This is a genomic window from Microcoleus vaginatus PCC 9802, assembly GCA_022701275.1.
GTDB lineage: Bacteria > Cyanobacteriota > Cyanobacteriia > Cyanobacteriales > Microcoleaceae > Microcoleus > Microcoleus vaginatus_A.
Genome location: CP031740.1, coordinates 365,687 through 423,357 on the forward strand (window position 1 = coordinate 365,687; position 57,671 = coordinate 423,357).

Below are 57,671 nucleotides of genomic sequence, written 5' to 3' on the forward strand. Positions count from 1 at the left end.
GAATTTTGTGAAGCTCCTGCTCAGATAGCAGGGGAATTTCGGCAACGCGCCTTTCGGGGTCAGTTATAATACCTTGCAAAAAAGTAGTAAACTGATCCACCATCCTGGCAATGCTGTCACCATCTAATGCTTCGGTGTTATAGAGCCAACAGCATTCTTTCCCCTCTGACGGAATGACCAGGGTCAACTCATTCCCCAACCCAGCTTGGTGATTTTCTAGTTTTTCTACCCGTTCTACGACCACCGGAAACATCGGCTCACGACTCAGCTCAGGCAATGAACGAAGAGCCGGATACCTAGCTACGACATCACGCGCATAAGTCTTGTGAAGTTTGGTCAACTCCACTTGCTGCCTAAAACCTTTAAAAACTTCCTCAAAACTTTGCTCGTAGTCTATATCTACGCGACAAGGAACAATTGATGCAAAAAAGCCTTCCAGTCTAATCAGCTCCCGTTGCACCTCGACATCTCTACATCCGATATCAAAACATCTAGTTCCTCCAATACGGGCTAGATAAGTAGCAAAAGCAGCAAACAGGAAGTCGCCTTGATTCCATTCGGGCTGGCGCTCCTCCAGAAATGTTGTGACCTCATGCGGTATGGACATCTTTACACTTGTGTACTGCTTCTGTTCCAAGTGTGATGCCATCCGATCTGCATAGGGAACCGTAATTGGCTGTAACGTCGCCAATTTCTTTACCCAAAAATCCTCGTGCTCACCAATTAATCCATCAAACATTTCAATACGCCTCGCCCTATCTGGCTCCATGTCCTTAAACTGATACCCGACTTGCAGTCCAAATCTCTCGACAAAATCATGAATCGATAGCACTTGACCATCTATGGTCAGCACCTGGCGCAGCACCACCTCGTAACTTGCTGTAGAAACCGTCAGGAAGCTGGGTCCAATCGCTGTTATCGTTCCTGGAGACGACTTAGATAGGTCATCCTTAACTTCGAGTTTGGGGATAACGATCAAGTCGCTCCCTATAGCCAACTTCGCCACACCAAGGGTATTGGGGTAGGAACCAAAGTCCAATGCCCTAATGTCGGCATGTATATCATAGGCACAACGATTGAACGAGAGTACACCTCCAGCAAAAAGTCTTTTTGAGTGTCCCAAATAGGTTCGCTCATCCAGGTTCTGCTTGTTCGCTAACGCTTGACCACGTGAGATCTCATCAACTAACTCTTCAAACGAACGAATCGCCGCTTCATAACATTTCCCATTGAGAGAAAAAGCCGTATCGTTATCAGCAATATCGATAGCAACCTGCTTCAGGATATCGCCGCCCTCCACCATATCGCTTATCACATGCCATGTCACCCCATGACTCTTCTCCCGGTGCATCAAAGCCCAAGAGGTAGCATTGAGTCCCGCATACTTCGGCAGTGGGGCATCATGGTAGTTGATCGCTAACTGGCGCGGCAACTCCAAAATTTCTTTGGGTAATAGCGACCTGTTGACAATATTGAATAGGTAATCAAAAGGCTGTTGTCTTAAAAATGCTATGAGATTATCTGTTGGCTGGATGTGAGGTATGTCCTTTGCCTTCGCCCAGCTACTTATCGAGGCATCAGGGGAGATGACGCCGAAAATCTGATGACCCCGCTCTAAAAGAAGTTCAGCACATTGAATAGGTAAAGTTCCTTCTCCAATAAGAAAACAACTAAATTGATTCTGAAGATACATATTTGTATTGCTTATAGTTGGAGCCACTTAATATCACCAGTCTTTACTACGGGGTCTTTCCACTGCCTGGAAAATCACTTCATTGCGCTGATAATCATTCCCTGTTTCAGGAATGAAAGAGTTCGCCGCCCGCTCTAGACGCCTAGTGAGCTAATTTTAGATTTTAAGTAGCTAGGTTGACATCATCACTCCTCATTCGCCATCTAACGCCAGTCCCTCAGCTTTGCGATTGCCAAAGCCTAGCTTACCCTACCGATTCCTTTGATCCCCGTGATCCAAATCACAAGCGCTCGCTGCCCAGTCCGCGATGGTTCCTGACGGGCAATTGTCAGCGGAGTTTTAACCTGGACTTCCCCCATACCAATGTACTAACCGTCCTAAAACTATTACTCAAAAAAGGATGCAACTGTTGAGCTGACAATTTGTACCCCTTTATCAGCAATAGCTGACGCAGGATCTCGCGCTCAATTGTTGTAGATTCAGTATAATTGCCGATCGCCAACAGATATCAATCATCTACATGAGTACACAATTTTTTACTCAACAATTGAAACCTTTGTGAGGAGAGGCTTTGGAGCTTGGGTAAGTATATTTGCATGAGGAAGTTCAGTTTAGTGGAAATGCAGGAGGCAGTTGTTTGTTGCTAATAATTAATGCCGCCATAAGTGAGAGGGCATTAGGAAATCAGCTATCTATTGAGTGAAGGTAAAACGACCGTCAACTTTTTCGCCGTTAATATCCGCAGTCATTTTTACTGGATACTGACCGGGTTCTTTGCCGAGAAACACCACAGCGTAATGTTTGCCCTCAGCATCATACTTGAGAGCTAGGGTTTGCTGCTTTCCATCCGGCAACTGCACTTGAGCTGTCACTTTCGCGTTAGGAACTGGTTCCTTTTTATCACCTTTTAGCAAAAATAAATCTAAATGAGTTCCCGTAGCTTCTTTTTCAGTTACAAACTCTAAATGGTAAGCTCCAGACTCCACAACTTGCCCCCCTTTAGTTGCTTTTGCAGGAGCAGCGGCGGGAGCCGAAGACGCAGGTTGAGAGGCGACAGGAGAGGAGGCTGGACTGCTATTTGTATCGCTTGCTTGGTCGCCTTTATTACAGGCTACCAAAAATAACAATCCGACGCTGCCTAAAATAATTAAATTTGACTTGAGTGATTTCATTTGTTTGACTCCTTGCTGACAATAATTATACACTATCACACATTAACTACCTTGGCATCTGCAACAGCGGCTTGAGGTTTTTGAGGTCGTAAAAACGTACCAAATTGAGCATACAAAGCTGGCAAAACTAACAGCGTTAGTGCTGTAGAAGTAAATAATCCGCCTAAAACTACTACTGACAAAGGTTGCAGGATTTCCTTTCCGGGGCCGCCTTCTAAGACTAAAGGTGCTAAACCCAAAGCTGATGTTAAAGCGGTCATCAGGATGGCGTTGAGCCGTTCCATCGAGCCTTTAATAATTGCTTCCTTAAAAGGCATTCCCTCGGCAAATTTAGTGTTGTAGTTGTCTACTAAAAGCAAGCCGTTGCGGGTGGCAACGCCAAATAAAGTGACAAAGCCAACTAAAGAAGCTACAGAGATGATGCCGCCCGTCAAAGCTACTGCAATTACTCCTCCCACTAATCCGATCGGCAAATTAATCATAATCATAGCAGTTGAAGCGATAGACTTGACGGACAAGTACATCAATACTGTAATTACCAAAAAGGCGATCGCGCTAAATATCATAATATTTTGCGAAGCTCTTTGTTCGGCTTCAAATTGACCGCCGTACTGGATAAAATAGCCAAAAGGCAACTGCACCTCTCGTTTAACTTTAGCTTGAATTTCATTCACAACCGATCGCAAATCTCTACCTTTAGCATTAGCAGCAGCCACAATCAACCGGGAAACATTCTCGCGGTTAATAGTATTGGGTCCCGTACCGTATTTAACAGTCGCAACTTGGGCGAGGGGAATCTTGTTGCCGCTTGGAGTATCAACCAACAAATTCTGAATAGTTTCTAGGTTGTTTCTGGCTTCAGGCTGCAACCAAACCACTAAGTCAAAAGTTTGCTGCATTTCCAAAACTTGAGAAACAACTTTGCCGTTTAAAGCTGTCTCAATTATTTCAGAAAGCTCTCCGATTTTCAAACCGTATCTACCCGCGGCTTGACGGTTAAACTTAATTTGAATTTGTTGCACTGGCACCTGGGGTTCGAGTTGCAAATCCACAATTCCCTCAACTGTTTTCATTTGCTCTTCAACTTGGGCACCGATGCTGCGAAGTTGATCCAAATCAGGGCCAAAGATTTTGACAGCAATCTGACTTCTGACACCAGATAAAACCTCATCCATCCGGTGAGAAATAAAACCGCCGATATTTGGTGCAACTCCCGGCAATTTAGCAAATTCCTGCCGCAGCGACTCCAAAGTTTTTGGCCTGTTTTTCATCCCTGCCTCGCTCAAACCGATATCAATGTGAGCTAAATTGACTCCCGCAGCATCCGCATCTCCGGGAGCTCGGCCCGATCGCACTTGCACGTATTCAAACCTGGTATCATCCTTAAGTGCATCTTCAATAGCAAAAGCCGCGCTATCTGTTGTCTCCAAAGAAACCCCAGGATAAAGCAGAATAGTATTTACCAAAGTTTGCTCCTGAAACTCAGGCAAAAACACCCGCCCAAAAGATGGCAAAATAATTAATGCAGCCACCATGCTAGCAGCCGCTAAAGCTAAAATAATTCCCGAATAGCGCATTGACAATTGTATTAAAAAATGATATATTTTTTTGCAAATTCTTGGCAGCCAGGGTTCCGCAGCACTCATACGTTTGTTAGGCAACAAGATAGCGCAAAGGGCTGGAGATATTAACAGCGATTCCAGACTAGAAATCACAACAACTACCAGATAAGTAATCCCCATAGGCGTAAAAATCCGACCTTCTACACCGGGCAAAGTAAAAATTGGCGAAAACACCACAATGCCAATAACAGTCGCTCCAATTAAAGAATCGCGCACCTCTTGACTGCCGTCAAAAATCACATCCATCACCGGGCGCGGATGAAGAGAAGACGTATTTTCTCTCAAATTGCGGTAGGTATTTTCGGCATAAACGATCGCATCGTCGATCGCAGTGCCGATCGCCACCGACAAACCCCCCAAAGTCATCGTATTCAGCCCCAGCCCCAGCCAATACATCGCCAGCAGCGCCAACAGCCAAGTCAGAAAGAAATCCAGCAAAACAACCGCCAGAGTGCGCCAATTCATCAAAAACGGGATGAGAATAAGGGTGACGATAATACTGCCTTCAACTAAAGCCGATCGCACATTCTCCACCGAGGAATTAATATACTCTTCCTGGCGGAAAGTCACAGTAACTTTAATATCTTTGGGCAGAGCTTGCTGCACCTCAGCCATTGCTGCCTCAACCGCTTTAGTTACCGTCGGAGTATCAGCAACTGGCTGTCTGTTTACCATCACAATCACAGCTTTTTTGCCGTTAAAACTGCCATCGCCCCGCTTGATTGCAGCACCAATCTTGACATCAGCTACATCACCAATTCTGACGGGTGTTCCGTGGCGAGAGTCGATCGCCGATTGCTGCAAATCTTCCACAGACTCAATCCGCCCCACCCCCCGGATTAAAGTTTCTCGATCCGGCGTAATTAAATACCCCCCCGGCGCGTTAACATTCGCAGCCGCCGCCGCTTCAGCTACTTGCTGCAACGACACATTAAAAGCTTTCAACTTGGCAGGTTCTACTAATACTTGATACTGCCTTTCTTCGCCTCCGTAAGCCACCACTTGAGCAACCCCAGTTACTGCCAAAAGGCGATTTGTGACTTGCCAGTCAACCAGACGGCGCACTTCCATCAAAGGAGTAGTTTCTGATGTAAAAGCATAGGTAATAACAGTGCCGACAGGAGAAGTTGTGGGAGAAATTTGCGGTGTTTCTACCCCAGCCGGGAGTTTGCTTTGAGCTTGCTGTAACCGTTCTGTTATCAACTGGCGCGCTTGATAAATTTCAGTTCCCCAATCAAAGATTACCTTAACCGCAGAAAGACCCACAGCCGAAGATGAACGCACTGCTGTCACCCCAGGAGTTCCGTTAATCGCACTTTCGATCGGCAGTGTTACCAAAGACTCGATTTCTTCCGGCGCGAGTCCCGGTGCTTCCGTCTGAATTTCGACTTGCGGGGGTGCAAAAGGAGGGAAGACATCAAGCGACATTTGGGGGATGATAGAAAATGTCCACAGACTAACAATAATGGTGGCGACAACGACTAGCCACCGGCGGTTAATTACCCATCTGAGAATTGTGCTGAACATTTGAGTAACTTTGAGTTAATAAAGGCATATTTATGAAATTAAATTGTTATTTTCAAGCAATTGTTTACTTCACAATCTTGACTTCTGCCTCTTGAGTTTTAACGTGAGGCTTGTCATTGTGTAACAGCAGTTGATTGTCCAACGCCGATGCAGAGGCGGAAAAACTATTGTTTCCGGCATTGTTTCCAGAATCCGCTGCTATTGCTGGCAATTTGCGCCGATTTCCCCACAACACGCCGGCGGTGAAAGTCAGTGATGCGATCGCAACTGCTCCCCCTATTCCCGCCCACCATAAAGACACGGGTAAATTATTAAAATTAACCTCTGTTAGCTTGGGAGATGTCTCTTTTTTTGCCTCGTCTTTTGAGGGCTTGCTGTCCCCCCGCAAAGATTGTGCGTAAAGTTGAGGTGCTCGCTGCGTTACTATCAAATCTCCCTCGAATAAACCCCTCTTAACTTCAACTAAATCTCCGGCCGTTTGACCGAGTTCAATTTCAACAGCTTGATAAGCATTGCCATTTTGGACGTAAACGGTTTTTTTACCGCTAACATCCACTACCGCCGCACTCGGAATTGCTAAAATATTTGTTGCAGTTTTGTCGGTTAAAATCTCTAACTCAGCAAACAGTCCTGGCTTTAATTCGCCGTTAATATTATCTAGTTCTGCTTTCACGGGCACAACCCGCGTTTCTCCTTCCACGGATGACCCAATTAAGGCGATTTTTCCCTTGAAAGTGCGATCGGGTAAATTAGCGACTTTTACCCTGACTTCCTGACCCTTTTTTACTTGATTCAGGTCTTTTTCGTAAATATTGGCGGTGGCAAAAACGCGGCTGTCATTTAAGAGACTCATCAACGGTTTTTCAGCGTTTACTGACTCTCCTGGGGTGATTTCGCGATCGGCTACCGTCCCGGAAATCGGAGCAACTACGGTAACGAGTCCTCGATCGTTGGCAGCAGTTCCTAATTGTTGCAGCCGCGCTTGATAGGCTGCGTCAGCCAAGCGAATGCGCGAGTGAGCGACTTCGACGGCAGTTTTGCCGCGTTTGAGTTGGTTCTCGGCTTCTAGGACTTCCCGGCGGCTCAGAGCTCTGGTAAGTTGAGCTTTTGCGTCTGCTACTCTGCCTTGAGATTCCCGCAATTCCCGCATTGGCAGGTCTACTTCGGCTTGTTTAATTTCGGTTTCGGCTTTGATAACTTCAGGACGGCTTTTTGCCTTAGCAACAGCGGCTTGTGCTTCGGCGAAATGAGCTTGCGATTCCAGCATTGTGCGTCGCGCGATCGCCCCAGATGCCACTAATTCTTTGTCGCGATCGAACTGTTCTTTTGCCACAGTTAATTCAGTTTCGGCCCGCGCTATTTCGGCTTGCGCTATTTCAACTTGACGCTGATAGTTTTCTTTAGCGGCTTGCACAACTGAACGATTATTTACTAATTCTTGTTCTCGCTGGTACTGCTTAGTTACCGCTGTCAATTGGGTTTGGGCTTGGGCGATTTCTGCTGCGGATATTTGACTTTGGCGATCGTAATTTTCTCGTGCTAGTTTTAGATCGCCTTCCGCTTGCTGCAAATCTGCCTCAGCTTCGGCACGTTTCGAGAGAGATTCAACCCGCAATTGTCCTAATTCTGAACTCGATAAAACCGCAACGGGTTGACCTTTTGATACTTTGTCCCCAGGCTTAACCAGCAACTCTACTACTTTCCCAGCAACAGGAGCAGTAACTTCTACTTTTTCGTTGGGTAAAGTTTCTATTTGTCCTGTGGTTTTGATGCCGATATCTAGTCTCTTGCGGGCGGCAAGGGAGACTTTAATTCCTAATCGTTTTGCTGTTTCGGCATCGACAGAAATAGCAGTAGGAGTTTGAGTTGTTTCGCCGCTATGGTGAAATTCATTTCCGTGGCCAGCGTGGGCAAAAACAGCGGCAGGAGAACTTAGCAAAATTAGGCTCAAAAAACTTCCCGAAAAGCTGCTAATAATTGCCGGAGATGGAGCATATTTGGGGAATATCATCGTTGGCATTGTCCTTGAAATCAGGTTGAGTGCCACAGGTTTAGCAGTTGGTATTTTGCCAAGGTAAGTAAGTGATACCCATTAAGTAAAGTTACTTATTAGCATTTTCCAAGAAGCGACCGCTAAGCAATGACCAAGAGCTAGAAATGCTCTACTCAACCTAGTATTTCACGGTCAAATGAAATTAGGATGAAATTTCGCCTCAGCAGCCCAGATGCCCACCGGCTGCTAAAATACCCATATAAGTTGCGCCTAATGACAAGCCATTGTGCTGGAGATTTTTTTCCGCTTTTTTTATCTCTGCTTGCCCTTCAATTTCGTTTGTCAATGCGCTCACTAGCTCATCTACGGCTGCATTTGATTTATAAGTGGTGTTTAATTCCAAGCTATTCAATATCATAAACTACCCTCTCTATTTATATAGCTTTTTGCTGAGTTATCTACTACTTTAGAGGTAGGGCTGCTCCCTTGTCTACAGTATTCTTACGTAAATTTCTACTACTTTAGAGGTAGGGCTGCTCCCTTGTCTACAGTATGTGTAGGTACTCTCAGGAAACTGAGGTGGAGTCAGACCAATGCTGACAGCCACTGTCGAGCTACATTACTTTGTCTACCAAGGTTGTCGCCACTTTTTCATTTGCTCAATTTCTTGCTTTGGTGAAGCAAGTATTTTCGGAACTCTTGAGCTACTGTGATTAATGTCACTCATTTTCGGGATTTGGATCACTTTTTGTTGAGGTGAGCTAAATTACTGTTTGTACCAAGCTTGCCGCCACTGTTTCATTTGCTCAATTTCTTGCTTTTGCGAAGTCAGAATCTCTTGAGACAATTTCTTCATTTCCGGGCGTTTTGACTTCTTCAAAGCATCTTCAGCCATCACTAAAGCTCCCTCGTGGTGAGGAATCATCGCATTGATAAATCGCAAGTCAAATTGGTCGTCAGCAGCACCTAAATCCATACTCATCATCATGCTTTGCATTTGTTCGGGAGTCATTGCCATCATGTGACCCATTGGAGCGTGATAAGCCATCGGGGTACTGCTGGCTTTGGGATACCAAGTTTTTCGCCACTCTTTCATTTGATTGATTTCGCGGTTTTGAGCAGCAATTATATTAGTGGCAAGTTTTTTCATTTCCGGGCGTTTTGATTTGTTAAGCAGCTCTTTTGCCATGTTTACAGCACCTTGATGGTGTACTGTCATGCCATCAATAAATCGCAAATCGTAGTCGGCATCCGCAGGGCCTAAATCCATTGACATATCGTGATTCATGCCATGATTCATGCCATGATTCATGCCACCGCCTTGTGCTACGTTTTGCTTGTTGTTTGCTTCGGTTGCAGCCGTAACATTTGGGGCTGGAGTTTCACTGGAAGGGGCTTTTGAACAAGCTGCAAGCACTCCACTGGTTAAAGCGGCTGTGGCGGTCAACATCAGCGCTGCAAAGCCTGTTTTCAATGAAATTGGTTTCATAGAGCTTATATCCTTAAAACTGCCATTTATCTTCAGCTTTTCACATATAAATGAAATTAGGATGAAATTTTTTAATCGGACTTGTAAAGAATTATTGCTGTGCCGTCGCTCGCACTCAAATTTAAGATTTACAGAACTCACTTGAATCTAATTATGTAGGGTGCACAGTGCGTGCCTTACCCCTATGGGTAGCGTGTCAAACCAGTTTTTTCATAATTCCTGATTTATTTCGCAATTCCCATTGACTCTCCAGTTTACTGGAGACTTTACAATGGAGTTAATTCATTGATTGAGTAGAGTAGTTTCTGCTGAGGTTCAAATTATGACTTTAAAGCTAAAAGTTCCTAAGATGGCTTGTTCTGCTTGTGCGACTACAATCACAAAAGCAGTCCAAGCGATTGACTCAGTCTCAACGGTTGAGGCGGATCTCAAGACAAAATTGGTCACGATTCAAACCGCTAAGTCGGAAAGTGAAGTTAGGAAAGCGATCGCATCGGCGGGCTATCCAACTATTTAAAGACAAAGGGTAAATGTCTCATTCAGGATGGCATATATGGACAATCTCACACTTAAATTGCGGGGCATGAGTTGTGCTTCTTGTGCTTCCTCTATCGAACAAGTAATTCACTCTGTTCCCGGCGTAATTGAGTGTCATGTCAACTTTGGGATGGAACAAGCAAGCATCCAATACGACTCCAAGCAAACCAACTTAGAAACAATTCAATCGGCGGTTGATGGTGCGGGATACCAAGCTTTGCCACTTCAAGAAATGGCGGCGACAGAGGATGATTCCGAACAAGCCGATCGCAAATCTGAATCTCAAACCTTGCAGCGGAAACTCTGGACAGCAGGTATCATAAGCATCCTGCTAGTTGTGGGCGCTATTCCAGCGATGACCGGCTTGCACCTGCCATTTATTCCCGCATGGCTGCACAATTTTTGGCTGCAATTAGTCCTGACATCCCCCGTACAATTTTGGTGCGGTAAATCGTTTTATGTAGGAGCTTGGAAATCCCTAAAACGGCGGGTGGCGACAATGGATACCTTGATTGCCTTGGGAACGAGTTCTGCTTACTTTTATTCTGTATTTGTGACATTTTTTCCCAGTTTCTTGACGGCCCAAGGTTTGACTCCTAGCGTTTACTATGAAGTAGCCGCCAGCGTTATCGCCTTAATTTTATTGGGAAAAACCCTAGAAAATCGGGCGAAGGGAGAGACTTCGGAGGCAATTCGCAAACTCATGGGTTTGCAAGCAAAAACTGCTCGGATAATTCGCAACGGGGAAGAGTGGGAAGTGCCGATCGCCCAAGTGGAAATTGGCGATGTCGTGCAGGTGCGGCCGGGAGAGCAAATCCCCGTAGACGGAGAGGTAATTGAGGGTGCTTCGACGGTAGACGAAGCAATGGTTACGGGAGAAAGTTTGCCTGTCAAAAAGCAGCTTGGCGACGAAGTTATCGGAGCCACAATTAATAAAACTGGCAGTTTCAAGTTTCGGGCGACAAGAGTTGGCAAAAATACATTTTTAGCTCAAATTGTCAAGATGGTGCAGGACGCACAGAGTTCAAAAGCACCGATTCAAAAGTTAGCCGACCAAGTGACTGGTTGGTTCGTTCCGGCAGTAATTGCGGTCGCTCTAGCTACTTTTATTATCTGGTTTAACGCGACAGGAAACTTCACTCTAGCCACAGTAACAATGGTAGAAGTGCTGATTATTGCCTGTCCGTGCGCTTTGGGTTTGGCGACTCCAACTGCTGTGATGGTTGGCACGGGGAAAGGGGCAGAAAACGGAATTTTAATTAAAGGAGCCGAGAGTTTAGAATTGGCTCATAAAATTCAAATTATTGTCTTAGATAAAACTGGGACTCTCACCGAAGGCAAGCCGACTGTAACTGATTTTGTGACAATTAGGGGAACGGCGAACAGCAATGAGTTAAAGTTGCTGCAATTGGCGGCGTCTGTCGAGCGAAATTCGGAGCATCCTTTGGGGGAAGCTGTTGTGAGGTACGCTCAATCTCAAGAGGTTAATTTGACGGATGTTAAGGATTTTGAGGCGATCGCGGGGAGTGGCGTGCGCGGGGTTGTAGCCGGAAAGTCGATCGCCCTAGGAACGCTGAGGTGGATGCAGGAACTAGGCTGCGATACTGAATATCTCGAACTGCGCGGGAGAGCTTTGGAAGCTGCGAGCAAAACGGTTGTTTGGATGGCTGTAGAAGGCAAAATTGAGGCAATTCTGGGCATTGCGGATGCCCTCAAACCGTCGTCAGCGCAGGCGGTGAAAGCGCTTCAAAAGCTCGGTTTGGAGGTGGCGATGCTGACTGGGGATAATCGCGCGACTGCAGAGTCGATCGCCCAATCCGTGGGCATTACTAGGGTTTTTGCCGAAGTTAGACCCCACCAAAAAGCAGCTCAAATCCAAGCCCTGCAAGGGGAAGGAAAAATTGTCGCGATGGTGGGAGACGGGATTAACGATGCACCGGCTTTGGCCTTAGCAGACGTGGGAATTGCGATCGGCACCGGCACCGATGTGGCGATCGCAGCCAGCGACATTACCTTAATTTCAGGAGATTTGCAAGGCATAGTTACAGCAATTAAACTTTCCCGCGCCACCATGCGGAACATCCGCGAAAATCTGTTTTTTGCGTTTATTTACAACATCGCTGGAATACCAATTGCCGCTGGCATTTTGTACCCCATTTTTGGCTGGCTGCTAAATCCAATTATCGCCGGTGCAGCAATGGCATTCAGTTCAGTATCTGTAGTTAGTAATGCCTTGCGATTGCGGAACTTTCAAGCCAAATCTAGTGCATAAATTAGGATGTTTTCCCAACATCCTGGTAAGCAATGCCCACCATCCACCGATTTATCAAAAACAAGCTCTTGCATAAACTAGGAAAAATAAAAAAATGTTGAAGCAGCGCCAAATCTTAGGAAGCCTCGGAAGTTTAGGAATTCTGCTCGGAATTGCCTCGGGAGTGCGAGCCAATCAAATATCCATCCCTCCTGCAAATTCAACCTCTCAATTTCGCCATATCGAACAGCCGTTAAGTTTAAAAATTGGCGTAACAGCAGGCGGATTGACATTAATTAGTTTAGAATTATGGTGGTTTTTGTTCAGTAAAAAGCCAGCTAAAACCCGGTAAACTTTGCCGACGCGGTTTTTTTCAGCAAGAAATGGCTAAAATTGAGGAAGCTTAAAAAATTTGGAGTGAGCTAAATGAAACTACTACACACGATGCTCCGAGTCGGCAATCTGGAAGAATCCCTCAAATTTTACACCGAGGTTCTGGGCATGAAATTGCTGCGGCAAAAGGACTATCCAGACGGTAAATTTACTCTGGCTTTTGTCGGCTACGGCGATGAATCAGACACTACAGTTTTGGAGTTAACATACAACTGGGGCGTCACAGAGTACAATTTGGGAGATGCTTACGGTCATATTGCGATCGGCGTTGACGACATTTACGGTACTTGCGAAGAAATTAAAGCCCGTGGCGGTAAAGTCAGCCGCGAACCCGGCCCGATGAAGCACGGTTCAACAGTCATCGCTTTTGTGCAAGACCCAGATGGATATAAAGTTGAATTAATTCAACTGGCAAATCAAGGTAGCAACGCCCAGAAAGTAAGTGCGGCGAGCGCATCTTAGAGTTCGTCCTTCTAGTCCTGGTAGGGTGCGTCAGAAACAAACTTTTTGAGTTAAGTTGAAACTCTTTCTGTGACGCACCCTACTGAGGGGATTTAGGGGTTTTCAACACTTTTAATTCGATCGCACCGACGGTACAAACTGCTGCAAGTAACTCTTTTGCCACAAAATAGAAAAACTGGTGCCTATTTGGTTTAAGCTATCAAATTTAGGAATTAATCTAGATTCTCGGCGCTTGTCTAAAGCAGCGATCGCCGAAAAAAATACAGCTAATACTAACAAAAATACCACTATCACAATAAAGAAAATAGTCCAATAAACTACAAATTCGCTTGTGTAGCTGACGGTAAACATCGAGTTAATCACTGAATCCGATAAATACAAGAGCAGCCCTACTGAAAACCACACCCCCAACAATACCCATGTCAACTTAAACATATCTGTTGCAGTCTTATTATTCTTAGACACAGAAAGTTCTAAATCTCTAATGAGGCTGTTAATTTTGGATGTGACTTCATACAAAGTATATTGCAAAGAATCTCTGATAGAATTTAGCTCATTGTCGAGGTTTATGCACTGCTCGGAGGTGCTTTTGTCCAAACTGAGGTTTTGGAGTTTCTTGCGGTGCACAGACAGTTTATGGCCTAGGGTGTAATCCCATTTTTGCAGCCGCTCTATAGTCAAATACAAAAGTTCCCTATTAGCATCTAACAAGCTCTGGCAATCTACGATCGACTTCACTAACTTGCTCAGATTGTTGATCTGCTCATCTACCGTATTTTTGTCTTCACTCTGTTTAGCTGACAAGAAACTTGCCATCTCGACATCCCGATCGCCGCACAGCGACAAAGCCTCACTATACACCTTGTCAATTTCCATTTTATCTAGATACAGTGACGCTTTGCACTCCTCTATTTCGGGAATAGTCAGAAATTCTAAGGGGTGATGTTTTACTACATTAAATTTATATACTAGGGCCGCCAGAATCAGCGCCGATTTCCGGTCAAGCTTGTCTTTGTAAGGTTCTAAAATAATTACAGCTAGATTTTTGACTCTCGCTTCCGGGTGGTGCAGGAACTCAAAAATTTTGGCAAGTATTTTGGAGAATTCCAAGTCATTAAAATTATTTTCCGCAGCTTCCAAAAAGTTTGTTACGGCTGCATCCTTGTTGGGATTCAATTTGTACGAGCCCGTAACTGCTATCACAGCAAATACTCTCTCGATCCAAAACAGATATTCTTCGCAATCCATTGGCATAGCCGGCAGCAGCCAGCTCGGGCCGTACACCCAAAAATCTAGACAATTCTCATATTCCTTACTGCTATCATTTCTACTGTCGCCCAAAGCAAATTTGTTGATTGCTAACAGTTTAATTTGCTCTTCTACAACCAGCCGCTCAATTTCCCCTGCATTGATTGTGACATTGACAGCACATTCCTTGCCTTGTCGTTGCCCTGCTTCATCCAACCAAATTGACTTAATACTAACAGCCGCAGACCACCGAATTAAAGGAGTCGATCCCCCTCGCGCTTCCTGCTCTAACGCCGCCAGCAGATTTTTGCTAAAATCACTTGCTCTAGCTTCTCTCTCACTTGATATCAGCTCCTCTCGCACCTTCCCCAATGCCTGAATCCCCAAAGCGCGAAACAGCAAATTCGGATGGGGTTTTCTGACGGATTCGGGTATATTTTCTCTGAATATTCCGCTTTTCGCTACGCCCACAACTTCAGCAAAAGGCTCGCTCCCGCACTGTTGCAGGATTTTTTCAAGTAAGTTTATTCTTTGCCAGGGTTGAGTATATTTAGTGAGAATGAAGATTAGCGCTGTGCCGCTGCACCCGATCGACTCAGGGATGCTACTGCGATCGACTTTCCCCAGATTCCTCGTCATAATTGGTCGCCATGACAATTGGTAGATATGGACGCCATTCTTTGATGCTGAATTCAACTTTACATCTACTGGTGCTTTTTGTCAATATTAGTCCAGGACGCCTAGGGAGTTATAAACCCGGTTTCACGGGTAAATTTCTCCTAACTAAAGCCCATATTTTTCTTATAAACCGGCTTGAGCAAGGCAAATGTGCGTCCCGAACTAAATATATAATTTTGCAGTAATCGGTGAAATGTCAAAATTTTAGGCTGGGTCACGAAACCCAACCTACTATATTCATTTTTTTGTCGGAAGTTTTAAGATTTTGTCGCTCACCATTTCGTCAATGATTAAGTCGCTGATAATTTGAGCCCCGTGGGAGGTAAAGTGCAAGCCGTCATTATTTTTTACATAACCTCGCTTACCCGATTTATTAGCAACTACAGGAACAAATTTTCCGGCTTTTCCAAAAGTCTCCCAGGTCGAAATATATTCAATTTTTGATGAAGATTTGCTGGCATTTTGATAAATATCGTTCATAATGGGAAAAACTTTGATATACGAAGATTTGTTAGGTAGGGATTGACCGACCCAATACACTTTTCTCACCGATGAGGAATCTAGTAAATTAGCATATCTTTCAACTCTTTCTTGATAAGCTTTTTGCCATTCTTGGGTCATAATTTTCCAGGCTTTTCCTTGAAAATCTGTGATATTTTGACGGTCATTTGCTCCGAACAAAACTATCACTACATCCGGCTGATAATTATTAATAATTTGGCGAGTTCGGGCATACCAGTCATAATAATCTATCCGATTTAATCCGGTCGATACTTTGTAGTCAATTTTCGTATCGGCGATATTGTATTTTTTCTTAAGAGTGTACTGGAGTTGAATTCCTAAGTCGAACAGTACGGAATCTCCAATAAATAAAAATCTGCGATAAGGTCTGGTCAGTTTAGGTTTAGCTGGGGTTGTTTTTTTAGCCGTAGCAGGCTTTGGGGGTTCAACGGCCGCTTTTGTTTCGGTTTGGACAGGAGGAATTTCTGGTTCTTTGGGGAGGCTATCGAAGTTAATATCTTTAATTTGGCTCCAAAAAGCTTGTTCGGATTTTCTGAAACCGTCTATTTCGATCTGGCGCGCTGCTTCTTTGATTTCTGGACTGGCGAAAGGAGTTGAAGCAAAGCTTTTGAGAAATAATGAGAAGTTTGAAAATATTAAAGTGAGAATGACAGAAGTAACAATTAGCAAAAATTCCCGGTCTTTCATATTTCTTAGAAATTAAAATAAATAAAAGGCGGAACGGTACTTGGCCCCAACATCAAGATAGTATACACGAGCAGCGAAACTAAGACAACTCGAAAGAAAATGTTTTTTAATGACAATAAGGTTTGCAATATTTTCGCGATGCGATCGCCCCACAAGTTGAGCGCGCCAATGACTGCAATTACTAAATACAATTGCCAAAAGTTAAATTGAAAAGTTGCGACGGCTGGATGGACAATTCCTTCAAAAAAACTCACCGCAGTTTCCCAGTTTGGAGTGCCGAAAAATACCCAGCTACAAGTAACAAAACTAAATGTTAGCAACCAACTGCAAAATTTAGCAAATCTGGGAAAGGCATAGTCTAATTTAAAGTGGATAGCTTGGGGGATATCTTTACATAAATGGTTGACAATTAATCCTAAACCGTGAATTGCTCCCCAGAAAATAAAGTTTAAACCTGCGCCGTGCCAAAATCCGCCGATCGCCATTGTTAAAAATAGATTTAGGTACTTTCTCAACTTGCCGTATTTGTTGCCGCCCAAGGGAAAGTAAAGGTAATCCCTCAGCCACTCGGAAAGACTGATGTGCCACCTTTTCCAAAATTCTTGCAGACTGAGCGATCGGTATGGCATATTAAAGTTGGCAATGGGTTGGAAACCCAGCAAACAGGAGATGCCGTTGGCTAAATCTGAATAGCCACTGAAATCTACGTAAATTAAACAGGAATAGGAAATTGCCGCGAGGATTAAATCGATGCTGCTGTACTGCTGGGGGACTTTGAATGGCAAGTCAGTGAAGTTAAACAAAAAGCTGGCTAAAGTATATTTTTTGAAGAGTCCAGACAAAATCAAAACTATAACTTCTTCAATTTGATAGTCGTATTTTTTCGGTGAATTTAGCTGCAAGTAAAATTCGCGAGCTCGCGAGATTGGCCCGGAGGCAATTTGCGGAAAGTAGGTAATGTAGGCGGCATAGTCTATAAATTTTGGACAGGGTATTTTTTGCTGGTAGCAGTCGATTAAATGAGAAATCATTCTAAAAGTGTAGAAAGACACGCCGACGGGGGCGATTATTTGCAACACTGGAAAGCTGGCTGGAATTTGTAGCTGGTTCAGTATCTCAAATAAAGAAGTTACAAAAAAGTTGCAATATTTAAAGATTCCGAGATAGACAATGTTGAAAACTAAGCCGGAGATTAAAGCAATTTTTTTATACTTACTGTTGCAGAGAAACCGGATAGTGATATAGTTATAGGCGGTAGAGAAAACGAGGAGCAAGAGAAAGTCGAAACTCCAAAAGGAATAAAATAATAAACTTGAAACTAACAAGACAATTTTATACAAATCGACTTGGGGTTTCACAGAGACGATCAGGCTAAAAATAATTAGGAAAAAAACTAGAAATTGGTAAGTGGGAAATAGCATAAGTCTCAGCCGATAAAAAATCTTGTTTGTGGCAATATTTTTATAAGTACGGCCAGCCAACCTATCCCGAAGGATATCGCCAGAGTCGGTCTGACCGCACCAAATTTCGGGGTGGATTGCGGAGTGTAAGCTTTTGTAAGAGGTCAATTAGGTCACAACTTCCGCCCTAGTTAACCGCACTCATAAATTCATAATCCTGTTTAAAGATTATGATGGTTGTGAGACGATGTATTAACGGATAACAACAGGAATCCCCTTGATTGCGAGGAACCAACGTGCAGCCAACAGACCCTAGCAAATTTACAGATCAAGCCTGGGAAGCCATTGTCAAATCCCAGGATGTAGCCCGCCGCTTTGCCAATCAGCAGCTAGAGGTTGAACATTTAGCCATCGCCCTTCTCGAACAGCAAGGTCAGGCCAACAGCATTCTCAGCAAAGCTGGAGTCGATGCGCCCCGCTTGGCGCAGCAGTTAGATGCTTTTGCCAAACGACAGCCCAGAGTTGCCAACGCTGACCAACTATACCTCGGTCGCGGCTTAGAAGTTATGTTAGATGTTGCCGAGGCCACCAGGGCGACTTGGCAAGATAATTTTATCGCCGTTGAACATTTATTAATTGGCTTAGTAGAAGATGAACGAGTCGGTCGCAGGTTGCTGACAAAAGGCGACGGCCCGCCGGGCCGCCCCGGTTACGATCGCAAACCCCCAGCCGGTACGCTTGATCGACCCAAACTCGAAGAAGCAATCAAATCTGTCCGGGCCACTACTAAAGCTCAAGAAAAAAATTCCGAAACGGGGAAAGCCAGCCGCAGCAGCGCTAAAGCCCAAGATCAAGATGGCGAAGCTAACTCCGACGCCCTCAGCAAGTACGGCCGCGATTTGACAGAAGCCGCCAAAGCCGGCAAACTCGACCCAGTAATCGGCCGCGACGAGGAAATCCGTCGCGTGGTGCAAGTTCTTTCCCGCCGCCAAAAAAACAATCCGGTGTTAATTGGCGATCCCGGAGTCGGAAAAACTGCGATCGCCGAAGGTTTAGCCCAACGAATTGTCAACGGTGACGTACCGGAATCTTTGAAAAATCGCCAGCTATTTAGCCTCGACATGGGCAGTTTAATTGCTGGGGCAAAATTCCGGGGCGAATTTGAAGAACGATTGCGGTCTGTTCTGCGGGAAGTCATCGATTCCGACGGGCAAATTGTCCTATTTATTGACGAATTGCACACCGTTGTCGGCACTGGCGGCGGTGGCAGTTCCGGTTCGGGAATGGATGCGGGAAATTTGTTAAAACCGATGTTGGCCAGAGGCGAATTGCGCTGCATAGGCGCTACAACTCTCGACGAATTCCGCAAGCATATCGAAAAAGATCCTGCCTTGGAACGCCGGTTTCAACAAGTATTTGTCGGCGAACCCAGCGTTGAAGATACTGTTTCGATTTTGCGCGGATTGAAAGACCGTTACGAACGCCACCACGGGGTAAAAATTACTGATTCGGCCCTGGTAGCTGCTGCAACTCTGTCTTTTCGCTATATTTCCGATCGCTTTTTGCCGGACAAGGCGATCGACCTCGTAGATGAAGCGGCTGCCCACTTGAAAATGGAGATTACTTCTAAACCCGTGGAATTGGAAGGAATCGACCGCCGGGTGATGCAGTTGGAAATGGAAAAATTGTCGATCGAAGGCGAAGGAAAAGGTGCTCTCGCCCCTGGGCTCGGCTTCCGCGTCGAACGCATCACATCTGAGATTGACATCTTAAAAGCTAAGCAAGAAAAATTGTCTTCTCAGTGGTTGGGCGAAAAGCAGTTGTTGGATGCAATCAATAAATTGAAAGCAGAAGAAGACCAATTGCGAGTGCAAATCGAACAAGCAGAAAGGGCTTACGATTTGAATAAAGCCGCACAGTTAAAGTACGGCAAGTTGGAAACTGCGGTGCGCGATCGCGAAGCGAAAGAAGCGGAACTTTTGAAACAGCAAGCTCAAGGTTCTTCCCTGCTGCGCGAAAAAGTTACTGAGGGCGATATTGCGGAAATTGTCGCTAAATGGACGGGCATTCCGGTTAACCGGTTGTTAGAATCCGAACGCCAAAAATTGTTGCAATTGGAAAAACACTTGCACCAAAAAGTCATCGGTCAAGAGGAAGCTGTAACAGCCGTGGCGGCGGCAATTCGGCGCGCTAGGGCGGGCATGAAAGACCCCGGAAGGCCGATCGGCTCTTTCTTGTTTATGGGCCCGACAGGCGTCGGCAAAACTGAGTTAGCGCGGGCGTTGGCGGAGTTTTTGTTTGACAGCGATGATGCGATCGTCCGCATCGATATGTCGGAATACATGGAGAAGCACAGCGTCTCCCGGTTGGTAGGAGCTCCCCCCGGATATGTCGGTTACGACGAAGGCGGACAACTTTCCGAAGCAGTGCGGAGACATCCTTATTCGGTAGTGCTGTTTGACGAAGTGGAAAAAGCGCACCCCGACGTATTTAACATTTTGCTGCAAGTGTTGGATGACGGCAGAATTACCGATTCTCAAGGTCGAGTGGTTGACTTTAGAAATACTGTAATTGTGATGACTAGCAATATCGGCAGCGACCACATTTTAGACGTGTTTACTAAGAAGGAAAAAACCGTCAAAAAACCTGCTACTCGCAAGCAGGAAACGAAAGATTTGTCAAGTCAAAAGACAGATTATAAAGTGGCTGCCGACGGTACTGTTGAGGTGTCGGCCCACCGAGTCGATACTGCCGAGAAGAGTGAAAATGAAAACTTATTGACTCAAGAACGGGAGACAGACCAAGAGTACGAACAGATGTTAAAACGGGTGATGACAGCGCTGCGATCGCACTTCCGGCCCGAATTTCTCAATCGGGTGGACGAGATAATTTTGTTCCACACTTTGAGCAAGATCGAATTGCGGCAAATAGTCAGCATTCAAGTGAAGCGGATCGAGCGTTTGTTGGCAGAGCAAAAAATTACTTTGGAACTGTCGGATGCTGCGAAAAACCATATCACAGATGTCGGTTACGACCCGGTTTACGGCGCTCGTCCCTTGAAACGCGCCATCCAGCGGGAGCTGGAAAACCCGCTGGCCAACAAGATTCTGGAAAATGCGTTTGTGGAGGGAGATACAATTGCGATCGACTGCGAAAATAACACTTTGCAATTTCGCAAAAAAGAATCTCGTCCGGCGCTAGTAGGTAATAGTTTGTAGTTGCGTTAGGAACAGGCTTTCCGGCCTGTTCCACAAACAATTAATTGTCCAGTGGAACAGGCCGCAAAGCCGATTCTTGAAAAGGGTGTCTGCTGTTGCAAAAACCATTAATCTTCTGGTGGAACACGCCGGAAAGCCTGTTGTTGAAAATGGTGAAATATGTCAAGAATTAGACATGGTGCGGCTACCATAGGCATCCATGCTGTAGGCAGGAACGCGAACGCGGTAATCAATTTCTGTTCCCGTCACTGATTTTGCCAGTTGTTCAAAAGATTCATCGTTCCAATTCCGCTCGTGGATGGGCTTTGACTGTTCGCCCAGGAAATATGCTTGAGTGCCAATCACTGAGGCCGCTACCCAACCGACGATTAAAAGAGCGATTACAATAGTCATTTTTGATTTTTCCTTAAGTTTTGTTGCTTTATGTAAACCAATGTAACAATGCTCAGCAATTAACGTCAAGGTAGTGTACTGTCGTGGCAACCGTCCGGCAGGTAGTAAATACCGCACCTTTGAGGGAAGCGGGAGAGGTCCAGAGGGGAAGGAGCCAGAGTATGTAGGGTGGGCACTACCGCGAATCGGTAGTTAGCACCGTACTCGGATTGTGAACTGTATCCTAAATAGCAAAACAGATTGTGGAGATTTTAGGGTTAAGAAATTATAAGTTTTGCGTTAATAAATTACGATTAAAACTCTGCGGCTCGCATGAGGAATTGCGACCAAATTATGAGTTATGATTTATCGGTTTGGATGGGAACTAACAAATCCCAATTACCAAATTTTAAGTACAAATTACCACTGACCAATTATCGCTACAAATCATGCCAAACTCAATGTTAAATAACGACCCCTTGTGGTTCAAAGACGCGATTATTTACGAAGTACCAGTTCGGGCTTTTGCCGACAGCAATGCAGACGGCATCGGCGACTTTAGAGGACTGACAGAAAAACTGGATTACCTGCAAAACTTGGGAGTAACAGCAATTTGGGTACTGCCATTTTTTCCGTCGCCGCTCCGAGACGACGGCTACGATACATCTCACTATACTACCGTCAACCCGATTTACGGCACATTAGAGGACTTTAAAGACCTTTTAGAAGCAGCGCACCAGCGGGGAATTCGAGTCATTATTGAGTTAATTGTTAACCACACTTCCGACCAGCACGCTTGGTTTCAGCGAGCGCGCCGCGCCCCGAAAGGCAGTAACGAAAGAGATTTTTATGTGTGGAACGACACCCCGGAAAAATATCAAGAGGCTCGGATTATTTTCCAAGATTTTGAAACATCTAATTGGGCTTGGGATCCGGTAGCAAAAGCTTATTACTGGCACCGTTTTTATTCCCACCAACCCGATTTGAATTACGACAATCCGGCCGTCCGCCAAGCCATCTTAGATGTGGTAGATTTCTGGTTGGCATTGGGAGTAGACGGACTGCGAATGGATGCGGTGCCTTACCTGTACGAGCGCGAAGGTACTAACTGCGAAAACCTGCCCGAAACTCACGTATTCCTGAAGCAATTGCGGCAGCACGTAGATGAGAAATTCCCGAACCGGATGCTGCTGGCTGAGGCGAATCAGTGGCCGGAGGATGCGGTTGAATATTACGCTGCTGGCGATGAATGTCACATGAACTTTCATTTTCCGCTGATGCCGCGTTTATTTATGGCTTTGCACATGGAAGATAGCTTCCCAATTAGCGACATTCTCCAGCAAACTCCACATATTCCCAATAATTGTCAGTGGGCATTATTTTTGCGGAATCATGATGAATTGACGCTGGAAATGGTGAGCGATGAAGACCGAGATTATATGTATCGGGTTTACGCTCAAGACACTCAGGCGAGAATTAATTTGGGCATCCGCCGCCGCTTGGCTCCTTTGATGGGAAATAACCGCCGCCGCATCGAGTTGATGAATGCTTTGCTGCTGTCTCTTCCGGGTACGCCGGTGCTTTACTACGGCGATGAAATTGGCATGGGAGACAATATCTATTTGGGCGATCGCAACGGGGTGAGAACTCCGATGCAGTGGAGTGGCGATCGCAATGCCGGTTTCAGCCGTGCTAACCCGCAGCGGCTGTACGCACCGCCAATTGTTGACCCTGAATATCACTACGAATCTGTTAACGTGGACGCGCAGCGGGCGAATCCGAGTTCTCTGTGGTGGTGGATGAAACGCCTAATTGCAATTAGGCAGCGCTTCCAAGCATTCGGCCGTGGAACTTGCGAGTTTCTGTACCCGGAAAACCGCAAAGTTTTAGCTTTTGTACGCACTTATCAAGACGAACACATCCTGGTAGTGGCTAATTTGTCACGCTTTGTCCAGACGGCAGAATTAGACCTTGCGCCCTTTAAAGGTGCTGTTCCAGTGGAGATTTTCGGCCGCACGGAGTTTCCTCCAGTTGGCGAGTCGCCTTACTTTTTGTGCTTAAGTCCTCACACTTTTTACTGGTTTACTCTTACTGTTAAACACGAAGATTTTTCGCTGCACGGTGTTCCCACAGACTTGCCTACTTTGGCGGTGATAGGCAATTGGAAAACTGCTTTTGCTACAAGTCAGTTAAGCGATATGCTGCTTAATCTTTTGCCGGTATACCTGCGGCGCAATCGCTGGTTTAGCGGTACAGATCGGACAATTCAATCATTAGAAATAAGTGAGGTTGTACCGATTGAATGTAAAGATAATGCGGGGGAGCAATCTCAAGTTTACATTCTGTTTTTGCAGTTGAATTATACTGAAGGTATGCCGGAAACTTACGTTTTGCCTTTAGGTTGGGAAGAGATGAAAGGCGATGTGGACGATCGGGCGATCGCGCGCCTGCACTTCCCAGAAACCAACAAGGAAATCGGGGTACTATTTGACGCTGCCGGGGACAAAGGTTTTCTGAGCGCGCTGCTGGGGGCGATCGGCAATTCTCGCAGTTACAGAGGTGTTGCAGGTCAACTGGTAGGAATTGCCGACAGTGCATTCAGCTCAGAAGAAGATTTATCCCACCTCGACCCCCACGTGTTCAAAAAAGAACAAAGCAATACATCCGCAGGTTACGGCGACCGCTTCGTCCTGAAAATATTGCGAAAAGTCGAGGAAGGAATCAACCCCGAATTAGAAATCGGACGCTTTTTAACAGAGCGCAACTCGATCCAACACTACGCTCCAATTGCCGGAGCATTGGAATATCACACACCAGCAAAACAAGTCCTTACAGTCGGAATCCTACAAAAATTAATCCCCGACAGCGTAGATGCTTGGTCTTATACATTAGACACACTGCGCGACTATTTCGAGCAAGTAATGACAGTAGAAGCAAAGCATTCGGGCGAGAATTTATCTACTGCCCCCGAAAATTATTTACCGAACGCTTTGACCGGACAAACGCAGCGGCAGCAAAACTCGCTAGTAGCCGATTTATCCCTAGAAATTCCGGCATTAGCTCGGGAACTCATCGGCTCTTACTTAGCATCAGCAGAACTTTTAGGCCAACGGACAGCCGAACTTCACCTCGCTTTAGCTGCTGACACAGAAAATCCCGCTTTTGCCCCAGAAAGCTTCACCTCCTTTTACCAGCGTTCCATCTATCAACACATGAGAAATCTGGCCGGAAGAACTTTGCTGGATCTGAAGAAACGGATGTCTAAACTGCCGCCAGAAATACAAAAATCGGCTCACAAGCTCCTCAACCGCGAAGAGTTGATCATGGAACGTTTCAAGTCTATTTTGAACTTGAGAATCACGGCCGATAGAATTCGGTGTCACGGGGACTTTCATTTCGGGCAAGTTCTTTATACAGGCAAAGACTTTGTAATTATTGATTTCGGAGGAGAACGGAATCGACCGTTAAGCGAGCGGCGGATGAAGAGGTCGCCCCTGCGAGATGTTGCAGGAATGCTGCAATCTATAAGTTACGCTGTTACTTTGGCACTCCGCAATGAAGTAGAAAGTGGCATGATTCGCCCTGAAAATCTCCCGGAGATGGAGCAGTGGGCGAACGTTTGGCACCGCTGGGTCAGCCTCACTTTTCTTAACAGCTATTTGGTAACAGCAGGCGATGCCAATTTCTTGCCCAAATCTATACCGGAACTACAAGTTTTGTTGGATGCTTACATTTTGGAAAAAGCGGTTGGCGAGCTAGCCTACGAACTTAATTACCGCTTGGATTGGGCGGAAATTCCGATGAAGCGGATTCTACAATTGCTGAATTTATAAGGGTGGGTTTATCTATACTCATTAGGGTGCGTGGCTTTTTAGTTACTCAATTAACAGCGAGATGCTGGAGAGTCACGCACCTTACATGACACCAAATCTGCTTTGATAACGATTTTCGGCGAATATAATTCGCTCTTCTACAAACAAATTCCGCGCCCAGCGAGGCTAGAAGAAAAAATGCTAAAAAACTGATTTCCTATTACTTAAAATAAAGAGCGGCTTGATATAAAACTTGTTCTTGATGAGTTAACAAAGTGCAGTCAGAAAGCGGGTAAGCCACACAAGTAACAGCGTAGCCAGCTTGCAATTCTGACGGCTTCAAAAACTTTTGTTCGCTTTGGTCGATTTCACCGTTCAGCAATTTGGCAACGCAAGCAGAACACTCTCCTTGCTTGCATCCATTCGGCAAGCGGATGCCAGCATCTTCTGCGATATCTAAGATATACTGGTCGTCTGGTACTGCGATCGTGCGATCGAGCGCGAGAGCCTCATTCACCAACCGAACTTGATAAACAGCCATTTCCACCTCTTATATTTGGATTGCTGGTATTCAACTAAAATAGATGATTACAACTTACAGAAAAAATCAAAATGTAGGGTGCGGACAGAGGATATGCCACTATACATGATAGCTAAAAAACCCAGTATTTTCAAAACACCGGGTTTTTGAGAAACCACAACTTCGATCGCTATACTAGACAAGCGCTTCTTGATAATCGAGATTTTCATCTAGATAAATAGCTCGAATATCCTCCGGCAAGTTGGATTCTAAACTTTGATATCCTTTTTGCAGCAAAGCCTTTACCTGAGCGGGGGAAATAGCTTCGCCTTCAGCTTGCAAATAAGCTGCAATTCGAGTTTCGCTCCAGCGGAAAGTCTGAGCCATCAACACCACTAAACGCGGCAGCGGCGCTAACAATTCCAAGGCTTGTTTGACGTAACACCACAGCGGAGGCGGAGCCGATTGCAAAGAGTAGTGAATCGACTCAACAGGCGGCAATTCAGCTTGATTTATGCAGACTGCGGTGACATTAATCAGCCAGTTTTGGAGACTGAGATTTCCGCCATCAGACTCTTGGATCTCGCGGCGCAAATCGAGGCCTCGGAGTTCGTGATAGATGTGCAGCCAAGTGTGGGCAAATAGGTAATCGCCTTGTACGGGCGATCGTACGGAATGGCGAATCAGGGAGTGTACAATTTGAGCGTAGCGGCAAAAAATCGCCGTGAAGAAGCGACCCTGATCGGGATGGTTTTGAAACAGAGTCAATAATTCCTGGTCGCTGTGGTGAAACAGGGATTTGACCACAGGATGGTTGAGTTCGGAAAAATTAGGGGTTTGCACAATAGTTATGGAATAGCTTTGAGAATAAATGCTGGTGCAGCCCGATTCTACACGATTTGTCGATCGACATTCCAGAGTTGAGGATCATTTTCTAGCGGTGCGGTGTCCGCAGAGCGGTATTTCTACCATTTTGTCCCTCTTTCAAGATAATATATACTTTTCACTTCGGCGATCTAGCTTTTCACACATCAGAAAAGTTATGAATAACTCTGGCTATATTACTCCCCATAAAAAAGAACCTTCACCGGAACAATGCGTGTCGGTTCATGACGATAAATGAAAAGCGAGGGCTTACTTATATCGTTTTCGGTAGCCTCAGAATGATACCGAGGACACGGGAGTGCCGTGTCCCTACCCGATTAATTGTAGGGGCACGCCACTGCCGTGTCCTGACTGTGGGTAATATTAATTCCGATGCTACCGGAGTTGATATTACTACTATAAATAACCATATCCTCCGCCCCCAGGAGTCTCAATTACAAACACATCCCCCGGCTGCATTTCCACAGTCGCCGTACTCCCCAATTCCTCAACTTTACCATCAACCTTTTCAACATAATTCCGCCCAACTTTCCCCGGTTCCCCCCCATTCAAACCGCAAGGAGAAATCACCCGCCGCCCCGATAAAATTCCCGCCGTCATCGCCTCTCGAAAGCCCACTCGCCGCACAACTCCATTCCCTCCGCGATGAGATCCATTACCGCCACTATGAGCCCGAATTGCAAAACTTTCCAACAACACCGGAAACCGCCATTCTAATACTTCGGGATCGGTTAAACGCGAATTAGTCATGTGAGTTTGCACGGCATCAGTACCGTCAAAATCTGCACCAGCGCCCGAACCGCCGCAAATTGTTTCATAATATTGATAGCGCTGATTTCCAAAGGTAAAATTATTCATAGTTCCCTGAGAAGCCGCCATCACTCCCAACGCACAATACAAAGCATCGGTAATATTCTGCGAGGTTTCCACATTTCCGGCAACTACCGCCGCTGGATAGCGAGGATTCAGCATGCAGCCTTCGGGATTGATGATTTCGAGAGGTTTCAAACAGCCCGCATTGAGAGGAATATCGTCATCAACCAAGGTGCGGAAAACATACAAAACAGCGGCTTTGCACACGGCGGCGGGAGCATTAAAATTGTTGGCTTGTTGAGCTGAAGTGCCAGTAAAATCTATTTTTGCACTGCGCGCAGATTGGTCAATTGTAATCGCTACCTTAATTTGTCCGCCACTATCCATCGGATAAGTAAATTCGCCATCACTCAAAACCTCAATTACCCGCCGCACCGACTCCTCAGCATTGTCTTGTACGAAGCCCATATAAGCTTGCACAGTCTCTAATCCATAATGTTCTACCATCTTGCTCAGCTCTTCTGCGCCGCGCTTGTTAGCAGCAATTTGTGCTTGCAAATCTGCTATATTTTGAGCGGAATTGCGAACCGGAAAAATTCCCACTGTCAGAAGTTCTAGTAATTGTTTTTCTCTAAAAATTCCCTCGCTTACTAGCTGAAAATTATCTAGCAATACACCTTCTTCGGTTACTGTTGTACTGTTAGGAGGCATGGAACCGGGAGTGATGCCGCCGATGTCCGCGTGGTGTCCCCGCGAGGCTACATAAAACAAAGGAAGGGAGGAATCACGAGCAAATACTGGAGTAATAACGGTGATATCTGGTAAGTGTGTGCCGCCGTTGTAGGGATTGTTAGAAACATAAACAGCGCCCGGTTGAATCGCATCGCCTTGTGCTAAAATTAAAGCTTCAACGCTTTCGCTCATCGAGCCCAGATGTACGGGAATGTGCGGCGCGTTGGCAACTAATTGCCCGTTTTTGTCGAAAATTGCACAGGAAAAGTCGAGGCGTTCCTTGATGTTGACTGAGGAACTTGTGTTTTGCAATGTGACACCCATTTGTTCGGCGATCGCCCGAAACAAATTATTAAAAATTTCCAGCAAAACTGGATCGGATTTAACCGCCGATAAACCCGAATGAACGCGGATATTATCTGCCTCTATCTGCGTGCATCGGCGGTTCAAAATTAAATCATTATTTTCGGTGATTTCCGCTTCCCAGCCCGGTTCTATGATATTGGTTCCCGTTGCCTCAACAATCATAGCAGGGCCGCTAATGCAGTCGTGCGATCGCAAATCTTCTCTCTGATAAACAGGCGTTTCCCGCCACCCGCCAGCAACATAGGTTTGCACCGTTGAAATTGGTTGCACAGGCAAGATGCCCGTGCCACCAGAGGGGGAAATTGTGGATGCTTCCGGCACATCCATTCTTTCTACAACTTCCACCGAAACCGCTTCCACAATCAGCGGTTTTTCTGGCATAATAAAACTGTAACGCTGTCGGTGGGCTGCTTCAAATTCAGCCTGCATGACCTCAATATTGTCAGCAAAATCTACCGCCAAAACCGAGTCACTTCCCTGATATTTTAAGCGCAGCTTCCTAATAACTAAAACCTCTGACTCTTTCTCTGTGTCCTCTGCGCCTCGGCGGTTCAATTCCCTCTTTCCATCAGCCTCCAATGCAGTTAAAATATGATGCAAATCAGCTAATAATTCTGCATTTAAGTGTTGCTCGATCGCCCTTTCGCGAATAGCCCGCACATCAGCCAAACCCATACCGTAAGCGGACAACACACCCGCATAAGGGTGAATAAATACCCGTTTCATCCCCAAAGCATCCGCGATCGCACAAGCGTGTTGGCCGCCCGCACCGCCGAAACAGCACAATGTATACTCCGAAACATCGTAACCGCGCTGAAGCGAGATTTTTTTAACGGCATTTGCCATCTTTTCCACAGCGATCGCCAAAAAACCCTCCGCCACCTGTTCCGCCGTCCTCTCGCCCCCAATTTCCCCCGCTAGTTGCCCAAATTTTTGCTTTACTACGTCAGGGGCGATCGGCAAATCTCCATTCAATCCAAATACTTTCGGGAAAAAATCCGGTTGAATTTTACCCAACATCACATTGCAATCAGTCACCGTCAAGGGGCCGCCTTTGCGATAGCAAGCGGGCCCAGGATTGGCCCCTGCAGACTCCGGCCCGACGCGGTAGCGAGCCCCGTCAAAAAAGACAATTGAACCGCCGCCGGCTGCTACAGTGTGAATTGCCATCACGGGCGATCGCAATCTCACCCCAGCAATTTCCGTCTCAAATTCGCGTTCGTATTCGCCGTTAAAATGGGCAACATCTGTCGAAGTTCCGCCCATATCAAAGGTAATAATTTTATCAAAACCTGCCTTTTTGCTCGTTTGAACTGCACCGACAATTCCCCCAGCAGGCCCGGATAAAATACTGTTTTTTCCTTGAAATTGTGCCGCATCCACTAAGCCGCCGTTCGACTGCATAAACATTAATTTAGGGGGCGGGCACGGGGAGGGCGGGCACGGGGACACCGCCCCTACAGGAGATAACTGACTGGTTACTTGTTCGACGTATCGACGTAAAATCGGAGATAAATAAGCATCGACAACCGCAGTATCTCCCCGCGAAACTAATTTCATCAGCGGGCTAACTTCGTGAGATACTGAAATTTGAGTAAAGCCAATTTTTTTGGCTATTTTAGCAACTTGTTTTTCATGTTCCGAGTAGCGGTAGCCGTGCATGAATACGATCGCACAACTGCGAATTCCCTCATCGTATGCTTGCTGCAAAGACGGGATAAACTCAGGATTGACAGCAGTTAACTCCTCACCTTGAGCGCTGTAGCGTTCTGCAACTTCAATAACTCGATCGTACAGCATCTGGGGCAAAACAATGTGACGCGCGAAAATATTGGGGCGGTTTTGATAGCCAATTCTCAGCGCATCGCGGAAACCTTTGGTGATTAACAGAATTGTGCGATCGCCCTTTCGTTCCAGCAAAGCATTTGTCGCCACCGTCGTCCCCATTTTAATCGCTTCAATTTCGGCGGCGGGTATCGCTGCGTCGGCGGGAATTCCCAAAATGTCGCGAATTCCTTGGACTGCGGCGTCGGTGTAGCGTTCCGGGTTTTCCGACAGCAGCTTGTGAATGACTAATTTACCGTCGGGGCGCTGGGCGACAATATCGGTAAAAGTACCGCCGCGATCGATCCAGAATTGCCAGCGAGTGCGATCGGGATAAGTAGGATTCATATCTCTTTTTTTTGATATTTTTGCTTGATTAATTTACAATTATTGACCCAAATTCTGTTCGAGTCAATTCATAAAACTCATAACTTTGGCTCATAAAAGTCATAATTTCTGGTCGCTCAAACTACCAGGCGATCGCTCGCGTTAATTATAGATGTCGAATGCCCTTGACTAACCCCTGACAAACACCAGCCAGAAAATCCAAATCCAAAGTCTCAATCCTATCACTTTCTCGATGATAATGCGGATTTCGCATATTAGCAGTATCAGTCACCATGATAGCCGGATAACCATTATCCCAAAAAGGAACATGATCGCTGCGGCGAGTATCCGGCACAATTAAACCTCGATTCGGCACCGGCAGCCACTCGCAGGGCTGACCTGATTTGCGAATTTTGCCACTCAAATTAATCAAATCGGGAACAGTCCGCAAATTGCCAATTAAAGCAATAAAAATACCACTATTTGGATAAAAATATTTCAAGCCAGCGGGATAGTTTTGAGAATTAGGATTAGGGTTGCAATAACCCAACATTTCCAAAGAAATCATTAACCGGATTGACTCTTGCTGTTGCTTGTATTTAGCTGCATGATGACTGCTTCCCAAATAACCGTATTCTTCCATATCGAAGGCGACTAATTGCACTGGATATTTGAGCGGCCCAGATGCGATATCCCTTGCGAGTTCCAGCAAAACAGCAACACCAGTAGCATTATCATCGGCGCCAGGTGATCCGGGTACAGTATCGTAATGAGCACCAATTACGATCGGCGGCAACCGCTTCTTACTCGCCTTTTCGGAGGGGGGTAAATCTAAAATCAAATTGTGATGAATTCGCCCGCGCACCGCAAAATCGTCAATTTCTACACTTCCCCACTGGGCCAACTCTTCGCGGATGTATTGCTGAGCATAAAAATGCCCTTGGGATGCGAGGTATGGGTTGCGATCGCGTACAATCTGAATCAGATGGCTGTGCAGGCGTTCCTTGAGATTCATGCGATCGGAGATACAATGAGTACACTAAGATTATATGGGATTGAATTATGATTGGAGAAGTCAGAATCGAAAATTATAAGTCCATTCAAAAGCTGAAGCTAGAATTAGGACGAGTCACCGTATTGATCGGTGAAAATGGCTGCGGCAAGAGCAATATTCTAGAGGCGATCGCCCTTGCTTCTGCGGCGGCTGATGACAAGCTGGATAACGAGTTTTTAGCTTCTCGGGGCATCAGAGTTACAGAACCTCAATTGATGCGATCGGCTTTTGAAATTGACAATTTGATTAAAGATATCAAAATTGAGTTAAGAGGGAATGAGGTACAACCATTCAGTTGTATTTTACAAAATGATAATTCTCCCTATTCTCAGTGGGTTAGGAAAAATTTTTTGGGTGATCTTGAAACCTTTCTAAAAAGTGCTGTTAAGAGTGTTGTTGACAAATACGGTGGGGAAGAAAAACTCCGGTCTATTTTATTAGAAGAAAAAAGGGACTTCTCACAACAAGAACTATCAAGATTGACCAAAGAGTTGCACTCATTTTCGCTGATAATTTCCCTCACTAATTTTATAATTTATTCTCCTGAAAACCAAGCCTTAAGAACTTTTGAAAAAGAAGGTCAAATTCAACCATTAGGCATTAATGGAGAAGGTTTGTTTAAGATTTTAAAATTTTTGAGTTCAGATAACCAGCAGCAGCTTAATGAAATTAAAAAAAAGCTGCAACTGATAGATTGGTTTCAAGATTTTGAAGCTCCTCCAAATTTATCAAATATTCAAAGCTCTCTCCAAATTAAAGATAGATACTTAGACCATGATTTAAGTTACTTTGACCAAAGAAGTTCTAATGAAGGCTTTTTATTTTTGCTTTTTTACTTCGCTTTATTTATTAGCGATCTCACGCCTAAATTTTTTGCAATAGATAACATTGATGCTTCTCTAAACCCCAGATTGTGTCGCAGATTAATGCAAGAATTAGTCGAATTAGCAAAAAAACACGACAAACAAGTTATATTCACAACCCACAACCCGGCTGTTTTGGACGGTTTAGATTTAGATGATGACGAACAGCGACTGTTTGTCATTTATCGTAACCAATTAGGACATACTAAAGCTAGACGGATTCTCAAACCTAAAACTATCGACGGACAGGAACCTGTTAAATTATCAGAGGCTTTTTTGAGGGGCTATATCGGAGGACTTCCTAAGAATTTTTAATATGACTAATTTTGGATTAATTACAGAGGGATTAACTGACCAGATTGTTATTGAAAGTATTTTAGCAGGATATTTCAATAACCCAGATATAGATATTAGACCGCTTCAACCAGAAAGAAATAAAGATGATGAGAATAAATCTCATAACTATGGAGGTTGGAGTCAAGTTTTTGCTTACTGCGAGTCAAATAATTTTAAGGAAGCATTTCAATTTATCGATTATATTATTATCCAAATAGATACTGATGTTTCAGAAGATTATCATATCGCCCACCAAGATGAAAAGGGTGAGTTTACTCCTCAGCAGTTGATTGCAAAAGTTATTGAGAAATTTAGAGACGGGATTGGTGAGGATTTTTACAACACCAATCAACAGAAGATAATTTTTGCAATATCTGTACATTCTATTGAGTGTTGGTTGCTCCCACTGTATTATACAGATAAACAGAAAAAAGCTAAATGCAAAAACTGTCTTAATACGTTAAATTATGAGCTTTCCAAGCAACAAAAATTTACAATTGACCAGAATGCTAAAAATCCTGAATATTATCGAGAGATTGCCAAACAATATGGCAAGCATAAAGTTTTAATGAAGCATTACCAAGATAATCCTAGTCTGAAAATTTTTATAGAAGAGATTGAGAGTAGAAATATTCAAATTATTGAAGAGGATGACTGGTAACGATCCAGATTTTCATGTCGTATAATAGAGACAAAACTTAGGAGATTACTATGCAGCCATACAAACTGAGAGGTAAAATCGATGCAACTGGCAACTTGGTAGTTTGGGAATCCGTGGATATGCCACCCGGAGATGTCGAAATCATCGTTTGGCCAGTGGCTGATGCGGTTACACTAGCTAGCGAGTCGAAAAGTGCGATATCTGAGACACCTCAGACAAAATTTAAAACGAAGGTGAGAGCATTTCAAGCTTTGTTTGAGCGAGATGCTGTACCGGAACCGCTGGATTTTGACGATCCAGACAAACAAGCAAAATGGGAATATTTGAAGGAGAAACATAACTTGTGAAAGTCCTCATAGACACCAATGTGATAGTAGATGTTGCGCTTGAGCGAGAACCTTTCTATGCTGAGAGCGATCGCATTTTAACTTTTGTTGAAGAAGGCCAAATTCAAGGCTATGTTTCTGCCTCAACTTTTAGCGACCTTTACTATATCCTTCGCCGAGACAAAGGTCGCGATTGGACACTTGAGTTTTTGCGGCAGTTAGCCACATTTTGTCAAGTAGCAACAGTAGATAACTCTGTTATTTCAATTGCATTAACTTGCAACTTCAAGGATTTTGAAGATGCGATTCAGTACAGCACTGCTGTCATCAATCTAATTGATGCCATTGTCACCCGCAACCCGCGATATTTTCCGGTTACTACTCCTAGGATTGTAACTCCAAATCAGTTAATCCTTGAATTAACTGATTCTCCCTAAATTTCTCAAAGCGCTAAACTTCTGATTCCAATTCGCTAACCCGCAACTGCACGGGTAATTCTCCAGAATTTAACTCAGACCACTCTAACAATCCTGTTGCTTCAACTTCTGCACTCGCTTCACCGTGCCGCATTTTGTTCAATTTCTCAGCCAAAGTATCCCGCTGATTAATCAAATAAATACTAACCAAAGTCAGCCCCACCCCCATCGATTGCAGCGGATTCAGCACTTCCCCCAAGAACAAATTGCCGAACAGCAAAGCAAAAACAGGCGTAAGAAAGGTAAGAGAACTTAAACTTGTTAGACTGCCACTCGAAGCAAAATAAAAGAATAAACCGTAGGCGATCGCACTTCCGAACACGGTAGAATAACCTAACGCCATCCAGCCGGAAAAATCAATATTCACAAACTGTTCGGACTCAGTTGCAGCCGAAATTGCCAACAGCGGCAAACCGCCCAAAATCATGTGCCAACCAGTCGCCACCACCGGGTCAACATAGCGGCAAACCCAGCGCACCAAAACCGTACCCACAGCCATCGACAAAGCAGCCAATAGCATCAACCATTCTCCACCCTGAAACAACTGTTCGATACCCCCAGAAACCTGCCTGTTTTCAGGATGAAAAAGCCCCACAATCCAGCCATCCGGCAACCCGATCAAACTGATGCCGACTACGCCAATCACTAATCCCAACCAGCCCCAAAAACCAATTTTTTCTTGAAACAGCCACAAACACAAAATCGCCACAGCTAGCGGTTGAGAATCAATCATCACGGAACCCAAACCCGCACCGGTTCTCGCCAAACCTTCAGCTAAAAAGCCTTGAAACAAAGTAGCGTCAACCAAAGCAAACAGCGAAATCCACAGCCAAGCTTTCCAACCCTGCGGCTGTGGCTTTCCCATGAATGCCGCCGCCAGGAGCACCAACGCACCCGCAGGTATCAAACGCACGACGGCCACAAACAGCGGCGTTGTGTGTGGCATCACCCCCTTCATCGCTACCATCGCGGTTCCCCACAGGAAAAACGGCGCAATTAGCAACAGCGGGGCAAAAGGCAATTTTGAATCGGTAAGTTTTAACTGCATGGCGGAGACTCCAAATAATTGATGAGAGTGGCTCTCATGAGAATGATGTAGATTTGTTAAGCAATTTTTACAATTATATATCGCTGTTGAGTTAAATTCGATCGCACCAACCTCGGCAATTATGAACAGGCAAGATGCCTGTTCCACAACAAAATCAAGGTGGGACAGGCATCTTGCCTGTTGCCGCCATTATGAACAGGCATCTTGCCTGTTCCACACAATCAAGACTTTTCTTGTGCAACAGGCATCTTGCCTGTTGCGAACACAGGCACAACATCTACCCCGATGAATAAGGCACACTATAAGAAGTTAGCTACAAAAATCCGTAACATTGCCTGTACACTGCCCATGATTTGGCCATTCAAGCCCCGCTACCGCAAACAAATCGCCCGTATCGAAATCACCGGAGCCATTGCCGGAGAAACCCGTAAACGAGTCCTAGAAGCTCTCAAAACCGTTGAAGAACGCAAATTTCCCGCCTTGCTGCTGCGGATAGACAGCCCCGGCGGCACTGTCGGCGATTCCCAGGAAATTTACAGCGCACTCAAGCGTCTGCGCGAAAAAGTCAAAATTGTTGCCAGTTTTGGCAATATTTCAGCTTCTGGCGGAGTTTACATCGGCATGGGAGCCGAGCATATCGTTGCTAATCCCGGTACAATTACCGGCAGCATTGGCGTGATTATCCGGGGCAACAATCTAGAACGGCTGTTAGAAAAAGTAGGCGTTTCTTTTCAGGTGATTAAATCGGGGCCGTATAAAGATATCTTGGCATTCGATCGAGAATTGACCGATCCTGAACAGCAAATTCTGCAAGACTTGATCGACACCAGCTACCAGCAATTCGTGGAAACCGTTGCCGAAGCCCGGAAATTGGCTGTTGATAAAGTGAAAAGTTTTGCCGACGGTCGGGTTTTTACCGGCCAGCAAGCCTTAGAATTGGGTTTGGTCGATCGACTGGGAACAGAAGAGGACGCCCGCCGCCTTGCCGCGGAACTCGCAGGGCTCGACCCGGAAAAAACCGAGTCTTGCACGCTAGAAAAACAAAAACCTTTCCTAAATCGCGTCTTGGGGAGTAGTCTGGATATATCCGGGCTTTCAGCTTACAATAATTTGCTGGAATTCGAGCTTTCTACTAGCGGTTTGCCGCTGTGGATGTATCGCCCGTGATTAAATAAATTAGTCATTGGTCAGGAGTCAGTAGTCATTAGTTACCCCCTGAATGATTGGGCGATTGAAATGTGTTGACCTCAAACTCCAATGTGGCGCTTCGCCCGTCATAAGCGCTTCGCGCTGGCTTCGCCTACGAGTTCGAGGTCAAACTACACAAACGAAGTCCACTCAAGCGGGGACTAAGAAATAAAGTGGGTATTTAAACCTAATTTAGTATGACTGATGACTAATAACTAATGACTAATGACTAATGACTAATAACAAAAATATGGAGGAAATTTGCGTGGAGTGGCAAGTGCGGGGTATTCGTGGGGCAACAACTGCCAGCGAGAATTCGGTGGAAGCAATTCGAGAAGCGGTGAGAGAATTGTTAGATGAATTAGAAGCAAAAAATGATATAAATCCAGAATTAATTATTAGTGCTACGTTTTCTGCAACTCGTGATTTAGATGCTGTGTTTCCGGCCGCGATCGCCCGCGAACGTCCTCACTGGTGTAATGTTCCTTTGTTGGACGTACAACAAATGCACGTTGAGGGTGCTTTGGAACGCTGCATCCGGTTTTTAATTCACGTCAATTGGCCGGCACATACTGAAATTTATCATCCTTATTTGCGGGGAGCTCAAAATTTGCGCCCCGATAGGAATTTAGCGGTGGCGGTGGCTGGGGAAAAATAATAGATTCACTTTGGGCTTGATTTAAAAGTTAACTCACCATTACAGGTGGGTTTATTTTTTACGGGACTTGATACAGTACAAAACCTGCCCTGGGGATATATGGTTAAAAGCTTTTATAAAAAAAACCCGGTTTCTTTGAGAAGCCGGGTTTTTTGTCAATTAGACGCTTTCTTGTGATGCAGCCTAATCCCTAAAAAGATGTCATATATAAAATTCCAAAAGTCCTTTTTCCCTTCCAATATTCCCAAACTTTGAGGGGAACCTTTCTCATCCAACAGCGGCTTCACAGCCTCATAAGCAGGCTTGTAATTGTACCAAGGAATGGAAGGCCACAAGTGATGAATTAGATGATAATTCTGCCCCAAAATCAAGATATTTAGAATAGGACTAGGATATACTCTGGCATTTTTCCAACGATCGCGATCGTGAAACGGACGGTGCGGCAAATAATCAAAAAATAACCCCAATGCCAATCCCACCACCATAGCGGGAGAAAACCAAAAATTCAGCACGTAACCTAAATGGTCGTACTGAATCGAGATATACACGATCGTGATCACAAACGAACGGCTGAGAAACCATTCCAATAATTCGTATTTCCGCCACAGTTTGCGCTTAAAAAAGAAAATCTCGTGGTAAAAAAACCTCGCAGCAATCAACCACAAAGGCCCGCCCGTCGAAACATAATGGTCTGGATCGTTATCTGGGTCATTAACGTGGGCGTGATGCTGCATATGTACCCGCGTAAACACCGGGAAAGCAAAACCCAACATCAGCGCGCTACCGTGTCCCAAAATAGCATTGATCGTGCGATCGCGATGGGCTGCATTATGAGACGCATCGTGAATCACAGTTCCAGCCATGTGCAACGCCAACACGTTCAGCGAAAAACAGCACCACTGCGGCCATCCCCAACACCAGAAACCCAAGTTAGAAATCACGAGAATCGCTACTGCACTCAAAAATAGCAGCAGTGTCGGATTGAAGTCACCGGGAGGACTCAGAAACTCTTTCGGCACTGTCAGCGGCCGTCCTGCCTCCGACATCTTTGTTAAGACTCCTTAATATTTCACACTTGCGTAGTATAAGATACAAGCCAGACAATAGTAAAGTTTTGTCAGGAACCTCAGCCTAAAGGCATGAAAGAACAGAGTCCGATCGCCAAACACAAGCGTCTGCACAAACAGCAAAGTATGGCTGTTGTACAGGGATACCAGTCCTAGATTAGCCAAAAGATCTCAGCAGAAGAAACAAAATCAATGGGTATGTCTGTATTTATGTCAAGCCTGAGAGCGGAAAAATTTGCAAAAAAGGGCGCTCCCCAAGAAAAGATTACCGATCGGTAAAAAGTCAGATATTCTATATATTGTTCAATACCTGCTTTTTTGACGACTATCAAAATTTTTAAGACTTGAGACTAGCGTCATTGCTTGTAGTGCAAAGATGAAACGTTAGCCGAAATTTAAACAAGAAATCCACCTGCCTCCCCAGAACACCGCTGATGCAATTGCCAAAAGCCCTACGCCGGACTAAAATCGTCGCCACCATTGGCCCAGCAACTTCGGACCCACAAGTGCTGCGCCAGCTCATAGAAGCCGGTGCCACAACTTTGCGACTCAACTTTTCCCACGGAACAGAAGAAGACCACGAGCGCAGCATTCGCTTAATCCGGCAAACATCCTTTGAACTCAACCAGCCGGTTGCCATCCTCCAAGACCTCCAAGGCCCGAAAATTCGTTTAGGGCGCTTTGAGACAGGCTCTATAGTTCTCAAAAACGGCGATCCTTTCATTCTCACCAGCCGTCAGGTTCCAGGTACCGAACTCATTTCTTCCGTCACCTACGACCCCCTAGCAGACGAAGTTCCAGAGGGAGCAGTGATTCTGCTCGACGACGGCAAAGTGGAAATGCTGGTCGAAAAAGTAGACCGCGCGGCGCGGGAATTGTACTGCCGCGTCGTAGTCGGCGGGCCGCTTTCCAACAACAAAGGCGTGAATTTTCCGGGAGTTTACCTGTCAATTAAAGCGCTGACTGATAAAGACCGCAAAGATTTAATGTTCGGCCTCGACCAAGGTGTCGATTGGGTGGCCCTGAGCTTTGTGCGGAATCCCCAAGATGTACTCGAAATTAAAGAGCTGATTGCCAGTGCGGGCAAGCAAGTACCAGTGATTGCCAAGATCGAAAAGCACGAGGCGATCGAACAAATGGAGGAAATTCTCACCCTTTGCAACGGCGTGATGGTCGCCCGCGGCGATTTGGGAGTGGAACTACCCGCCGAAGACGTGCCGATTTTGCAAAAGCGGCTGATTGCTACCTCCAACCGCCTGGGCATTCCGGTAATTACCGCTACCCAGATGCTCGACAGCATGGTCAACAATCCCCGTCCCACCCGCGCCGAGATTTCCGACGTGGCAAACGCGATTCTCGATGGAACTGATGCGGTGATGCTCTCGAATGAAACTGCTGTCGGCAAGTTCCCCGTCGAAGCGGTGGCGACGATGGCGAGAATTGCGGTGCGGATGGAGAGGGAAGGAATTAAGCGGAATATTAGGAATGTAGAAGATATTGGTCGATCGATCCCCAACGGAATCAGCCAAGCAGTCAGCCAAATCTCCGAACAGTTGAACGCGGCGGCCATCATGACGCTGACCAAAACCGGCGCCACAGCGCGAAATGTCTCGAAGTTCCGACCCAAAACTCCGATTTTGGCAGTTACTCCTCACGTAGACGTAGCCCGACAACTGCAATTAGTATGGGGAGTAAAACCCTTGCTGGTGCTGGATTTGCCCTCCACCGGCCAGACATTTCACTCTGCCATGACAGTCGCCCAGGAAAAAGAGTTAGTGTGCGACGGAGATTTAGTGGTAATGACCGCCGGTACTCTGCAAGGGGTTGCCGGATCGACGGATTTGATCAAAGTTGAGGTAGTGACAGCAGTTTTAGGCAAAGGCACCGGTGTCGGTTTGGGCTCGGTGAGTGGCATGGCCAGGGTTGCTCGCACTGCTGCGGATGTAGGCAATTTCCACCCTGGAGAAATTTTGGTAGTGGAACACACAAGCGTCGCTTTTGTGGAGATGATTCGGAAAGCAGCAGGTGTGGTGACGGAGGAGGACAGTTTGACTTCTCACGCCGCGATTATCGGTTTGCGCTTGGGCGTGCCGGTGATGGTGGGCGTAAAGAATGCCACGCGGGTAATTCGGGACGGAACTATGCTGACGCTGGATATGCAGCGGGGTTTAGTTTATTCTGGGGCCAGAGGCGGCTCAACTGACGCGGAAGTGACCGTTTAACTGTTGGTGAGCTAGGAGTTGTGGAATTTTGAATTAAATTCTACAACTCGTTGCTTTTTTCGCTTAAGTTGTTCTATAATTCAAAATTGTCTGTGCCGATGTAGCTCAGGGGTAGAGTATTCGATTCGTAATCGAACGGTCGTGGGTTCAAATCCCACCATCGGCTTTGGGTTTCAGCGATTTTTGTCTACGCTTTCGTCTATGACTGAGCTCAAGCTGAGCTCAAAACGCAGTTTAACTGTTCAAAAATGCTCTCGGCAAAGTAGCCGAGAGCATTTTTATTTGCCCTAAATCCTTGTGTGGTGGATATGGTGAATTTTTTAAATCAACAGTTAAACCTGAGTTCGTGAAAATGGCGATCGTCATGAACCCAAGTTAATGACCTGGCAGTAACAAGTTCGAGCCACAAAATGCGTGAATGGCGATCGCGTGCATCAGCCAAGCATCGCGCAAAAATAGGGTAAAATTGCGATCGAAGCATCACACTCTGTTGAACATTCAGCAGCCCAGGCAAAAAGCATCTGAGGTGAGAGTAGAAAACTTAGATTATCTGGGCTTAGTAGCAGGTCTAATTGATCACCTAGGAATCTTCCCAAAAATCGGTAGTCCTGCATAGTCAGTATAATTAGGGGTTTTATTTTATAGATAAACTGGCGTTACACTCATCAATAAAATACCAAAGAGATCCAATGTGATTGGAGAGTATTTTAGAGAATTAAAGACTTTTTTTGACCCTACGAAATATTCTTTGTCTCATCGTATTATTAAATCTTTCTAGAGAGTTTGTCAGACTCGTATCCTTTCCTACTAATCTGTGTCTTTTTTGAGGAAAAAGTATCCCATAAGCACGCCAAAAGTCTGTAGAACTTACAGCACATTGACGATATACTGCGAGCAATACAGTGTCCTTACGGGAAGCTTTTTTAGATTGGTATTAGTTCCGATCGCACAATTTCCACTGCAAAAACGCGAGCAAACTCAGCGACAAGGATCGATCGCACTTGATCGACCTCAATTCCCGGGATAAACTGCTCTAAACTTCCAACAGGTCGATCGGGAATCCCGCAAGGTACAATTTGCCCAAAACCTGCGAGATCCGGACAAACATTTAAGGCAAAACCGTGCATCGTAATCCAGCGGCTGACTTTAATGCCGATCGCACCTACCTTGTACCCATCTACCCAAACCCCAGTCATACCGGGAACCCGCGAACCCTTCAACCCGCAAACTTCCAGCACCCCCAGCAGCACTTCCTCCAACTGCCGCAGATACCAGTGCAAATCTTGCTGGTGACGGCGCAAATTTAAAATCGGATAGCCCACCAATTGGCCCGGACAGTGGTAAGTCACCTCACCGCCCCGCTCAACTCGGTGTAATTCCGGCCCAGTTTGACTTGGGTCAAATTTCAGAAATTCCAACTTTGCTCCCATTCCCAAAGTGTAAACCGGCGGATGTTCCAGCAAAATCAGGACATCTGGCAAATCTGGCTTGTCGCGGCGTTCTTGCACGAGTTTTTGCTGGATTTCCCAAGCTTGGGAGTAGGACACGAGTCCCCAATCGAGGAGCAAGCAGGGTTGTGCATTTAGCTGTTGAGGGGTGAGAGGGGAAATCATGCAAAAAATCAATAGTGTTTTGACGGAATATTGGCGCTGTTTAAATCAAGAATTGTCAACATATAATAAAAGATTTGGAAGATAAGTGTTTTCTAGAATACATGGTGCTACTGTATAAAATATACCCACGTTACAGAAGGGAGGGAGCTCTATGAAGCTTGTTATCCAGGGTAAGAATATAGAAATCACCGATGCGATTCGCGAGTACGTCAATCAAAAGCTTGAAAAGGCAGTTAGCCATTTTCAAACTTTGACTACTGAAGTGGACATACATCTATCGGTGGCTCGTAACCCCAGGATCAATCCTAAGCAGACTGCTGAGGTGACAATTTATGCTAACGGCAGCGTGATTCGGGCTGAAGAAAGCACGGAAAGCCTTTATGCTAGCATCGATTTGGTTGCCGACAAGATAGCTCGTCAACTGCGGAAATTTAAGGAAAAACGCCACGACAACAAGACCCAAAGTAGTGCCAAAACGGTTACGGTAGTTGATGAACATCCTGTAGTAGCGGATCTGATTGGCGATCGAACTCCCGAACTTCCTGCTGAGGTGGTGCGGACTAAGTATTTTGCCATGCCTCCAATGACTGTGCAAGAAGCTTTGGAACAATTGCAGATTATTGATCACGATTTCTATATGTTCCGTAATGCGGAAACAGGCGAAATTAACGTGCTCTACGAACGCAAGAGTCACAGCGGCTATGGAGTTATCCAACCCCGCCACAGCAACGGTAACGGCAATAGCAAAAATGGCAAAACTGCCGAAAGCGCTACATCTGAAAAATCGAGTGTTGCGAAAAGCTAAATAATTGCTGAGTGCTAATTGTTAAGGGCTGCAAGCCGTTAGCAAAAAAGGACTAAAGTCCTTACTACGAACCACGGGTTTTTAGAAAGGACTTTAGTCCTTTCTTGTTTTTTTAGAGAATCAGGACTGAGGTGTTCACTACGAACAGGTGGTAAAATCTGTCTTTACCAGCTAGCTGTATCTCGCGACTAAATCTTTCGCTGCTTGTCGGTGTTTTTCTACCAAACTCGGCGGGGAAAGCACTTGGGGGCTATCCATATATCTTTGCACCCACAGACTGAATTCGTTCAGGGAGCGATGGGGCAAATCTATCTGATAATTAACATACAGCACCTTGCCAAAACTGTCCCTCGGCCGTTCCTTAATTTTTTGTCGCGGGTGTCGCCGATCTCCCTCTAGACTCCTTGCGCTGTCTGGGGTGTAGAATGGAGGTGAAACTAATTGAATGGAATGTATGCGGAAGTTAGTTTTCTCAGATACAGAAATGTTTTATCGTGAGCTAAAGACAGCCTTGGAGCAAAGTGAGCAAGTTGAAGTTATTACAGACTACGAGCGATATTCAGACCTTCCAGAGAAGTTAAAAACCATTTTTGAGTTACACAAAAACAAATCGGGAGAGTGGGTAAATATAGCTACAGGCGCATTCATCCCTTATTCTGCTGGGGTTACTACAATTAACTACTCTGCCCTCTATATTTTTGCTGGTGCTGGTGCAGGTGCTATTCTTGGATTTATAGTTGGTGGCCCTGTTGGAGCAGCAGTTGGCGGTGGTATCGGAGCCATAGTTGGAACTGTTGCTGTTGTGACATCAAGCGGAAGGCATCATGTAGATATAGAAATTGATGCGAATCGTAAACTCCGGCTTAAGATTAGCCCAATCCATTGAACAACGCGACACTCCCCACTCGCTGGGGAAACTAATTGAATGGGAAGTTTGTTAACTCTGGGGTCAAGTTTGATAATCTGTGTTGGTGCTCCCCACTCGCTAGGGAAACTAATTGAATGGAAACTGACCTGCATCGGCGCAAGGGTCGCACCAAATTAGTTGGCCCAACTCCCCATGGTTCTTCAGTATCTAGTATGCTAAACTAACAATTAAACTGCCAAGTAAGCAAACATCTAACTCGAAAGTTTTCAAAGTTTCTAAATCCGTAAGCAGAACGTTTAATCAACTTGAGCTTATTGTTGATGCCTTCAACCACACCACTCGTAGTCTTATAATCAAAGTAAGCAATAATCTCATCTAGCCAACGAATAATAGTGTTCTGACTATCGGGAAAATATTTTTTGGCTCCTGATAGCCATCTTCCCAGTTTAAATAAACCAACCAACCAATTATTAGTCTGTTCAAAAATCTTTCTGAGCTTTTCTTTTAATTCATGCATGAGCTTGAGAGTAGGAGATACATCTTTAACTTGCACGAGTTTAGTTTTTTGCTCTTCACTCAGGTCTGTTTCGTTCTTCAGCAACACATATTTACTTTTCTTCAATCCTTCTAAAACTCTCTCCTGCTCGACTTTTTCTTCTGAAGAGCCTGCTTTTCTAATTAAATCTTCTACCTGTCTTCTCTCGCGCTTTCTTTCGGCGTCTAATTCCCTGTTTATTTGTGCCATTACATGAAATCTGTCGGCGACTACTTGAGCATTTGGCATTAGGTCTATTACTACATTTTTATAACCTTTCCATAAATCTATACTTACTTCTTCTATTTGCTCTAATACCTCTTTTCCCCACTCCAAGAGGACTTCCCTAATTTCTTCTTGTTTTCTTCCTGGCAACACCCCGATTAGCTTAGACTTCTCTAAATCTATTAATACTGCACAGTAATTCCCTTTTCCTTTAATTACAGCTATTTCATCAATCCCTAATCTCTTCAACTCGCTAGGCTTGGCTTTCAAGTATTCTTTCGCTGCGTCTTTCAACATCCTTTCTATTTCTTCTGTTGTCACTACTCCTTTTTTGGCTACGCTGTGGATATCGTTCTCTAACACTTCTTGAATTATTTTCCTAGCTAGCCGTTTCGTATAGCTTCTTCTTTTTCTGACAAACTCTAACTCTTCACTAAATGGCTTGCTACATTTTTCACATTTAAACTGTCGTCTGTTAATCTCTAAAAATACGAAGTTCTCTCCCCAAGGTACATCTTTGACTAGGTATCGATGATTTTGATGTAATCTATGGCTTTTTGTCCCACAGCGGGGACAGCTACTTTCCTTTCCAATTTGTTCGAGCTGTAAAATTATTCCAATCCCTTCATGCTGGCGATGTGAGATTACTTTTATTCCCTCTATATTCAACAGCTTTGTTAAAAACTTTATCTCATTTTTCGTTCTCATGCCTGTTAAACCCACCTAACCCCTCTAGCTTGCGCTTATATTTAATAATAAATGAGCTTCCTCTGTCAACTCGGGTAATGACTCTACCAAATATTTTGCTAGCTTCATTTGTCTTTCTTTCCTGGCTTAGCTATTCATTTAGCATATTAACTACTGAAGAGCCCTCCCCATTCGCTGGCGAAACTAATTGAATGGAAACGCGCCGCCTGCACGACGAACTGCACATCACCAGCCTCCCCACTCGCTGGCGAAACTAATTGAATGGAAACTTAAAAAAGCAGCCAAGGTTTCCATCTTGACTGCTTTCAATTTTCCCATTCACTAGAAAAATACATGACTTACACACTCATACTAAAGAAACCGGGTTTTTTACCTAATATGTGGGTTCCCAGCAAGGATTTTCCTAAAAAAACCCGGTTTCTGACTTCCCCTGCATCCTAGACTAAACTAATTGAACAGACACTCCCTACAAAAGCAAATCCCACAGCAATACAAACCCTGTCAATATATACTTTTTTTTGACTTTTGCTGCTACAAACATTAACCTCCTGGCCGGGCACGGCAATGCCGTTTCCCTACGGATGAGAACCTCTAATTTCTATGTATCAATATTTTTCATAATTAGTATAATATTTTCTCCTGTCAATCAAGCATCCCAGTCTCAGTCCAATATTCTTCAATAGACTTGAGCTAGAAAAGGGCGATTTATCAAACCATGTAAACAATAGATTGCGGCTTCCGCGCCAATATCGAAGAAACCGGGTTTTTTAGCTAATCTGCTAGATACAGCAAATCATTTTCGTAAAAAAACCCGGTTTCTGGCCACCCGCGCGCCATCTAAATTTTGATGGTGTCTAAAGTTTTGAGTGCTTCTGCAACGTGTGCTTTGAAGTCTAACATGGAGTCAAAAATATGCTTGACCACGCCTTCTTTGTCAATGACATAAGTTACTCTACCGGGCATAATCCACAGTGTAGGTGGGACTCCGTATAATTGCCGCACTTTGTTGCCAGTATCGCTCAGCAGTGTAAAGGGTAGCTGATACTTGGAGGCAAATTTTTGGTGCGATTGTTGCGAATCTTCGCTAATTCCTATGACTTCTGCACCTGCGTCTTTGAAAACTTCATAACTATCTCGAAAAGCACAAGCTTGGGTGGTGCATCCGGGTGTGTCATCTTTGGGATAAAAGTAGACTATGACGTTTTTTTTACCTTTAAAATCTTTGAGGCTGACTGATGTGCCCGTTTGAGATGGTAAGGTAAAATCGGGTGCGGTGTCTCCTACTTTGACTGTCATGTTTTTTTAACTGAGTAGCTCTGTTTGGGTAAAAATTTAACTTTTGTTATTGTACAGTTTTTTTGAGCAATAGTTCATAGTTGCGATCGGGCAATTCGACAGCCTCCGATTTTTCCTGTCTCGCACTCCTAACAAAAACCATTTTTACAAAATCGGAATGCTGTCAGCGATTCACAGTTACGCGGATTAATTCGAGAGGCTTTTTTGAACGGCACATCCACGGGGATTAACGAAGATTCTTATTAAGAATGGGAGGGGCGGCGCTGAAGCGTTACCACAAAGTTAATTGTTATCGGCCTTTAGTTAAATTTTTTAATTCCCGCCATATTGGAGGAATTTGACCGGAGTGTGTGCGGGGCTGGGTGAGGATTCCTTGACTGGGACTGAACAGCAATGATAGCACAAATAATCCCGATGCAACTAAAACTATTGCGGGCCCGGATGGTAAGTTATAGAAGTAGCTGAGATACATTCCGCTAATGCTGGAAATAACTCCGATTATTGCGCCTAAAATCATTACTTGGTGCAGGCGAGTGACTAGGAGATAGGCGGTACTTGCAGGTGTAATTAATAGGGACAAAACTAGCACTACGCCAACGGCTTTGAGGCTGGCAACTATTGTGAGCGCGATGAGTACCATCAGTCCGAAGTTGAGCAGGTTTACTGGCAAACCTGTTGCTTGTGCCCCTAATGGATCGAATGTGTAAAATAGCAGTTCTTTGTAAAAGACTACTACAACTAATAAGACTACGGCGACAATGACGGCTGTGTCGATCGCATCTTGGGGGGTAACGCCGAGGATGTTGCCGAAAAGAAAGTGGTTGAGGTCGATTTTGTTGTCTTTTTGGACGATCGTAATTAGGGTGATGCCGAGGGCGAAGAAGGCTGAAAATACGATGCCCATTGCCGCGTCTTCTTTGATTGTCGATCGAGCTTTGATCCAAGCTATGATTACTGTACTCAAAACTCCGGCAATGAACGCGCCGAGAAAGATGTTTGCTCCGAGGATAAATGCGATCGCCAATCCGGGCAAAACCGAGTGGCTGATGGCGTCTCCGAGCAAGGCCAGCCGCTGTACCATTAGGTAGCTACCGACGATCGCGCAGACGATGCCGACGAGAATAGCAATTATGAGCGATCGCTGCATGAATCCGTACTGCAACGGCTCAATTAAGGTTTGTAGCATAAAACGATAAAATAACAGCTAATTAATGACTAACAACCAACGCAACCCGGTTTTATCCGAGATTTATGGTTGTCAAACCCAATATTATCAAAGAAACCGGTATCGAGAGCGTAACTCCTAGATTAATGACTGCTGCCTAATTAAGCTGCTTGTCCGCCAAAAAACATTACTTGTCCGCCGTAGGCGCGGTAAAGGTTTTCTTGTGTTAGCACTTCTTGACGGGAACCAGCGGCAATCAATTCTGTATTGAGCAAAATTAAATCGTCAAAATTGGTGATTGATTCGCCTAAGTCGTGGTTTACTACTAAGACAATTTTTCCGGCATTTGCTAGCTGGTGGAAGATGTCAAAAATGACATTTTGAGTTTTTTGGTCAACGCCGACAAACGGCTCGTCAAAGCAGAAAATAGCGGCTTCTTGGGCTAATGCTCTAGCTAGAAATACTCGCTGTTGCTGTCCGCCGGAAAGTTGTCCGATCGGTCTGTCTTTGTAAGCACTCATGCCTACTCTTTCTAAGGCATCGGCAGCGGTGCGGCGGCTAGCTGCCGAGAAGCGGCGAAACCATCCGGCTTTTCTGACTCTTCCCATCATCACGACATCCCAAACGGTGGCGGGATAGTTCCAGTCAATTTGCGATCGCTGGGGCACGTAGGCTACTGTTTCGAGTCGATCGGCGATCGCTTCTTCGCCCCAGGTAACAGTGCCGCCAGTTGCGGGAATTAAGCCCAACATTGCTTTGATTAGGGTGCTTTTGCCGGCACCGTTGGGGCCAATAATACCCGTCAGCCTTCCCGGTTTGACGGAAAGACTGATATCTCTGAGTGCCTCTACCGTGCGGTAGTTTACTGCTAAGTGTTTAACAGCGATAATTTCAGTGTCCGTAGCGCTGTCTTTGAGGTGGCAAACCATTTGAGACCAAGGATTCTCGTTGGGCAAGGCGGCGGTATTCATGGGGGCGACTAGATCTCCTTTTTATTAAGTTTACTGTAAAAATGAAAAGAATATGAAATCATCGGTAAATAGGAATAATCTGGAACGCAGGAGAGGTACATAATGCGACAGTGCAAGCTCGAAACCCCTCAAACCATAGGTTTTGTGGCGAAAATGTCAAGTAGGTTAAAACTTATATCTTCCACCATTCTCAATGATCGCGATCTGGGCGGGCTATTCGCCCATCCCACCAGAATATTGAATCATTGTGAAACAGTCATCTTGCCTGTGGTGGAGAAGAGTGCAAAATCTGAGTTAAAACCGACGGCAATTGTGAAGCAACTTGATAAAGGGGAGTTTAGGGGTGAGTTGGGGATTGAAACCGCCCGCCCTGGATTGGACAAGTCCAAGGTATTTTGGATCAGAACTATTGCCTCCGGCATTTTGACTGTGGGTTTATTTAGTTGCGCTCAAACCCAGACCAATCGCCTCTCTCCAGAGGCAGATGCTAAACCCAAGGTAGTTGCTACCAGCACAATTATTGAGGATTTGACCGATCAACTAGCGGGTGGCGAAGTTCAGCTAACAGGAATTTTGCAGCCGGGAACCGATCCTCACGTTTACGAACCTGTGCCAAAAGATTCTCAAGCTTTAGAGCAAGCTAACTTAATTTTGTATAACGGTTACAATTTGGAACCGGGATTAATTAGGATGATGAATGCCGCCGGAATTAAGGCGCGGAAATTAGCAGTGGGGGAAGTTGTCAAGCCTTTGCTACTGAATAAAGAAGGCAATACCGTACCCGATCCGCACGTTTGGGGAAATGTGGAAAATGTAGTTCAAATGGTGGAAGCAATTCGGGATGCGCTAATCGACCTGTCGCCAGAAGATCGGGAGAAGTTTACGCAGAATGCTGTGAAACTTACTGAAGAGTTAAAACGTTTGGATAGTTGGATCGAACAAGAAATTAAAACTATCCCCGAAAATCAGCGCAAATTAGTCACAAGTCACGATGCTTTTCAATATTACAGCCGCGCCTACGGATTGGGAGATGCTAACAGTTTAATCGGGATTAGTACCGAGGAACAGCCGAGCGCTCAAACGGTGCAAAAGTTAGTAGAATCCGTGAAAGCTGCGGGAGTGCCTGCTATTTTTGCGGAGACTACTATTAACCCACAACTGATTAAAACAGTGGCGGAGGAAGCGGGGGTGAAATTGGCGGCGCAGCAACTTTATTCGGATTCGATTGGGGCGGCCGGAAGCGAGGGCGATTCTTATGTGAAAATGATGTCGGCTAATACTCGCACTATCGTCGAAGCTTTGGGGGGGAAATACACGCCGTTTGAAGTTAGCAAGTAGCAAGTAGGGTGCGTCGGAAGAGTTTTATTTTCTGTGCGGATAGGGTGACAGCTAACTGATAGCAGTTTCAAATAATAATGCAACTGTAGGTAAACTCCAAACCCCGATAGTCATCCTTGATTCCCAATCTAAAATCTAAAATCTAAAATCTACAATTGTATGACGCACCCTACAAGTTTCAGTTTACCTGCTTCGACAAAATTAAATTAAGCACGTTCAACTCGTTGGAACTTAAAAGATATTTATCTGTAAATATTTTTCCCCTCATCTGCTCTAAACTGTAACTTCTAAACACAACAAACGGGAAATTTTGATACTTATCTCCTATAGGCAGAACATTACCAACAGGATATAGTGCCCGGACATATGCAGTCAAGATATCTCGAAAATGTTGGTATTTCGGTTCTTCCGGGTTGGTGGCAAAATATTTGCTGAATACTTCACCAGCAATAAATACAAACAATGGCAAGGCATAATACTGGTCATTACGCTGGCTGCTTTGCTCAAATCTCTGTGTTTTATTAACAGGCTCCATCAGTTTTTTCACTAACTCTATAGCATCCTTAATCGCAAATTGCAAACTCTCTGGATACGCACTGCTACGGCTAATTTCCTGCATATTTTGCCAAAGTTGACCGTTAGCATGGGTGGCGATATTGACGAGCGACATCGTGTAGGTTTCCTCTAAGATTTTGGAGGAAATAGGCACCACTAACAAACCACCACTAATGTAGCCGAGTTCGAGGTTGCTAAGGCTCAATAACTGCTCGAAACCTTTACTTACTAACTGGGAAAACTCACTGTTAAAAAAATCGCGCTGTGAAAGATACGAAGTCTGAGATTTACCGCTGGAGTCAACATTATCTCTCAATTCAAAATCAGCTTGACCCAGCAAATCTTCTAGACTGCTATAGACTTGTTGTAAACGCCGATCGCTCCTGTGACTCCTGTGTTCGCTCTTCAACTGATCGATTAACTTTTTCATTTGGGATGAGAATGTTTCACCAGCCGCTAACACAGACTTGCCACCGATCGGTATTATAATAAATTTATCTTGACCGATTTGCCCGCAACCATAAATTCGTGTCGTTATAGATGCTTTCAAAATCAACAGGATATTTAAAAGACTCAATTTGCTTTCGTGTATAGATATCTCCTGGTTGTCTTCAAAATAAACTGAACGCTCGCCCAAATAGAAAATTAATTCTTTGTCCTGATTATCAATCTCATCATCCCCGCGACCCCTATAAATCACCTGAATCACTTCCATCAGGTTTTTTTCTATTTCAAACCGGGGAATTTCAACCAAAATGTGTTTAGCCTTGGGAAAAGATAGCCCCCGACTACCTGAAGCAGTCATAAACACTACTTTCACCTTTTTTTTGCATTTTTGGATTAACTCTTTTTCCTCCTCACCAATGTTAACGTGTATTTCTATATAATCTGTTCCTTTTTGAAACCGACCTCGATGCTCTCTAATTTTATCTATTAATTTTCCCAATCTTTGTTTGTCCTGAATATAGACTATCAGTTGCTCAACATCAGAGCGTTTTAAGAGAGCTTCTATATCCTCTAAGATTTCATCTTGCATTTTGTTTACTAAATTATTATCTCGCTCTACCAAAGCGTCTTCAATAAACTTACAAGACTCGACAAAAACTTTATAGGTGATACCTAAACTTTTGGCAGGATAGGAGTTAGCATTGATAACAGTTGCGTCAGTACCTTTAAACTTAAAATCCTCCTCGGACAGAGGAAAAGCAGGATTTGAAGCCCTGCGAAAATAGATTTTATCAGGTTCAGCCGAGGGATCGTCCAAGTGTTGGTTAATTACAGCAGGATCAACTATAGAAGCATCTGCAACAATCACTTTTGTGTTAAACCCGTGTTGCGAATTATCCCTCAATCCATACCTGGCTAGAATATCGTTGATGCCGTTTAAAAACTCTACTCCTCCCTCATCTCCTGTAATTTCATCTATCATGATAAACAAATGCTTAAGGCGACTAGATATATCTTTCATGCGATCGGGAAGAACTAAATTTTCGCTTTCGATGTAAGCATTCCTAAAAATTTTTTCAAAATGTTTTAAGGTGTCGCCTGCATCCGTTTTCTTTAAAGATTGGATGGAAACAGTAGCGACAATGTTGTTTGAATGTCCACCATTTATCAGGGTAGAGATGGCTTCACAAATGCTGTTGAGTACGCCCTTAGTTTTCAGTCCAGTATCTTTAATAACATTTTCTGTTTGCCTGTTGAGTCGGTCCGATCGCCTACCTTGACGCTCATTTTGTCTCCTATCTTCAAACTGAACAGCCTGCAATCTAAAATTTTCTTGATGCTGATTTGAGAGATACTGCACAGTATATTGACCGTCGCTATCTTTAATTAGGTCGCTATGAGTATTGATGGCGAATAGTTTGTCATCGCACAAACAGTCAGTACCTGCTTTTTTAAAATTGTCGATGATATCTAGATTTACTTGCTTCCGGGGGCTGACATAAAAGAAGAGAAATCCATCGTCCATGTGATTTTTGAGAAAATTGGCGATCGCAGTTGTCTTGCCAATACCGGGATTGCCAGTCAAAAAGATATAAGTAGCGGCAGATTCTAGAGCTTTTTCTATGAGTTGAGCATGAGCATCCCGCAGTTTCACAGTGCCGCTCAATCCTAACTGCTGCATCAATTCATCCGGTACAATTCCCACCGAGTTGAAAAAATCCTCAAGTTGCTCTCTATGACGCACAACATTTATTTTGTCTGCTGAAATTGCTAACAGATCGTCAACAAACTCTTGACCGCGAGCGAAACTGTGGTAAGCACTCCGCTTGATTTTATTTAGAACTTTCCTGCGAGCATCGTTTATCTCTTCATCCTTTAAATCATGCTTGTAAATCAGACGACAAGTTTTCAAAACATCTAAATTTTCGGGACGGACAGACATAGCACTAATTCCGCGATCTGTATATCCCACCGCATTAAATATCACCTGCGAATCGTCAGCAAGTATCCCCGTCTCTCGGAGAAATTCATAAAAACTATGAGCGTAGCCGCCAGCCTGAATTAACTTAGCACTCTCCTTGTCATCATACTTAAAAGCAGTAAAGTAAGTCTTCAAGGCTTCTGAAAACTCGACTTTACAACTTTCAGTATCTATGCGAAGTTGAGAAAACACGCTTTTCGATCGCAAGTAATTAATATCTCGTCCCAACGAACGCCTGATAATCTCTAAATAGTCCAGATTTGTAACATCCTCAGATGTCCTAATCGAAAACACAGACAAGTCTACACAAAGAATCCTAAAGTGCTTCTGGCGATATCGCAGCAATATTAGAGTATCCGCTCTCAGAAACTCGCCTTTCTGTTTGTAACGTCTAATATACTGAGAAATATTTTCAATCGGGTCAAATTGAGATAAAACTTCTCCAAACCACTGTTCCTCACCTTTAGTGTAAGTGCCAATACTGCTCTCATCGCAAAAACAGCACTGGTAATACAAAATTTCCAGATGTCGCAGTTTGTTTGGCTCGTTCCAACCTGTAGATTCCAGGTACTCTCTAAAAAAGTTTAAACCTGATATAAAACCTTTTTGTAGGAAAAATACGCTCCACTTTTCAGCCATCTTCCTTTCCAAGGGACTGATTATTTTATCGGTAATTTTTCTCAGCATCTTCGGAAAGCTTAACTGCTGCAATTCCTGAAGGTATAAGTTGTCAAAATTATGCTTAATTTTCTTCTCTTTAATGCAGGCAATAATCCCAATATTAAACCCTAGTTCAAACAAACGCCCTAAATCTTCTGCTATCTTAGATTTCATGACTGTGTGCCTCCTTCCGGTGTATTTAATACTTCTTTAACTTTGGTTAAAAACGCCAAGGCATTAAACTCCGCATTTCCTCCCATATGCTTGTACAAAGATAGCGTGCCTACTGATTGATCTCCAATCAGGTTTTCATAAGGGTCTAGTTTAAAACTGATTTTACCAGTTCTACCACTTTCTTTTTCGTATCTCGAAAAGTGGAACAAAGTCAAATACTGCAAAATGTCATTTTTGAGTTGAGTATTAGAAATTAATCCCTGATGAATATGTTCATCATCTAGTATATCTTTATAGATATTTAACAAAGTAGCATAGGAAATTACACCCCTATAGTTGCGTTCTGCCTCTGAACCTACTATCAGTCCGTTAAACAGGTTAAAAAATACAACTGAGCGCTTGCTAGGATCTTTGACTAGAGCTGTCAATTCCAGCGTATCCTGAATGTACAAAGAATTTACTCCCAATGTTTCTGATAGCTTGACCGCATAGTATTTATCAAAAAACATCGGATAAATTTTGATATCTTTACAATTTTCCTTAAAATCCTTAAAATATTTAATCACATCTTTCGACATGAAGAATAAAGCATCTTCTTTTTGAGTCATGTGCAAGGTACTAGAATAGGGAGCTTTGGCAATATAAAGAAAGTGCCTGAATCCCAATTCGTAAACTTCCCCTATTTGATCCCGCACAACTGTAGGTTCTTTAAACATCTGTTCGTGTTCGTAGGTTTCAGAGAATGTTTTGAGCAATTGTAGCCTCACAGAACCATCCTTTTGACGCCTCGCTCCCACAATTTCTCCCTGCAAATTCGACAGCTTGTGCTCGCTATTCCACTTAGCATCGCTTTCCCGACTGGAAACTATAACTATAGCGAGTTTATCCAGTTCTTTAGGAGAGTCTGACTCGTTGTCAAAGGTAAACTTTTTAGGCAGCACAGAATACAGAGAACTCATCACATTGGCAGCTTTGTATTCTATATTCCTGATATCAACACCCTGAGAATTAGAACGATGTTCCTCATTTAGTAAATGCGACAACCTTTTAGATAAAGAACGCATAAACTCTTCTACGGGCGAATCAGACTGTTGGTTACTCAGTTGCAGTCGCAGTATGGGAATAAATAATCTACTTTGGTTTGGCAAAAGTAGCTTGAGGCAAGTATATGCAAGTAAATCGAACGTAAATCGATACACAAAAGTTTTTTTATCATCCCATTTATTACTAGCTAAACTGTAGGTAAATTCGACTAGCTTGCGCTGTTGATAAAACCGATTGTATACTGTCGTACACTGCTGCTCATTTGGTCTTAGCAGCACTGGCAGAGCTTTAACACCTGTGATATCATACTCCATACTAAAGCTTTGTAAGTCATCAGTAGAAAAATAATGAACATCACTGATTGCAATTTGAGCTGTCAGAGTACAGAGTGAATTTTGAGCAGCATTTGCTTGACCAATACCTATATATTTTAATACTTCTTTCGGCTTGGTTCGCAGAACAGGCTTAAAAAATGTAGAGTTTGTAGAAATATTTGTAATACTATCCTCTAAAATGCTGCTTTTTACCGAAATGTGGAGCGGAAATTCTTTCGGTAAATTCTTTTGTTTTAGAAGTTTTTGCAGGGAATTTTTGAGCCTGTCTATTTTAGAGGCAATATTATATTGTTCAAAACCTCTTTTGATACCTCGCAAAAGTTTGTGTTTTGCTACTTCATCAGACCCGTTGAAAGTTTTTAGTACGTTTTCTTCAAATACTGGAATCGGATCGTATCCTAAGTCTGAGTTAACTGTATAACCCTCCGAGGACGGGTCTTTTCCGGCAAAAACAAAGTAGTACAAAAATACTAACTTCAATAGCTTTCTGGCGAAAATATCTTTTCTTGCAGGGTCGGCAAGTTCAGCTTTGTGTTCCTCACTTTCCGGGTCGAGCAGATTGAGATAATACTCAAAAACAGTTTTACCGCCATAGGCCTGAACAGGGTTATTAAACTTGAGTTTGAGCCCAAAAATAAATTGGATCTCTCCCTTTTTTTCGTCTTTGGTTTCTCCTAAATATCCTTCTATTTTGGGAATAATCGGCAGCATATCGAATGCTTCAGCACGAGCAAAAGCATCTCGGTAATTCAAGTCGATGCCCGCATAGTTGACCGAGTAATGACCGTCGCCTTTTTCAAGACTGCTGATATATTTATCAATGAGCTTGAGACGCCGGATTAGGTCTTGTAAATAGATTATCCCCTCATTATTGGACGCGCCATTGCTTGTGCTAACGTTGTCTTGGAGAAATTCTAAATAACATATCTGTGCCTGTTTTTTGAGTTGGCCGATTGTTTCTGTATCTACAATTTCTTTGAGCTTATAAAAGTCTGATTTAGAGTCTTCCTCTAAGTCTTTAAGAATATAATTTAAATCTTCGCGCTCGCTCTCACTAGCGCTAGCAAACTTAGATTTGATATAATTTTCTAATCCTTGCTTTAGTTCGGTGTTGAACGTGCCCGTGTTTCCAACGGTGATAGTTAGTTTGTGAAATTTCAGCAGTTCCTTGTTATTAGGATTGTTGTGAAGACTCAACCGCTGCTTTTGCAACCCTGAATATTTTCCAAAGGGATAACTAAAGTCTAACTTGGCAGAGGGACTCTTTAGTTTCGGCAAATCTGTAATTAAGCGAGCCACAAACTGTTCGATATCAAGCTGTTGATTATGTTGCTTAATTGCCGAATCCAGCAAAGCTTGCAAACTCTTTTTAATCTGTATAATTTGACCAGGAAAACGTTCTTTGAAACCTGGAGTAAAATTGACTGTGGCAGTACGAACACTGCGCTCGGAAGCACCTAAAGGATTTTCTACCCGCAAACCTGCGACTTCTTCGGCTATGGTGTCAATGTCGATGAGCAGGCGATCGCCATTACCATGTATGCTAAAAGGGTTCTGAGTCTGCCGCTTCTCTAAAACTTCTAGAATCTTTTCCAATAAGTCGCCACAGTCAACCCCAACTAAATCCCCCTCTACCGTTCTTAGGGTATTCACTCTGCAACCTCCTCGCACCGCTTGACAACTTATGCAATTCAGCTATGATAGCAGACATTGATTTATTAGTCAAGTGGAGTACGTTCTGTGCCGACTTACCAAATAATTCCTAAGTTCTATATCCCTTCAAAAAGCTTGAATCCACTCTTTCACATCGTACTCAGTCCAAACCCCATTTATCCAATAAGGATCGGCTTCAACTAATTGTCGAACAGCCGCCTCATCTTCCGCTTCGTAAATTGCAAAAACTTTAGTTAAATCTTTTGTAGGCCCGATCGTACTTAACACACCCGATTCCTTCTGCTTAGCCAATCCGGCTAAATGAGCGTCTCGAAACGGAGCGCGTTTTTCCAGAACATCCTCGCAGTAACTTCCCCACATCACATATTTGGTCACGGTTTTGAGCCTTAGATGAATTTGTTTAAAAGTTATTGTACAATAGGAGTAACAGGATTTAACGAAAATTTTAAGGATTAAGATTAATTAACCGCAGAGGGTCCTGAGGAAGAGGGGAAAGAGAGTGGTTTGTTAGATAGGAGAAGATGGCTATGACTTTATTAGACATTCGTTTATTGACGGTTCAAGAATATCACCGCATGGCAGAAATTGGTATTTTTGACGAAGATGAACGAGTAGAATTACTGGCTGGACAAATAGTAAAGATGGCAGCAAAAGGAACGGCACATGGTGCAGCGGTGAAACGCACAGAGAAGTTACTGGAAAATCGTTTGGGAAATCGAGTTTTGGTGCGATTGCAAGATCCAGTTCGGTTAAATAATTTCTCGGAACCTGAACCTGATCTTGCTGTAGTTGTCCCAGATCCACTTTACTATGAAGACCATCATCCAACTCCTTC

At 44.4% G+C, this 57,671-nt stretch carries 45 protein-coding genes, 1 tRNA gene and 1 pseudogene (2 of these 47 running past the window's edge); 20 read left to right on the plus strand and 27 right to left on the minus strand.

Annotated elements, in window-relative coordinates:
* From D0A34_01550 to D0A34_01575, 6 genes are all read right to left on the minus strand, one after another.
* Positions 1-1,693, minus strand: the start of a protein-coding gene (locus D0A34_01550) for a non-ribosomal peptide synthase (GenBank protein UNU17715.1). It extends 5,066 nt beyond the left edge of the window; 1,693 of the gene's 6,759 nt are visible here — the first part of the coding sequence; it begins with the start codon at positions 1,691-1,693; its stop codon lies beyond the left edge, outside the window.
* Between the two features lie 692 nt (positions 1,694-2,385).
* Positions 2,386-2,865, minus strand: coding sequence for a hypothetical protein (locus D0A34_01555; protein ID UNU17716.1), 480 nt, complete (start codon positions 2,863-2,865; stop codon positions 2,386-2,388).
* Between the two features lie 35 nt (positions 2,866-2,900).
* A complete protein-coding gene (locus D0A34_01560; GenBank protein UNU17717.1) occupies positions 2,901-6,014 on the minus strand; it encodes a CusA/CzcA family heavy metal efflux RND transporter in 3,114 nt (1,037 codons plus the stop codon).
* A 64-nt stretch (positions 6,015-6,078) separates the two neighbouring features.
* A complete protein-coding gene (locus D0A34_01565; protein UNU22121.1) occupies positions 6,079-8,025 on the minus strand; it encodes an efflux RND transporter periplasmic adaptor subunit in 1,947 nt (648 codons plus the stop codon).
* A 202-nt stretch (positions 8,026-8,227) separates the two neighbouring features.
* Positions 8,228-8,425 (minus strand): hypothetical protein, encoded by a 198-nt coding sequence (locus tag D0A34_01570; protein UNU17718.1) that lies wholly within the window; start codon positions 8,423-8,425, stop codon positions 8,228-8,230.
* A 348-nt stretch (positions 8,426-8,773) separates the two neighbouring features.
* Complete coding sequence (locus D0A34_01575; protein UNU17719.1) at positions 8,774-9,496, minus strand: DUF305 domain-containing protein; 723 nt, start codon at positions 9,494-9,496, stop codon at positions 8,774-8,776.
* 322 nt (positions 9,497-9,818) lie between these two features.
* Between D0A34_01575 and D0A34_01580 the strand changes: the two genes are divergently transcribed.
* The 4 genes from D0A34_01580 (at position 9,819) to gloA (ending at position 13,139) form a co-directional block, all read left to right on the plus strand.
* On the plus strand, positions 9,819-10,013 hold the full coding sequence (locus D0A34_01580) for a copper chaperone (protein UNU17720.1): 195 nt from the start codon (positions 9,819-9,821) through the stop codon (positions 10,011-10,013).
* Between the two features lie 36 nt (positions 10,014-10,049).
* Complete coding sequence (locus D0A34_01585; GenBank protein ID UNU17721.1) at positions 10,050-12,305, plus strand: copper-translocating P-type ATPase; 2,256 nt, start codon at positions 10,050-10,052, stop codon at positions 12,303-12,305.
* Between the two features lie 94 nt (positions 12,306-12,399).
* Complete coding sequence (locus tag D0A34_01590; protein UNU17722.1) at positions 12,400-12,636, plus strand: hypothetical protein; 237 nt, start codon at positions 12,400-12,402, stop codon at positions 12,634-12,636.
* Between the two features lie 74 nt (positions 12,637-12,710).
* Positions 12,711-13,139, plus strand: coding sequence for a lactoylglutathione lyase (gene gloA, locus D0A34_01595; protein UNU17723.1), 429 nt, complete (start codon positions 12,711-12,713; stop codon positions 13,137-13,139).
* 111 nt (positions 13,140-13,250) lie between these two features.
* On the opposite strand, the gene D0A34_01600 is transcribed toward gloA, so the two are convergent.
* The 3 genes from D0A34_01600 to D0A34_01610 all read right to left on the minus strand — a co-directional run bounded on the left by D0A34_01600 (position 13,251) and on the right by D0A34_01610 (position 17,695).
* Complete coding sequence (locus D0A34_01600) at positions 13,251-15,026, minus strand: hypothetical protein (protein UNU17724.1); 1,776 nt, start codon at positions 15,024-15,026, stop codon at positions 13,251-13,253.
* Positions 15,027-15,302: 276 nt separating this feature from the next.
* The gene (locus D0A34_01605) at positions 15,303-16,274 is read right to left on the minus strand and encodes a DUF459 domain-containing protein (protein UNU17725.1); all 972 of its coding nucleotides are present in this window, start codon (positions 16,272-16,274) and stop codon (positions 15,303-15,305) included.
* A 5-nt stretch (positions 16,275-16,279) separates the two neighbouring features.
* Positions 16,280-17,695 (minus strand): MBOAT family protein, encoded by a 1,416-nt coding sequence (locus D0A34_01610; protein ID UNU17726.1) that lies wholly within the window; start codon positions 17,693-17,695, stop codon positions 16,280-16,282.
* Between the two features lie 275 nt (positions 17,696-17,970).
* Between D0A34_01610 and D0A34_01615 the strand changes: the two genes are divergently transcribed.
* Entirely contained in the window at positions 17,971-20,892 is a 2,922-nt protein-coding gene (locus tag D0A34_01615; GenBank protein UNU17727.1) for an AAA family ATPase, read from the plus strand.
* A gap of 162 nt (positions 20,893-21,054) precedes the next feature.
* Here D0A34_01615 and D0A34_01620 read toward each other — a convergent pair whose 3' ends face one another.
* Positions 21,055-21,285: a hypothetical protein gene (locus D0A34_01620; protein ID UNU17728.1), complete on the minus strand. Its 231-nt coding sequence runs from the start codon at positions 21,283-21,285 to the stop codon at positions 21,055-21,057.
* Positions 21,286-21,713: 428 nt separating this feature from the next.
* On the opposite strand from D0A34_01620, the gene treS reads away from it, so the two are divergent.
* Positions 21,714-25,097 carry a maltose alpha-D-glucosyltransferase gene (treS, locus tag D0A34_01625; GenBank protein ID UNU17729.1) on the plus strand — a complete coding sequence of 1,128 codons (3,384 nt, stop codon included), beginning with the start codon at positions 21,714-21,716 and terminating at the stop codon, positions 25,095-25,097.
* A 199-nt stretch (positions 25,098-25,296) separates the two neighbouring features.
* On the opposite strand, the gene D0A34_01630 is transcribed toward treS, so the two are convergent.
* Both D0A34_01630 and D0A34_01635 read right to left on the minus strand, forming a co-directional pair.
* A complete protein-coding gene (locus D0A34_01630; protein UNU17730.1) occupies positions 25,297-25,617 on the minus strand; it encodes a ferredoxin in 321 nt (106 codons plus the stop codon).
* 174 nt (positions 25,618-25,791) lie between these two features.
* On the minus strand, positions 25,792-26,439 hold the full coding sequence (locus D0A34_01635) for a sigma-70 family RNA polymerase sigma factor (GenBank protein UNU17731.1): 648 nt from the start codon (positions 26,437-26,439) through the stop codon (positions 25,792-25,794).
* A 28-nt stretch (positions 26,440-26,467) separates the two neighbouring features.
* On the opposite strand from D0A34_01635, the gene D0A34_01640 reads away from it, so the two are divergent.
* The gene (locus D0A34_01640) at positions 26,468-26,719 is read left to right on the plus strand and encodes a hypothetical protein (protein UNU17732.1); all 252 of its coding nucleotides are present in this window, start codon (positions 26,468-26,470) and stop codon (positions 26,717-26,719) included.
* A gap of 158 nt (positions 26,720-26,877) precedes the next feature.
* Here D0A34_01640 and D0A34_01645 read toward each other — a convergent pair whose 3' ends face one another.
* Together D0A34_01645 and D0A34_01650 are read right to left on the minus strand one after the other, a co-directional pair.
* Positions 26,878-30,564, minus strand: a complete 3,687-nt coding sequence (locus D0A34_01645; protein ID UNU17733.1) for a 5-oxoprolinase — start codon at positions 30,562-30,564, stop codon at positions 26,878-26,880.
* A gap of 145 nt (positions 30,565-30,709) precedes the next feature.
* Positions 30,710-31,558 (minus strand): peptidase M28, encoded by an 849-nt coding sequence (locus D0A34_01650; protein UNU17734.1) that lies wholly within the window; start codon positions 31,556-31,558, stop codon positions 30,710-30,712.
* 47 nt (positions 31,559-31,605) lie between these two features.
* Between D0A34_01650 and D0A34_01655 the strand changes: the two genes are divergently transcribed.
* From D0A34_01655 to D0A34_01670, 4 genes are read left to right on the plus strand one after another with little or no spacing between them, the layout of a single operon-like run.
* Positions 31,606-32,775 (plus strand): ATP-binding cassette domain-containing protein, encoded by a 1,170-nt coding sequence (locus D0A34_01655; protein ID UNU17735.1) that lies wholly within the window; start codon positions 31,606-31,608, stop codon positions 32,773-32,775.
* Between the two features lies 1 nt (position 32,776).
* A complete protein-coding gene (locus tag D0A34_01660; protein ID UNU17736.1) occupies positions 32,777-33,457 on the plus strand; it encodes a phage tail protein in 681 nt (226 codons plus the stop codon).
* A 50-nt stretch (positions 33,458-33,507) separates the two neighbouring features.
* Positions 33,508-33,804, plus strand: a complete 297-nt coding sequence (locus D0A34_01665; protein UNU17737.1) for a hypothetical protein — start codon at positions 33,508-33,510, stop codon at positions 33,802-33,804.
* Positions 33,801-34,220, plus strand: coding sequence for a PIN domain-containing protein (locus D0A34_01670; GenBank protein UNU17738.1), 420 nt, complete (start codon positions 33,801-33,803; stop codon positions 34,218-34,220). Before D0A34_01665 ends, D0A34_01670 begins: the two co-directional genes overlap by 4 nt.
* Positions 34,221-34,233: 13 nt before the next feature.
* On the opposite strand, the gene D0A34_01675 is transcribed toward D0A34_01670, so the two are convergent.
* Entirely contained in the window at positions 34,234-35,307 is a 1,074-nt protein-coding gene (locus D0A34_01675) for a DMT family transporter (protein ID UNU17739.1), read from the minus strand.
* Between the two features lie 348 nt (positions 35,308-35,655).
* On the opposite strand from D0A34_01675, the gene sppA reads away from it, so the two are divergent.
* Together sppA and aroH are read left to right on the plus strand one after the other, a co-directional pair.
* Positions 35,656-36,474, plus strand: a complete 819-nt coding sequence (gene sppA, locus D0A34_01680) for a signal peptide peptidase SppA (GenBank protein ID UNU17740.1) — start codon at positions 35,656-35,658, stop codon at positions 36,472-36,474.
* Between the two features lie 271 nt (positions 36,475-36,745).
* Positions 36,746-37,153: a chorismate mutase gene (gene aroH, locus D0A34_01685; GenBank protein ID UNU17741.1), complete on the plus strand. Its 408-nt coding sequence runs from the start codon at positions 36,746-36,748 to the stop codon at positions 37,151-37,153.
* Between the two features lie 155 nt (positions 37,154-37,308).
* Here the strand turns inward: aroH and D0A34_01690 are convergent, their stop codons facing one another.
* Both D0A34_01690 and D0A34_01695 read right to left on the minus strand, forming a co-directional pair.
* On the minus strand, positions 37,309-38,199 hold the full coding sequence (locus D0A34_01690) for a beta-carotene hydroxylase (GenBank protein ID UNU17742.1): 891 nt from the start codon (positions 38,197-38,199) through the stop codon (positions 37,309-37,311).
* 173 nt (positions 38,200-38,372) lie between these two features.
* Positions 38,373-38,552 carry a hypothetical protein gene (locus D0A34_01695; GenBank protein UNU17743.1) on the minus strand — a complete coding sequence of 60 codons (180 nt, stop codon included), beginning with the start codon at positions 38,550-38,552 and terminating at the stop codon, positions 38,373-38,375.
* A 102-nt stretch (positions 38,553-38,654) separates the two neighbouring features.
* Here D0A34_01695 and pyk point away from each other — a divergent pair, with 102 nt between their 5' ends.
* The 3 genes from pyk to D0A34_01710 all read left to right on the plus strand — a co-directional run bounded on the left by pyk (position 38,655) and on the right by D0A34_01710 (position 41,058).
* A complete protein-coding gene (gene pyk, locus D0A34_01700) occupies positions 38,655-40,442 on the plus strand; it encodes a pyruvate kinase (GenBank protein UNU17744.1) in 1,788 nt (595 codons plus the stop codon).
* A 94-nt stretch (positions 40,443-40,536) separates the two neighbouring features.
* Positions 40,537-40,608 (plus strand) — tRNA-Thr (locus D0A34_01705).
* Positions 40,609-40,860: 252 nt separating this feature from the next.
* Positions 40,861-41,058, plus strand: coding sequence for a hypothetical protein (locus D0A34_01710; GenBank protein UNU17745.1), 198 nt, complete (start codon positions 40,861-40,863; stop codon positions 41,056-41,058).
* A 99-nt stretch (positions 41,059-41,157) separates the two neighbouring features.
* Here D0A34_01710 and D0A34_01715 read toward each other — a convergent pair whose 3' ends face one another.
* Entirely contained in the window at positions 41,158-41,340 is a 183-nt protein-coding gene (locus D0A34_01715) for a hypothetical protein (protein UNU17746.1), read from the minus strand.
* Between the two features lie 25 nt (positions 41,341-41,365).
* The gene (gene lipB, locus D0A34_01720) at positions 41,366-42,055 is read right to left on the minus strand and encodes a lipoyl(octanoyl) transferase (protein ID UNU17747.1); all 690 of its coding nucleotides are present in this window, start codon (positions 42,053-42,055) and stop codon (positions 41,366-41,368) included.
* A 151-nt stretch (positions 42,056-42,206) separates the two neighbouring features.
* On the opposite strand from lipB, the gene raiA reads away from it, so the two are divergent.
* Positions 42,207-42,860: a ribosome-associated translation inhibitor RaiA gene (gene raiA, locus D0A34_01725; GenBank protein ID UNU17748.1), complete on the plus strand. Its 654-nt coding sequence runs from the start codon at positions 42,207-42,209 to the stop codon at positions 42,858-42,860.
* 171 nt (positions 42,861-43,031) lie between these two features.
* Here the strand turns inward: raiA and D0A34_01730 are convergent.
* A pseudogene (locus D0A34_01730) lies at positions 43,032-43,259 on the minus strand (WYL domain-containing protein).
* A 46-nt stretch (positions 43,260-43,305) separates the two neighbouring features.
* On the opposite strand from D0A34_01730, the gene D0A34_01735 reads away from it, so the two are divergent.
* Positions 43,306-43,746 carry a hypothetical protein gene (locus tag D0A34_01735; GenBank protein UNU17749.1) on the plus strand — a complete coding sequence of 147 codons (441 nt, stop codon included), beginning with the start codon at positions 43,306-43,308 and terminating at the stop codon, positions 43,744-43,746.
* Positions 43,747-43,948: 202 nt separating this feature from the next.
* Here D0A34_01735 and D0A34_01740 read toward each other — a convergent pair whose 3' ends face one another.
* The 4 genes from D0A34_01740 to D0A34_01755 form a co-directional block, all read right to left on the minus strand.
* The gene (locus tag D0A34_01740) at positions 43,949-45,196 is read right to left on the minus strand and encodes an ISL3 family transposase (GenBank protein UNU17750.1); all 1,248 of its coding nucleotides are present in this window, start codon (positions 45,194-45,196) and stop codon (positions 43,949-43,951) included.
* Between the two features lie 837 nt (positions 45,197-46,033).
* Positions 46,034-46,492 (minus strand): peroxiredoxin, encoded by a 459-nt coding sequence (locus D0A34_01745; GenBank protein UNU17751.1) that lies wholly within the window; start codon positions 46,490-46,492, stop codon positions 46,034-46,036.
* A 289-nt stretch (positions 46,493-46,781) separates the two neighbouring features.
* Positions 46,782-47,678 carry a metal ABC transporter permease gene (locus D0A34_01750; GenBank protein UNU17752.1) on the minus strand — a complete coding sequence of 299 codons (897 nt, stop codon included), beginning with the start codon at positions 47,676-47,678 and terminating at the stop codon, positions 46,782-46,784.
* 140 nt (positions 47,679-47,818) lie between these two features.
* Positions 47,819-48,628 (minus strand): metal ABC transporter ATP-binding protein, encoded by an 810-nt coding sequence (locus tag D0A34_01755; GenBank protein ID UNU17753.1) that lies wholly within the window; start codon positions 48,626-48,628, stop codon positions 47,819-47,821.
* 348 nt (positions 48,629-48,976) lie between these two features.
* Here D0A34_01755 and D0A34_01760 point away from each other — a divergent pair, with 348 nt between their 5' ends.
* Entirely contained in the window at positions 48,977-49,966 is a 990-nt protein-coding gene (locus tag D0A34_01760) for a metal ABC transporter substrate-binding protein (GenBank protein ID UNU22122.1), read from the plus strand.
* 178 nt (positions 49,967-50,144) lie between these two features.
* On the opposite strand, the gene D0A34_01765 is transcribed toward D0A34_01760, so the two are convergent.
* The 3 genes from D0A34_01765 to D0A34_01775 all read right to left on the minus strand — a co-directional run bounded on the left by D0A34_01765 (position 50,145) and on the right by D0A34_01775 (position 57,211).
* Positions 50,145-53,783, minus strand: a complete 3,639-nt coding sequence (locus D0A34_01765) for an ATP-binding protein (GenBank protein UNU17754.1) — start codon at positions 53,781-53,783, stop codon at positions 50,145-50,147.
* On the minus strand, positions 53,780-56,815 hold the full coding sequence (locus D0A34_01770) for a hypothetical protein (GenBank protein UNU17755.1): 3,036 nt from the start codon (positions 56,813-56,815) through the stop codon (positions 53,780-53,782). The genes D0A34_01765 and D0A34_01770 overlap by 4 nt, the downstream gene beginning before the upstream one ends.
* A 126-nt stretch (positions 56,816-56,941) precedes the next feature.
* Positions 56,942-57,211 carry a hypothetical protein gene (locus D0A34_01775; GenBank protein UNU17756.1) on the minus strand — a complete coding sequence of 90 codons (270 nt, stop codon included), beginning with the start codon at positions 57,209-57,211 and terminating at the stop codon, positions 56,942-56,944.
* Positions 57,212-57,363: 152 nt separating this feature from the next.
* Here D0A34_01775 and D0A34_01780 point away from each other — a divergent pair, with 152 nt between their 5' ends.
* Positions 57,364-57,671: the 5' portion of a Uma2 family endonuclease gene (locus D0A34_01780; protein ID UNU17757.1), read on the plus strand. It continues 265 nt past the right edge of the window; only the first 308 of its 573 coding nucleotides appear in the window; the start codon lies at positions 57,364-57,366; its stop codon lies beyond the right edge, outside the window.

What these genes read in the sequence shown, in the direction of transcription:
- D0A34_01750 (UNU17752.1), bottom strand. Translation starts at nt 47,678, where the DNA reads ATGCTACAAACCTTAATTGAGCCGTTGCAGTACGGATTCATGCAGCGA.
- D0A34_01660 (UNU17736.1), top strand. Translation starts at nt 32,777, where the DNA reads ATGACTAATTTTGGATTAATTACAGAGGGATTAACTGACCAGATTGTT.
- D0A34_01555 (UNU17716.1), bottom strand. Translation starts at nt 2,865, where the DNA reads ATGAAATCACTCAAGTCAAATTTAATTATTTTAGGCAGCGTCGGATTG.
- D0A34_01690 (UNU17742.1), bottom strand. Translation starts at nt 38,199, where the DNA reads ATGTCGGAGGCAGGACGGCCGCTGACAGTGCCGAAAGAGTTTCTGAGT.
- D0A34_01570 (UNU17718.1), bottom strand. Translation starts at nt 8,425, where the DNA reads ATGATATTGAATAGCTTGGAATTAAACACCACTTATAAATCAAATGCA.
- D0A34_01735 (UNU17749.1), top strand. Translation starts at nt 43,306, where the DNA reads ATGGAATGTATGCGGAAGTTAGTTTTCTCAGATACAGAAATGTTTTAT.
- sppA (UNU17740.1), top strand. Translation starts at nt 35,656, where the DNA reads ATGATTTGGCCATTCAAGCCCCGCTACCGCAAACAAATCGCCCGTATC.
- D0A34_01675 (UNU17739.1), bottom strand. Translation starts at nt 35,307, where the DNA reads ATGCAGTTAAAACTTACCGATTCAAAATTGCCTTTTGCCCCGCTGTTG.
- D0A34_01585 (UNU17721.1), top strand. Translation starts at nt 10,050, where the DNA reads ATGGACAATCTCACACTTAAATTGCGGGGCATGAGTTGTGCTTCTTGT.
- D0A34_01745 (UNU17751.1), bottom strand. Translation starts at nt 46,492, where the DNA reads ATGACAGTCAAAGTAGGAGACACCGCACCCGATTTTACCTTACCATCT.
- pyk (UNU17744.1), top strand. Translation starts at nt 38,655, where the DNA reads ATGCAATTGCCAAAAGCCCTACGCCGGACTAAAATCGTCGCCACCATT.
- D0A34_01650 (UNU17734.1), bottom strand. Translation starts at nt 31,558, where the DNA reads ATGAATCTCAAGGAACGCCTGCACAGCCATCTGATTCAGATTGTACGC.
- D0A34_01600 (UNU17724.1), bottom strand. Translation starts at nt 15,026, where the DNA reads ATGACGAGGAATCTGGGGAAAGTCGATCGCAGTAGCATCCCTGAGTCG.
- D0A34_01640 (UNU17732.1), top strand. Translation starts at nt 26,468, where the DNA reads ATGCTGGTGCAGCCCGATTCTACACGATTTGTCGATCGACATTCCAGA.
- D0A34_01560 (UNU17717.1), bottom strand. Translation starts at nt 6,014, where the DNA reads ATGTTCAGCACAATTCTCAGATGGGTAATTAACCGCCGGTGGCTAGTC.
- lipB (UNU17747.1), bottom strand. Translation starts at nt 42,055, where the DNA reads ATGATTTCCCCTCTCACCCCTCAACAGCTAAATGCACAACCCTGCTTG.
- gloA (UNU17723.1), top strand. Translation starts at nt 12,711, where the DNA reads ATGAAACTACTACACACGATGCTCCGAGTCGGCAATCTGGAAGAATCC.
- D0A34_01655 (UNU17735.1), top strand. Translation starts at nt 31,606, where the DNA reads ATGATTGGAGAAGTCAGAATCGAAAATTATAAGTCCATTCAAAAGCTG.
- D0A34_01665 (UNU17737.1), top strand. Translation starts at nt 33,508, where the DNA reads ATGCAGCCATACAAACTGAGAGGTAAAATCGATGCAACTGGCAACTTG.
- raiA (UNU17748.1), top strand. Translation starts at nt 42,207, where the DNA reads ATGAAGCTTGTTATCCAGGGTAAGAATATAGAAATCACCGATGCGATT.
- D0A34_01575 (UNU17719.1), bottom strand. Translation starts at nt 9,496, where the DNA reads ATGAAACCAATTTCATTGAAAACAGGCTTTGCAGCGCTGATGTTGACC.
- D0A34_01740 (UNU17750.1), bottom strand. Translation starts at nt 45,196, where the DNA reads ATGAGAACGAAAAATGAGATAAAGTTTTTAACAAAGCTGTTGAATATA.
- D0A34_01580 (UNU17720.1), top strand. Translation starts at nt 9,819, where the DNA reads ATGACTTTAAAGCTAAAAGTTCCTAAGATGGCTTGTTCTGCTTGTGCG.
- D0A34_01620 (UNU17728.1), bottom strand. Translation starts at nt 21,285, where the DNA reads ATGACTATTGTAATCGCTCTTTTAATCGTCGGTTGGGTAGCGGCCTCA.
- D0A34_01605 (UNU17725.1), bottom strand. Translation starts at nt 16,274, where the DNA reads ATGAAAGACCGGGAATTTTTGCTAATTGTTACTTCTGTCATTCTCACT.
- D0A34_01590 (UNU17722.1), top strand. Translation starts at nt 12,400, where the DNA reads ATGTTGAAGCAGCGCCAAATCTTAGGAAGCCTCGGAAGTTTAGGAATT.
- D0A34_01565 (UNU22121.1), bottom strand. Translation starts at nt 8,025, where the DNA reads ATGATATTCCCCAAATATGCTCCATCTCCGGCAATTATTAGCAGCTTT.
- D0A34_01610 (UNU17726.1), bottom strand. Translation starts at nt 17,695, where the DNA reads ATGCTATTTCCCACTTACCAATTTCTAGTTTTTTTCCTAATTATTTTT.
- D0A34_01755 (UNU17753.1), bottom strand. Translation starts at nt 48,628, where the DNA reads ATGAATACCGCCGCCTTGCCCAACGAGAATCCTTGGTCTCAAATGGTT.
- treS (UNU17729.1), top strand. Translation starts at nt 21,714, where the DNA reads ATGCCAAACTCAATGTTAAATAACGACCCCTTGTGGTTCAAAGACGCG.
- D0A34_01710 (UNU17745.1), top strand. Translation starts at nt 40,861, where the DNA reads ATGGCGATCGCGTGCATCAGCCAAGCATCGCGCAAAAATAGGGTAAAA.
- aroH (UNU17741.1), top strand. Translation starts at nt 36,746, where the DNA reads ATGGAGGAAATTTGCGTGGAGTGGCAAGTGCGGGGTATTCGTGGGGCA.
- D0A34_01630 (UNU17730.1), bottom strand. Translation starts at nt 25,617, where the DNA reads ATGGCTGTTTATCAAGTTCGGTTGGTGAATGAGGCTCTCGCGCTCGAT.
- D0A34_01765 (UNU17754.1), bottom strand. Translation starts at nt 53,783, where the DNA reads ATGAAATCTAAGATAGCAGAAGATTTAGGGCGTTTGTTTGAACTAGGG.
- D0A34_01645 (UNU17733.1), bottom strand. Translation starts at nt 30,564, where the DNA reads ATGAATCCTACTTATCCCGATCGCACTCGCTGGCAATTCTGGATCGAT.